Source organism: Sphingobium sp. AS12, from assembly GCF_019097845.1.
Taxonomy (GTDB): domain Bacteria; phylum Pseudomonadota; class Alphaproteobacteria; order Sphingomonadales; family Sphingomonadaceae; genus Sphingobium.
On record NZ_JAHRGM010000022.1, the window covers coordinates 1 to 49,308 of the forward strand.

59 protein-coding genes and 1 pseudogene are annotated in these 49,308 nt (G+C 59.7%); 29 read left to right on the forward strand and 31 right to left on the reverse strand.

The features are described from left to right. The coding region (locus KRZ98_RS08285; RefSeq protein ID WP_217673116.1) for a ParB/RepB/Spo0J family partition protein at positions 1–1,632 on the reverse strand (1,632 nt) is incomplete at its 3' end. A gap of 395 nt (positions 1,633–2,027) precedes the next feature. Between KRZ98_RS08285 and KRZ98_RS08290 the strand changes: the two genes are divergently transcribed. From KRZ98_RS08290 to KRZ98_RS08300, 3 genes are read left to right on the forward strand one after another with little or no spacing between them, the layout of a single operon-like run. Beyond that, positions 2,028–2,657, forward strand: a complete 630-nt coding sequence (locus tag KRZ98_RS08290) for a hypothetical protein (RefSeq protein ID WP_217673117.1) — start codon at positions 2,028–2,030, stop codon at positions 2,655–2,657. A gap of 59 nt (positions 2,658–2,716) precedes the next feature. Continuing rightward, complete coding sequence (locus tag KRZ98_RS08295; protein ID WP_254798206.1) at positions 2,717–3,250, forward strand: hypothetical protein; 534 nt, start codon at positions 2,717–2,719, stop codon at positions 3,248–3,250. Beyond that, entirely contained in the window at positions 3,250–4,080 is an 831-nt protein-coding gene (locus KRZ98_RS08300) for a GIY-YIG nuclease family protein (protein ID WP_201785572.1), read from the forward strand. The genes KRZ98_RS08295 and KRZ98_RS08300 overlap by 1 nt, the downstream gene beginning before the upstream one ends. A gap of 29 nt (positions 4,081–4,109) precedes the next feature. Here KRZ98_RS08300 and KRZ98_RS08305 read toward each other — a convergent pair whose 3' ends face one another. From KRZ98_RS08305 to KRZ98_RS08350, 11 genes are all read right to left on the reverse strand, one after another. After that, complete coding sequence (locus KRZ98_RS08305; protein WP_217673118.1) at positions 4,110–5,372, reverse strand: Y-family DNA polymerase; 1,263 nt, start codon at positions 5,370–5,372, stop codon at positions 4,110–4,112. Between the two features lie 9 nt (positions 5,373–5,381). Beyond that, a complete protein-coding gene (locus tag KRZ98_RS08310) occupies positions 5,382–5,816 on the reverse strand; it encodes a LexA family transcriptional regulator (RefSeq protein ID WP_217673119.1) in 435 nt (144 codons plus the stop codon). Between the two features lie 56 nt (positions 5,817–5,872). Continuing rightward, a complete protein-coding gene (locus tag KRZ98_RS24035) occupies positions 5,873–6,319 on the reverse strand; it encodes a hypothetical protein (protein ID WP_254798207.1) in 447 nt (148 codons plus the stop codon). Between the two features lie 243 nt (positions 6,320–6,562). Continuing rightward, entirely contained in the window at positions 6,563–6,928 is a 366-nt protein-coding gene (locus tag KRZ98_RS08315) for a hypothetical protein (RefSeq protein ID WP_217673120.1), read from the reverse strand. Next, positions 6,925–7,221 (reverse strand): hypothetical protein, encoded by a 297-nt coding sequence (locus KRZ98_RS08320; protein ID WP_217673121.1) that lies wholly within the window; start codon positions 7,219–7,221, stop codon positions 6,925–6,927. The genes KRZ98_RS08315 and KRZ98_RS08320 overlap by 4 nt, the downstream gene beginning before the upstream one ends. A 59-nt stretch (positions 7,222–7,280) precedes the next feature. Continuing rightward, the gene (locus KRZ98_RS08325) at positions 7,281–8,225 is read right to left on the reverse strand and encodes an ArdC family protein (protein WP_217673122.1); all 945 of its coding nucleotides are present in this window, start codon (positions 8,223–8,225) and stop codon (positions 7,281–7,283) included. Positions 8,226–8,673: 448 nt separating this feature from the next. Beyond that, positions 8,674–8,991 (reverse strand): single-stranded DNA-binding protein, encoded by a 318-nt coding sequence (locus KRZ98_RS08330; RefSeq protein WP_217673123.1) that lies wholly within the window; start codon positions 8,989–8,991, stop codon positions 8,674–8,676. Positions 8,992–9,002: 11 nt separating this feature from the next. Further along, positions 9,003–9,827, reverse strand: a complete 825-nt coding sequence (locus KRZ98_RS08335) for a hypothetical protein (RefSeq protein ID WP_217673124.1) — start codon at positions 9,825–9,827, stop codon at positions 9,003–9,005. Then, positions 9,809–10,699: a toprim domain-containing protein gene (locus KRZ98_RS08340; protein ID WP_368389804.1), complete on the reverse strand. Its 891-nt coding sequence runs from the start codon at positions 10,697–10,699 to the stop codon at positions 9,809–9,811. The genes KRZ98_RS08335 and KRZ98_RS08340 overlap by 19 nt, the downstream gene beginning before the upstream one ends. Positions 10,700–10,939: 240 nt before the next feature. Beyond that, the gene (locus KRZ98_RS08345) at positions 10,940–11,965 is read right to left on the reverse strand and encodes a helix-turn-helix domain-containing protein (protein WP_254798208.1); all 1,026 of its coding nucleotides are present in this window, start codon (positions 11,963–11,965) and stop codon (positions 10,940–10,942) included. A gap of 186 nt (positions 11,966–12,151) precedes the next feature. Beyond that, positions 12,152–12,595, reverse strand: a complete 444-nt coding sequence (locus KRZ98_RS08350; RefSeq protein WP_217673125.1) for a hypothetical protein — start codon at positions 12,593–12,595, stop codon at positions 12,152–12,154. Between the two features lie 147 nt (positions 12,596–12,742). Between KRZ98_RS08350 and KRZ98_RS08355 the strand changes: the two genes are divergently transcribed. Together KRZ98_RS08355 and KRZ98_RS08360 are read left to right on the forward strand one after the other, a co-directional pair. Next, positions 12,743–12,997, forward strand: a complete 255-nt coding sequence (locus KRZ98_RS08355; RefSeq protein WP_217673126.1) for a helix-turn-helix domain-containing protein — start codon at positions 12,743–12,745, stop codon at positions 12,995–12,997. A gap of 81 nt (positions 12,998–13,078) precedes the next feature. Beyond that, positions 13,079–13,321 carry a hypothetical protein gene (locus KRZ98_RS08360; protein ID WP_217673127.1) on the forward strand — a complete coding sequence of 81 codons (243 nt, stop codon included), beginning with the start codon at positions 13,079–13,081 and terminating at the stop codon, positions 13,319–13,321. Here the strand turns inward: KRZ98_RS08360 and KRZ98_RS08365 are convergent. Together KRZ98_RS08365 and KRZ98_RS08370 are read right to left on the reverse strand one after the other, a co-directional pair. Beyond that, positions 13,316–13,765, reverse strand: coding sequence for a helix-turn-helix domain-containing protein (locus tag KRZ98_RS08365; protein WP_217673128.1), 450 nt, complete (start codon positions 13,763–13,765; stop codon positions 13,316–13,318). The two genes, KRZ98_RS08360 and KRZ98_RS08365, sit on opposite strands and share 6 nt — an antisense overlap. Positions 13,766–13,959: 194 nt before the next feature. Next, a complete protein-coding gene (locus KRZ98_RS08370) occupies positions 13,960–14,184 on the reverse strand; it encodes a hypothetical protein (RefSeq protein WP_217673129.1) in 225 nt (74 codons plus the stop codon). Between KRZ98_RS08370 and KRZ98_RS08375 the strand changes: the two genes are divergently transcribed. The 18 genes from KRZ98_RS08375 (at position 14,171) to dmeF (ending at position 29,123) form a co-directional block, all read left to right on the forward strand. Next, positions 14,171–15,106, forward strand: coding sequence for a lytic transglycosylase domain-containing protein (locus tag KRZ98_RS08375; protein WP_217673130.1), 936 nt, complete (start codon positions 14,171–14,173; stop codon positions 15,104–15,106). The genes KRZ98_RS08370 and KRZ98_RS08375 overlap by 14 nt on opposite strands. After that, on the forward strand, positions 15,103–15,357 hold the full coding sequence (locus KRZ98_RS08380) for a TrbC/VirB2 family protein (RefSeq protein ID WP_217673131.1): 255 nt from the start codon (positions 15,103–15,105) through the stop codon (positions 15,355–15,357). Before KRZ98_RS08375 ends, KRZ98_RS08380 begins: the two co-directional genes overlap by 4 nt. Further along, positions 15,357–15,671 carry a TrbC/VirB2 family protein gene (locus tag KRZ98_RS08385; RefSeq protein ID WP_066609300.1) on the forward strand — a complete coding sequence of 105 codons (315 nt, stop codon included), beginning with the start codon at positions 15,357–15,359 and terminating at the stop codon, positions 15,669–15,671. Before KRZ98_RS08380 ends, KRZ98_RS08385 begins: the two co-directional genes overlap by 1 nt. A 98-nt stretch (positions 15,672–15,769) precedes the next feature. Then, positions 15,770–15,937, forward strand: coding sequence for a hypothetical protein (locus KRZ98_RS08390; protein ID WP_169574839.1), 168 nt, complete (start codon positions 15,770–15,772; stop codon positions 15,935–15,937). Positions 15,938–15,967: 30 nt separating this feature from the next. After that, positions 15,968–16,306: a type IV secretion system protein VirB3 gene (locus KRZ98_RS08395; protein WP_066609298.1), complete on the forward strand. Its 339-nt coding sequence runs from the start codon at positions 15,968–15,970 to the stop codon at positions 16,304–16,306. Then, positions 16,299–18,683, forward strand: coding sequence for a VirB4 family type IV secretion/conjugal transfer ATPase (locus KRZ98_RS08400; protein ID WP_244884596.1), 2,385 nt, complete (start codon positions 16,299–16,301; stop codon positions 18,681–18,683). Before KRZ98_RS08395 ends, KRZ98_RS08400 begins: the two co-directional genes overlap by 8 nt. 1 nt (position 18,684) lies before the next feature. Beyond that, positions 18,685–19,395: a type IV secretion system protein gene (locus KRZ98_RS08405; protein ID WP_169574837.1), complete on the forward strand. Its 711-nt coding sequence runs from the start codon at positions 18,685–18,687 to the stop codon at positions 19,393–19,395. Positions 19,396–19,400: 5 nt separating this feature from the next. Then, on the forward strand, positions 19,401–19,688 hold the full coding sequence (locus KRZ98_RS08410) for an EexN family lipoprotein (protein ID WP_169574836.1): 288 nt from the start codon (positions 19,401–19,403) through the stop codon (positions 19,686–19,688). Between the two features lie 3 nt (positions 19,689–19,691). After that, a complete protein-coding gene (locus KRZ98_RS08415; RefSeq protein ID WP_066609294.1) occupies positions 19,692–20,735 on the forward strand; it encodes a type IV secretion system protein in 1,044 nt (347 codons plus the stop codon). 385 nt (positions 20,736–21,120) lie between these two features. Beyond that, a complete protein-coding gene (locus KRZ98_RS08420) occupies positions 21,121–21,810 on the forward strand; it encodes a virB8 family protein (RefSeq protein ID WP_188065893.1) in 690 nt (229 codons plus the stop codon). Continuing rightward, on the forward strand, positions 21,807–22,676 hold the full coding sequence (virB9, locus tag KRZ98_RS08425) for a P-type conjugative transfer protein VirB9 (protein ID WP_206378014.1): 870 nt from the start codon (positions 21,807–21,809) through the stop codon (positions 22,674–22,676). Before KRZ98_RS08420 ends, virB9 begins: the two co-directional genes overlap by 4 nt. A gap of 152 nt (positions 22,677–22,828) precedes the next feature. Beyond that, on the forward strand, positions 22,829–23,962 hold the full coding sequence (gene virB10 / locus KRZ98_RS08430; protein ID WP_082679284.1) for a type IV secretion system protein VirB10: 1,134 nt from the start codon (positions 22,829–22,831) through the stop codon (positions 23,960–23,962). Then, complete coding sequence (gene virB11 / locus KRZ98_RS08435; protein WP_066609290.1) at positions 23,962–24,957, forward strand: P-type DNA transfer ATPase VirB11; 996 nt, start codon at positions 23,962–23,964, stop codon at positions 24,955–24,957. The genes virB10 and virB11 overlap by 1 nt, the downstream gene beginning before the upstream one ends. An 11-nt stretch (positions 24,958–24,968) precedes the next feature. After that, complete coding sequence (locus KRZ98_RS08440) at positions 24,969–26,924, forward strand: type IV secretory system conjugative DNA transfer family protein (protein ID WP_217673133.1); 1,956 nt, start codon at positions 24,969–24,971, stop codon at positions 26,922–26,924. Beyond that, the gene (locus KRZ98_RS08445) at positions 26,924–27,316 is read left to right on the forward strand and encodes a hypothetical protein (RefSeq protein ID WP_217673134.1); all 393 of its coding nucleotides are present in this window, start codon (positions 26,924–26,926) and stop codon (positions 27,314–27,316) included. The genes KRZ98_RS08440 and KRZ98_RS08445 overlap by 1 nt, the downstream gene beginning before the upstream one ends. A 2-nt stretch (positions 27,317–27,318) precedes the next feature. Then, positions 27,319–27,672 carry a hypothetical protein gene (locus KRZ98_RS08450; protein ID WP_217673135.1) on the forward strand — a complete coding sequence of 118 codons (354 nt, stop codon included), beginning with the start codon at positions 27,319–27,321 and terminating at the stop codon, positions 27,670–27,672. Positions 27,673–27,909: 237 nt separating this feature from the next. Beyond that, the gene (locus tag KRZ98_RS08455) at positions 27,910–28,182 is read left to right on the forward strand and encodes a metal/formaldehyde-sensitive transcriptional repressor (protein WP_217673136.1); all 273 of its coding nucleotides are present in this window, start codon (positions 27,910–27,912) and stop codon (positions 28,180–28,182) included. Positions 28,183–28,190: 8 nt separating this feature from the next. Continuing rightward, the gene (dmeF, locus tag KRZ98_RS08460; RefSeq protein WP_217673137.1) at positions 28,191–29,123 is read left to right on the forward strand and encodes a CDF family Co(II)/Ni(II) efflux transporter DmeF; all 933 of its coding nucleotides are present in this window, start codon (positions 28,191–28,193) and stop codon (positions 29,121–29,123) included. A 56-nt stretch (positions 29,124–29,179) separates the two neighbouring features. Here dmeF and KRZ98_RS08465 read toward each other — a convergent pair whose 3' ends face one another. Beyond that, positions 29,180–29,662 carry a DUF4142 domain-containing protein gene (locus KRZ98_RS08465; RefSeq protein WP_217673138.1) on the reverse strand — a complete coding sequence of 161 codons (483 nt, stop codon included), beginning with the start codon at positions 29,660–29,662 and terminating at the stop codon, positions 29,180–29,182. 74 nt (positions 29,663–29,736) lie between these two features. Next, positions 29,737–30,648, reverse strand: coding sequence for a DUF1259 domain-containing protein (locus KRZ98_RS08470; protein ID WP_254798209.1), 912 nt, complete (start codon positions 30,646–30,648; stop codon positions 29,737–29,739). Positions 30,649–30,817: 169 nt separating this feature from the next. On the opposite strand from KRZ98_RS08470, the gene KRZ98_RS08475 reads away from it, so the two are divergent. The 3 genes from KRZ98_RS08475 to KRZ98_RS08485 all read left to right on the forward strand — a co-directional run bounded on the left by KRZ98_RS08475 (position 30,818) and on the right by KRZ98_RS08485 (position 33,786). Then, positions 30,818–31,771, forward strand: a complete 954-nt coding sequence (locus tag KRZ98_RS08475) for a chromate resistance protein ChrB domain-containing protein (RefSeq protein ID WP_254798210.1) — start codon at positions 30,818–30,820, stop codon at positions 31,769–31,771. After that, on the forward strand, positions 31,768–33,000 hold the full coding sequence (gene chrA / locus KRZ98_RS08480; protein ID WP_217673140.1) for a chromate efflux transporter: 1,233 nt from the start codon (positions 31,768–31,770) through the stop codon (positions 32,998–33,000). The genes KRZ98_RS08475 and chrA overlap by 4 nt, the downstream gene beginning before the upstream one ends. Before the next feature lie 90 nt (positions 33,001–33,090). Beyond that, positions 33,091–33,786 (forward strand): DUF2490 domain-containing protein, encoded by a 696-nt coding sequence (locus KRZ98_RS08485; protein WP_217673141.1) that lies wholly within the window; start codon positions 33,091–33,093, stop codon positions 33,784–33,786. A 500-nt stretch (positions 33,787–34,286) separates the two neighbouring features. Here the strand turns inward: KRZ98_RS08485 and KRZ98_RS08490 are convergent, their stop codons facing one another. The 3 genes from KRZ98_RS08490 to KRZ98_RS08500 are packed head-to-tail and all read right to left on the reverse strand — an operon-like array spanning position 34,287 to position 36,840. Beyond that, entirely contained in the window at positions 34,287–34,784 is a 498-nt protein-coding gene (locus KRZ98_RS08490) for a hypothetical protein (protein ID WP_217673142.1), read from the reverse strand. Then, positions 34,781–36,256, reverse strand: a complete 1,476-nt coding sequence (locus tag KRZ98_RS08495; protein ID WP_217673143.1) for a relaxase/mobilization nuclease domain-containing protein — start codon at positions 36,254–36,256, stop codon at positions 34,781–34,783. Before KRZ98_RS08495 ends, KRZ98_RS08490 begins: the two co-directional genes overlap by 4 nt. Beyond that, positions 36,253–36,840: a ribbon-helix-helix domain-containing protein gene (locus tag KRZ98_RS08500; protein WP_217673144.1), complete on the reverse strand. Its 588-nt coding sequence runs from the start codon at positions 36,838–36,840 to the stop codon at positions 36,253–36,255. Before KRZ98_RS08500 ends, KRZ98_RS08495 begins: the two co-directional genes overlap by 4 nt. Positions 36,841–37,308: 468 nt before the next feature. Here KRZ98_RS08500 and KRZ98_RS08505 point away from each other — a divergent pair, with 468 nt between their 5' ends. Then, entirely contained in the window at positions 37,309–37,566 is a 258-nt protein-coding gene (locus KRZ98_RS08505; protein ID WP_217673145.1) for a hypothetical protein, read from the forward strand. Here KRZ98_RS08505 and KRZ98_RS08510 read toward each other — a convergent pair. From KRZ98_RS08510 to KRZ98_RS08550, 9 genes are all read right to left on the reverse strand, one after another. Continuing rightward, entirely contained in the window at positions 37,563–37,898 is a 336-nt protein-coding gene (locus KRZ98_RS08510) for a hypothetical protein (protein WP_217673146.1), read from the reverse strand. The genes KRZ98_RS08505 and KRZ98_RS08510 overlap by 4 nt on opposite strands. 201 nt (positions 37,899–38,099) lie before the next feature. Beyond that, on the reverse strand, positions 38,100–38,456 hold the full coding sequence (locus tag KRZ98_RS08515) for a hypothetical protein (protein WP_217673147.1): 357 nt from the start codon (positions 38,454–38,456) through the stop codon (positions 38,100–38,102). A 128-nt stretch (positions 38,457–38,584) separates the two neighbouring features. Further along, positions 38,585–38,932 (reverse strand): hypothetical protein, encoded by a 348-nt coding sequence (locus KRZ98_RS08520; protein ID WP_217673148.1) that lies wholly within the window; start codon positions 38,930–38,932, stop codon positions 38,585–38,587. Then, complete coding sequence (locus tag KRZ98_RS08525; RefSeq protein WP_010408950.1) at positions 38,929–39,603, reverse strand: ParA family protein; 675 nt, start codon at positions 39,601–39,603, stop codon at positions 38,929–38,931. Before KRZ98_RS08525 ends, KRZ98_RS08520 begins: the two co-directional genes overlap by 4 nt. Positions 39,604–39,819: 216 nt before the next feature. After that, the gene (locus tag KRZ98_RS08530; RefSeq protein ID WP_368389805.1) at positions 39,820–40,311 is read right to left on the reverse strand and encodes a single-stranded DNA-binding protein; all 492 of its coding nucleotides are present in this window, start codon (positions 40,309–40,311) and stop codon (positions 39,820–39,822) included. A gap of 160 nt (positions 40,312–40,471) precedes the next feature. Beyond that, positions 40,472–41,053 carry a recombinase family protein gene (locus KRZ98_RS08535; protein ID WP_010408953.1) on the reverse strand — a complete coding sequence of 194 codons (582 nt, stop codon included), beginning with the start codon at positions 41,051–41,053 and terminating at the stop codon, positions 40,472–40,474. Between the two features lie 4 nt (positions 41,054–41,057). After that, on the reverse strand, positions 41,058–41,663 hold the full coding sequence (locus KRZ98_RS08540) for a hypothetical protein (protein WP_217673149.1): 606 nt from the start codon (positions 41,661–41,663) through the stop codon (positions 41,058–41,060). A gap of 196 nt (positions 41,664–41,859) precedes the next feature. Next, entirely contained in the window at positions 41,860–44,196 is a 2,337-nt protein-coding gene (locus tag KRZ98_RS08545; RefSeq protein WP_217673150.1) for a DEAD/DEAH box helicase family protein, read from the reverse strand. Continuing rightward, entirely contained in the window at positions 44,196–46,226 is a 2,031-nt protein-coding gene (locus tag KRZ98_RS08550; protein WP_217673151.1) for a site-specific DNA-methyltransferase, read from the reverse strand. The genes KRZ98_RS08545 and KRZ98_RS08550 overlap by 1 nt, the downstream gene beginning before the upstream one ends. A 246-nt stretch (positions 46,227–46,472) precedes the next feature. Between KRZ98_RS08550 and KRZ98_RS08555 the strand changes: the two genes are divergently transcribed. Next, positions 46,473–46,610 carry a hypothetical protein gene (locus tag KRZ98_RS08555; protein ID WP_217673152.1) on the forward strand — a complete coding sequence of 46 codons (138 nt, stop codon included), beginning with the start codon at positions 46,473–46,475 and terminating at the stop codon, positions 46,608–46,610. A gap of 6 nt (positions 46,611–46,616) precedes the next feature. After that, positions 46,617–47,249, forward strand: a complete 633-nt coding sequence (locus tag KRZ98_RS08560; protein WP_217673153.1) for an SOS response-associated peptidase family protein — start codon at positions 46,617–46,619, stop codon at positions 47,247–47,249. Positions 47,250–47,266: 17 nt separating this feature from the next. On the opposite strand, the gene KRZ98_RS08565 is transcribed toward KRZ98_RS08560, so the two are convergent. From KRZ98_RS08565 to KRZ98_RS08575, 3 genes and pseudogenes are all read right to left on the reverse strand, one after another. Next, a complete protein-coding gene (locus KRZ98_RS08565; protein ID WP_217673154.1) occupies positions 47,267–48,166 on the reverse strand; it encodes a zeta toxin family protein in 900 nt (299 codons plus the stop codon). A gap of 8 nt (positions 48,167–48,174) precedes the next feature. Then, positions 48,175–48,450 carry a hypothetical protein gene (locus KRZ98_RS08570; RefSeq protein WP_184477180.1) on the reverse strand — a complete coding sequence of 92 codons (276 nt, stop codon included), beginning with the start codon at positions 48,448–48,450 and terminating at the stop codon, positions 48,175–48,177. A gap of 206 nt (positions 48,451–48,656) precedes the next feature. After that, positions 48,657–49,308 (reverse strand): annotated as a pseudogene (locus KRZ98_RS08575) (chromosome partitioning protein ParB); the annotation flags it as partial.

Below are 49,308 nucleotides of genomic sequence, written 5' to 3' on the forward strand. Positions count from 1 at the left end.
AATCGGATCGCGAGCCGTCATCCACTCGCCCGACGCCAAGCCCTCCTTGGTGGTGAGCCACGCCGCGCGCTCGGGTCGGCTTCCGACAAGATCGTGAATCTTGGTGGTGCCATCCTCGTCATGGGGAAGATCGTTGATGCCCTGATGCTCGCCATGGAAATAGACGGTGTTTCCGTAGCCATGTGCCGGGGTCAGGATCGTGCGGGCCTGCGTGAACATCATGAAGTCGAGCGCGAGCGACGAACCGGCGGAAGCGGACTGCATTAGCTCGGCCCGGATCATATCGCGCCGGATGAGCATCATCACCTGCATGTTGTCCTTGGACAGCCCGAAACGCGCGCGCTCGGCCTCTGCCGGTGTTGGCGCTGGCTTGGGACCGCGCTGCTCGGTTGCCCCCTTGGGCAGTTCTGCGCCCTTCGCCGCCCGATCTGCAAACCACAGCTCTACGTCAAAGCTGCCATCATTCTCGACCGATGCGACGGCGACGACTGCGCCCTTCTTGGGCAGGATGATCGTGCGCTGCGCATCCAGTTCGGCAATCTCGCTCGCCAGCTTTTCGTAAGCCTCTTCCTGATCGGGAAGTGGTTCGTCATCCTCTCCGATCATCGCAGCGAGGCGCGTTTCCATCGACGCATAGATTTTCGCGAGGTCCTTGGGGAGGTCGCCCCGCTTCGGGTTGCGAATGCGAAGCTCATGGTCCGTCGAAAGATAGCCGTACTGCTTGATCTGCGGAGGGGTTGCCGTCCACGAAAACTGAAGGTCGCCAAGGCCCCACTTCTCGCCAAGCATCCGGCCATTGCGCGAGATATTATGCTCGAACCGATCCTTATCCTCCGCCATGCGCTGCTCGACTAGCTGGTGCAGCACGTCGGGATTTTGGACGATGCCAGCGCCATCCTGCGCGAACAAGTCGGCCTCAAACTCGCCGCCAGCAGCGCGGTAGGCATCGACACCGACATAGCACATTAGCTTGGTCAGTTCGTGATTGCCGGAGTTCATCACCTTGCGAATGGCGCTCGCGTTCTTCTCGTGCGGACGGGTCGCCTCCTTCTCCAACTGGCGATAGACCGCGATCTGTAGCGAACGATCCTCGGTCGCCGCGTAAGCCTGTGCCTGGGCGTCATCGATCTCGCCCGCGCTGTAGAGGTCCATGATCTCGGGATGAAGGTTCGCGATCCGCATGATCCGCGCGGTGCGGGCCACATCGTAGCCGAACATCGCGCCCAACTCTTCTAGGGTGGCCTCGGGACGCTCGGCTCGGATGGCGGCGAAACCCATATACACATCTGGCAGGGCCATCGCTTCGCGCGCGCGGTTCTCGGCCATGCTGATTTCCGTGACCTTGCTCAAGTCATCGACCTTCATGCACGGGAAAGTCAGTACCTTCCGGCTCGCGTCTGCCTCGGCCAATGCCGTGAGAAGGCGGCGGCGGCGATCCCCCGCGATTACCTCATATCCCCCGGCCTCGCGTGGGATGACGACCATGGGCTGAATGAGGCCCACCGACAGCAACGAAGCGGAGATTTCAGCATCGCTCGCGGCGCTGGACGGCTTCTTGCGAACATTCTGCTCGCTGCGGTGAAGCTGATCGACGGTCAGATGCAGGATGGTGGGCTTGGAAGTCTTAGCCATTGTGCTGTTTCCCTTCTTAAAATGGAGCCGAAGGCGATGGCCCCATCGACTTCTGCCAAGTGGCGAACTGGGTCGGGGAATGGCGCAAATATGGGCTGATCGCGGGGGAGGGGGATCACCCGGCCTGCACGGAGCGAAGCGGAGGAAGGACGGGGAAACCCCCGCGATCACCAAGCGGAGCCGCGTAGCGGCGGAGACGGCCAGGCCCTTGCGCCAGGGGGCCGGAACAGGCCCCGCACCACACAATCAAAACGGCGGCGCTGCCGCCTCATATCCTGACCGGGACGGCGCTTGATCTAGTAGGCTAAAGTAACGGCGTCGAAACCACTTGTGGAAGGTGTTGCCATATTCTGTTTACAGGCTTGGCCTAAGTCGCATGATGAACGGAGACAAACTTGATCGTCATTGAGGATCTGATGGCAAGCCTAGCGGTGCGTCGGCCCGTGTTCTGCTCCGAAGCTGATTTCCAGCATGAGCTGGCCTATGAAATTCGGAAGAACGATCCGAATCTAAATGTAAGGCTGGAATGGCCGTTAACCGCCTCCGCGCGGGGCGCGATCGATGTTATCGTGATCGGCGAAACCCGGTTCGCCCTGGAACTCAAATATCTCAGCAAGGGCTTTTCGACCACGCTCGACGGGGAGCCGGTCACGCTGAAGCAGCACGGGGCACATGACCAGCGCCGCTATGACGTGTGCAAGGATGTGACGCGCATGGAAGCCTATGCGGAGGCAACCGGCTATGGCGCTGGCGTCTTGGTTCTCACCAACGATCCAAACTATTGGCAGCCGCGGGCGCGCACTGACACTGTAGATGCAGCCTTCAACCTTTGCGACCTGCGCGAGCTGACCGGCTCGCTCGCTTGGCACGAACTGGCGAAGCCAGGGACAACGAAAAACCGCGAAGCGGCCTTAGAAATCAAGGGGCGATATGCCCTCACTTGGCAGGACTACAATCGGATCGACGGTAAAGCTGGCCTGTTCCGCTACCTGTGGATTCCGGTTGCATCACCGGCCCGGGGTTAGGGGCGTAGGCGCGATCGATGGGCGTTGAAGGGGGAAGTAAACTCATGGCGAGCATTGACATGCATTCGCATCATTCGACGTTGCGGGAGCGCATCGTTGAGCATGTCTTCGTGGGTGAAGCCCTCCGCACGCTATGGCGGCGCGGAATAACCGACGTGGAAGTCTTGCGATCTGAGTTCGACGCGCATGGTTACGATCTGGTCATGGGGCGAGGGCCTGTCGTTCGCCATATCCAGTTCAAGACTGGCATCCGTAGTAAGCCAGCGCCGGTCTCAGTGGGGCGAGCCCTCGCAGACAAACCCAGCGGCTGCGTTATCTGGATTTGCGTGACGCTCGATCTAGATCTTGGGCCGTTCTGGTGGTTCGGAGGGGCACCCGGCGAACCGCTTCCTGACCTGTCGGGCTTCGCGAGTCCAAAGCGTATCGGCCGCCGTGAAGGCGGCGATCGGCCGCTTCGGGTCAATCATAGCAAGGTGCCGGCCAAGCATTTTCGGCGGATCGACACGATGGACGCTATGCTAGAAACGCTATTCGGCCCGCTGCCGCATGACGCTGCCCCGGTCGTCGTGGACGACGCGGGAGCTGAGGCCTGATGCTCACATTTGGCAATCTTCTGGACCTAGCGGGTATTAGCCGAAGCTCGGTTCGGCTTCTGCGACACCAAGATAACAGGCATCCGGGGTTCCCGACGCCATATGCCCTCTGGCGGGACCATAGGAGCCGCTTTGAGGCGTATCAGGAAACCCAAGGGGTAGGCGACGCCCCGGACCTACGCGCACCCTATTGGGCATCCTTCGTCGGTGTTCCTGGGAAGGAAACCCTGTTCGTCGGTCTGTACTCTGCAGAGCTGATCGGGCCGCTAGCCGAAGATCGGCCGCATCCTGTCACCGGAGGAGTGGAACCGGCAGGAAGCTGCAACCAATATCGGCTAGCGCTGCTGCCCGAGCTGGCCGAATATGCGGGCCGCCTCTGGATCGATTGGGGCAAGGGCTATCGCGCGTGGATTCAGCGTGGCGATCGCGTTCCAAAGCCGGTTGTCGAGCTTCGCCGGACCTTTCGCGAAGATCCGTTCCCCGGCTTCGCGGCATTGATCCTGAACCTCTCTGATATTGAGACAATGCCGGCCCATTGGGCGGAGGCTCTGCGCGCGACGCGCGGAATTTACCTCCTTACGTGCCCGCGAACGCGGGAACAGTATGTCGGTATGGCGTCCAGCGGAGAGGGCTTTCTTGGCCGCTGGCGCGAGTATTTCGCATCCGGGCATGGAGGGAATGTCGCGCTGAAAAGCCGCGATCCGAGCGATTATCAGGTGTCGATCTTGGAGACCGTCGGCACCTCCGCCACTATGGCCGATCTGATCGAATTGGAATGCCGCTGGAAGGATAAGCTGCAAAGCCGCCAAATGGGCCTCAATCGCAATTAAAACGGCGCTACTCTTTCAGCGCTTTGGTTCTAGCGCGCGACTGGAATTTCGCTGATCCGTGTCGTCCAAGCCGGACTTTTCTGGCTGCGCTTAGTGTCGAAAGCCTTGGCGCCGTGGCCTTGGACCGCGAGCGTGATGGTGTTGCGGCCGAACCGACTATTGAGGCCATCCATGGCGGCCAGCAGTGCCGGGGCACGAGGATCGACCGTAGCGAATAGGTCTGCCTGGCCTTGGCCCTGCGGGGTCAAATCCTCCAGCAGAACGCCACATTTCGTATAGACGCCCCCCGGTTGAAATATGGCCTCCGTCATCTGGCCGACAATCCGCAAGATTACGCGCGGATCGTTGGTTGGCGGCGACAACCGCGCCGATCGCGAAGCGGAAGGCGGGTTCGGCCGATAGCGTGAGCCATGGGCGAAGGCGATCAGTCGGCTCGCAACGAGGCCCTGGGCGCGGATCTTCTCGGTCGCGCGCGCCGCGCGCCGCGCCATCGCCTCGCGCAGCTCGTCCAGCGTTTTGACCGGCTCTCCGAATTGGCGAGTGACGGCGGTTGCCTTCAGCGCGTCGGGCTCAACTTTGAAGTCCGCGCATTCGATGCCGCCCAGCTCGCGCACAAGCCGCTCAAGCACAACCGTTCCCACGTCGCGCGCGACCGCTGGCGGCATCGCCGCCAGGTCGGCGGTCGTTCGGATGCCAAGGGGGTGGAGCCGCGCTTCAAGCGCGCTTCCGATCCCCCACACCTCCCCGATAGGCCATTGCTCGAACAGTCGCCGGCGTAGCTCGGTGTCGTGAAGATCCACCACGCCGCCCCAAACCTTTTCGGTGGCCTTGGCGAGCGCATTTGCGACTTTCGATAGGGTGCGCGTCGGGCCAAGGCCGATCCGGGTCGGCAGGCCAACTTGCCGTAATATATCCTCGCGCAACCTGTGCGCGGCTTCCACGTCGCCAAGGCCGTTGTGCAAGGTGGGGGCGCGGTAGAAACTCTCGTCTATCGAGTAGATCTCCACCGTATCGGTATGCTCGGCAATGACGGCGTTGAACCGCCGATTGAGGTCGGCATAGAGTTCGTAATTGCTTGATCGGAGCTGGATACCATGTCGCTTGATCCGATCCCGGATTTTGAAAACCGGCTCGCCCATGCGGACATGCAGGGCCTTCGCTTCCTCGCTGCGCGCTACCGCGCAACCGTCGTTGTTCGACAGGACGATGACGGGAACGCCGCGCAATGACGGATCAAAAAGCCTCTCTGCAGAGACGTAGAAGTTGGCGACGTCGACGATTCCATGGGTCATCCGCGAGGCCTAGCGCCGAAAATCACGGACACTCGTTCGCACGACGCCCCATATTTCCACGCCCTCGGCGGGAGTAGGGTCATAGTGCTGGCGGGCGTTGCGAGCCTCAAGAAACGTCCCGCCCTGGCGGCGCGCGAGCTGACGGCAGACAAAGCCGCCATCCACAATGGCGATGACGATATGCCCCTCAACAGCCCGCGTGTCGCGGTCTACCACGACAACATCATTGTCGTAGATTCCGGCGTCGATCATGCTGGTGCCGCTGATGCGAAAGACAAAGCTCGCCGCTCTGTCGAGCCGTAGAAGCTCGATCAGGCAAATAGCGTCCTCCTGCCAATCCTGGCTTGGGGACGGAAAGCCGGCTCCTGCTGCTCCGATGATAAAGGGAATTAGCCCCTCTGGCACCTCGGCGAGCGGGACCGGCTGCATCAGTGGCAGCAACATGATGATTCCCTTTCGCCCCCTTCTAACGCACTAAGGAACGAAATGGGAACATCGGTTTATCGTCTTTGTGAAGACGGGCAGACAATATCGCGCCGCCAGTAGCGATCCCATCGCGCAACGGTGCCGGTCGCGAGCATGGCGCAATTGAGAATCCGCCGATCCGCCATCTGGCAGAATGCGGCGGTGCGGTTCCCCTTTCCACTGCCAGCGGAGAGGCAACGCATTGTCGGAGCACTGACGCGAACATGGTCGTAGCGTGCGCCGGGAAAGCGCGTTCGCCCGCGCGATCCACCTAAGATGGCGACAAGGGCGTCCATGGCGGCTTGTGCGGATGCTCTCGGGCAAGGATGGCCGGGCCTACAGCTATTGTCGCGCTCACGCGCGGCGATGCCTGAGAGACGAATACGCGGGCCTTCGGCACACCAAACCGGCCCGTCCCCATCTGCAACTAGGGTCGGGGTGCAGGCGAACATAAGCCCTGCGGCGATAATGGTAGCGGCCATGTCGGGTCTTTCCAGCAAGGTTAAAGGGGCGCGGGCCCACAGGTCCGCGCCCCGAAATTTTCTCAGTCCTCGGCCTTTGGCGGCGTCGAGTACGGGGCCAGGCCCCGCGCATCGCCAGCGCCGTCGCGGAATTGGCGGACGACGTTGCCACCGTCCCAATCGCCGCGAAGGATGCCTTTGCGATTGATCCCGCCCACGGGGCGGGTTCGTGCCGCTAGCAGGCGCGCGCGGCGGGTGTCTCGGTCAAGATTGCGCATTGGCGTCATGATCCATCCTCTCTGCGTTGCGGCGCGCGCGTCGCTTTTCGATGACGCGGCGGGCCGCATGTGTCGATGCAAGATCGGGGTGGCCCTCCGCGATCTGCTCAAGCGTGGCGCGCGGCGATGCGGCGATGCGGCCCGCCTCAATTGCCGCGCCATAGGCGCGCGCGGTCTGGTCAGCTTCGGCCAGTAGGCGGCGCGTCTCGGCCTCGTACCATCGGCGGAATCTTTTGGTGGGCGGTGCGCAGCGCAAGCCCGCATGAATATGGCCGCGCGCGTCGGCCATCGTCACCAAGCCCCGCGCCTTCGCAAACGCTGTGAGGCTCTGAACGGGCGGGGCGTCGCTCATGGTTGCGGTTCGGGAGTGCGAACGTCGCCCCGCTCGATCTGGAAACCGGCGCCGTCAAGTTCCTCGCAAATGGCCCGTTGGCGCTCCTCGCCCGTACCGCGCGTGGCGATGTAGCTGCATCGGCCATAGTGAAACTCGAAACCGGCGCGCTTCACGCATCCTCTAAAACGCTGATGGGTGCGCTCGCTCCAATCCACGCTGCCAGCATAGTTGCGGAAGGCTGCGACGGCGCAGACGGAACCATAATTCTCATCACGCCAGCTAAGTTCGATCATTGGGGGATTCTTGGGCATTGGTCGATCCTTCGGGAACGGGGAAGAGGGGGCGGCGCTGCTGGCCGCCCTCGCTCGGATCAGGCGGCGCGAGCCATGGCGGGCGCTGCCATGTGGGACAGGATCAGTTCGCTTCCCGCCTGTGCTGCGGTGGCGGCGCGGAAGATCGCGCGCTTGTCGTTGCGAAGGGTGGTGAGCCAGGACGCAACATAGGCCGCGTGGTCCTCGCGCTCGGTCGGCTCCATGCCAAGTTGTGCGCAAAGCATCGCTGCACCAATCTCCGCAATCAATTCCTCTGCGGCCCTGATTTCCTTGGCCTTGCCATAATCGCGCAGGGTTTCGCGGGCGAGCCGTGAAGCATGGCCGGTGCTGTGAATCGCCTCATGGGCAAGCGTGGCATAGAAAGCGTTGCCGGTCACAAAGTCGGCAAAGGCAGGCATCTGGATACGGTCGGCGCCGGGGTTGTAGTGGGCGCTGCTGCCTCCCTCGCTATAGGGCACGGGATAGCGGCTAAACGCTGCATCAAGCTCGCTGTCGCGCTGGTCGCGGTTCTTCACCTCGATCTGAGGCGCGGGGAACCTGCTCATGTCCAAGCCCTCGATCTGCTCGACGTTGAACACGACATATTTTTTCAGATAGGCGCGGCTCGTTTCCTCGCCCTCGCTGTTGGTGATTGGCTCGCCTGTCTCGCCATCCTTGGGGGTGAAAGTGCCAGCATGAACGACAAGATTGCCCTTCTCGCTTTTGCGGACCTGTCCGCCCAGCTCGTGCGCCTGCCGGTAGGTCATCCAATGCGGGTTGGTGTAGCCGTGCGCCATGGCGGCGGACCACAACAGCAGGATATTGATGCCGCGATAGGCGGTGCCCTCATGGCGAAGCGGAAGCGATGCCGCGCCCGATGCCCAGCGTGGGGACCATGGGCGGGTGCCTGCCTCTAGCAGCGCAACAATCTGATTGGTGACTTCCTCGTAAACGTCGACGCGCGCAGCGGTGGTCTTGCGGGTCTTGGCGGTGTTCCGTGGCATGTGCTGTTCCCTTCCTAAAATGGAGCCGAAGGCGATGGCGTCCATCGACTTCTGCCCGCTGGCGAAGTGGGTCGGGGAATGGCGCAGTGAGGGCCGATCAGGGCGGAGGGGGATCGCCCGTCCTGCACAGAGCGCAGCGAAGGAAGGATGGGGATACCGTCCTGATCGCCAAGCGAGGTCGCGCAGCGGCCGAGACGGTCTAGCCCTTGCGCCAGGGGGCCGGAACAGGCCCCGGAACTGGATCAGTGACGCGGCGGCAATGCCGCCTCCTGTTCGATCGCGCCGGTATTCCGGCGTGCCAGATACAAAAACACCGCAAGAACCTCGTTCGAGATCCTGCGGCGATTTCAAGGCGAGGATCGTCACCCGAATGGGACGAAACCGCTTGCGGGTTCGGTCGGAGCGGAGCGGAGATAGAGCCGTGCCGAAGGCCGCCCCCAGCTCCATGTTACCCGGCGTCTTTCCGAACAAGAACGGAATATGAATCAGCAACTAGATCAGTATTATAAATTGTCTGTCCATCACGATCATATGAGGTCTGCTTTACCCGCCCCGTTACATGAACCATGTCACCTTTTGCCGAGTTTTGGGCATATTCAGCGCACTTTCCAAAGCAAGTCACCCGGTTCCAATGAACCTCTTCCTGCCATTCACCGTCAACCTGCCGATTATAATTCGATGCAACATTGACGAACGTGACCTTTTCCTTCTCATCAACGCCGCCAACCTGTCCAATGATGCGAAATTCAGCGATATTCCTTGGCATTTCCAGCACTCCTACTGTTGCGGGTAAAGTGGCTCGGTCGGGATCGCCGGCACCTCGTATGGCTCCGGGTCAACCAGCTCGGCTTGCAAGATCAGCGGTTCCCCTGCGACCTGGGCACGTTCCCCCTCGATCTGGCCGACATTAGGGGACGTGAACGGGGGAAACTGCTCGGGCGACACGGCCCATTTCAAAGGCATTTGATACTGAGCGAGATTTTTCGGCGTCATCGCGCGCTGATACGTGTCGCGCCAATCGCCAGCGATCCGCTGCTGCGCGACCGAAAGCGCAATCTGGCGGTTGCAGACCATCTTCGTCAGAAGCGTTTCGAGATGGTCTTTCAGCTCGCGGTCAGGCCCGGTCCACGTCTGCAACCATAGATTTCGCGGATCGGCCACCGCCCCGCCGAGAGAGATTGGCACCAGATAGTCGAGTGAAAAATCGTCGGGATTTTCGCCGGGATAGAGACTTTCAACAAGGCGGCGGGTCGCCGCGGCCTTCCACGAAGGCGGCGGCGACTTTTCGGCCTGGTACTCGCCTTTGCAGATGGTAGCGGCGATATTGTCTTGGGTGATCGCGGGATTGATCGCGCCAGGTGTGCGAGCTGGGTTGGGGATCGAGGGCAAGACGATCTGGCGGATCGGCTGTTTTGCATTGATTGCGACGAAGGTCGCCGCTGCCTGACAATTCGCCGGATCGAAGAACTGGCCGCAGGCCTCGCGCGAGCTACGGGGAGGATGCGCGACAAAATCAGGGTGAGATTGCACGAAAACCGCGCCAAGAATGACGGCTCCTGCGAGCAAAATACCTATCTGAGCTTTCACGCGGCGGCTCGCCATGCGTCATTCCAATCGCCGCCGATAGGCGGCAATTCGACGGATAGACGGCGCCCGTTTGCGGTCAGGTTTGCTTCGCCTTTGGCGAGGCCACGGGTCGCGGCTGATCCGTGCTGGGAATAGACTGTGATCGTGCGGACATGATCGGGGATTACGAGGTGGGCATATTGCTCGATGCCGTTCGCAGACCAGCATCCCGTCAAACCGAACATGCGTATGACGGACTCGGCATCTTCAAAGCCCTCGGCCAGATTCAGATGGTCGGCCTCGATGCGGCCGATCTGAATTGAGCCGCCGCGCGGTAGAGCGAGGGTGCGTTTGGGTTCGACCAAACTGCCGTTCTTATTTCCTGCCCGGTCCACGAAGATGCGCTTGAGAGCGATGACTTGGCGGCGCTCGGTGATTGGCAAGAGCAGCGCCGGCAGGCGCAGCTTTTTGCCTTCTTCGTAGACAAGCGATGCAGGCTCATATCGGCCAATTGTCGAATGGCCGATTTTGCGCATTTCAAGATAGAGTTGGGCAGGGGTGCCGGCGATCGGCAACGCTTTGCTCCATAGCTCGCGCGCCAGCGGTGCAAGGTCGCGTGCAACAGGCGGCGTAGTGTCGCGTTCTGTAGGGCGGACATATCCGCCGTGCCGGGATAGCGCAGCCATTATCTCGGCCTGGTTGCAACCGGCGAAACAGTGGAACAACACCACGTCTTTCCCAGGTGTGACGGAAAGCGACGGGCTGCGATCCTCATGGGCCGGGCAACGCGCCTTGCCGTAAGACCCGTGCCACGTTCCGTTGAGGCGTTTCACAGCTTCTTTAGCAGCGGCGGTCGGCGTCAGGTTCATAGTCCGGTAATAGCGTATTGAACAAAAGCGGACAATCACTAACCCGCCGACTTATCGCTTTAGGCTTTGAAAAGTCGGATCGCATTCCCTGCAAACGGAGCCGCATATTGACGCTGAGGCCGTTCAAAGCGGGCAGCAAGCGCGACGGGGAGTAATATGAAGCTGCCATAGCCGCTTGCTCCACCTGGGGAGCATTCCGGCGGCGTAGCCGACGGTCCTGCCCTTTGGTTTGGCATTGGGGGTGAAATCGAAGCCGTTACCGTGCCGCCTCGATGCCCGTCAGGGCTGAATCGTTGCCCGACTAGGGCAACTCCGCTTCTCCGTAGAGATAGAATATAAAACTGTATGAGGAGCAGTGCCGTTATTGCACCCACGGGGATACGCATCTGAGGCTTGCCGGGCAGCGGAGCGTTCGGCGGCCAGGATCAGTGCCGCCCGCTGGGCTGGGTCGTCGGGCATAAGGCGGCGGCGCTCGATCGCTCCGACCGATGCGAGCATGTCCGCGTGTTGCTCCAAGCTGTCAGCCCGACGCTGCGTCTCATCCTCGGGGACGGGGGAGAAAAGCCCGATCATCTTACCGATCCACTGAGGGACATTGCAGCGGTAGAGATTGGAGGTCTGTTCGGATCGCGCGCCGTGCTGGCTGTCGCGGGTGTAGTCGTACCGTCTGATCCATTCGAGTAAGCCCAACTCGCGCAGCCGGTCGAGCGAGTATTTTACGGTGCGTCGGCCAAGCCGCGTCCAGCGCATGAGCGTCTCATAAGAGGGCACGCACCAGCCTTTACGATAGCGCAGCTCGTCCACGATCTTGAGGAGCATATCTCGGCAAGACCGGGTGAAGAGTGTCAGCTTATGCTGTTCGGGCGTTAGCTCGCCACCCTGCCTTGCTTCGGCGGCTAGATCTCGCGCGCGTTCGAACATCAGATGGATGGCGCGGCGAAGCTCTTTGAGTTGATCGAATGAGACGGGCCGGACAAATTCGGCCTCGGCCGCATCCCCGGTCCTGACGCTGTTCGCCCATACGGGCCGCCCTGTGACGTGCGTACCGCCCCGACTTATGCGGACGCGGGGTTTTGTGCCGATGAGGCGCGAGGCGGTGTGACTAAGCCCTGTCTTTGTGCCGCGTTCGAGCGGACGCACGCCGCAAATGACGGCCAGGGGCAGCACGGGCACGCCGCAGGATCGTTGCTTCTGTTGAAGCTCGAACGCGGCGGCAATGTCCGCATCAACAATGCCGAAGGCGCGCAGCTCCGCGACTGCGCCTGTCGGCATGTCAGCGAGGCTTGTTTCAAGGGTAAGCAGCATCGTTCGTCCTCCCATGTGGAAGGCCGTTCGCGGGCAAAGCTATAGCGTGGCGCGAGACGCGCTGTTTCTTGACAGTGGGTTCGGGGAGGTCTATCTAATCACTAGCTTTGAATGACAGATTTGCGATTTAAGTGGCGCCAACCACCTGATAGCAACCCCGATGCCCGGCCTCGTGCCGGGCTTCGTTTATCCGCTCACGGCTCCCCCTTCTTCGATCAGTGGCAGTTGCACGGGTGCTGGCGTCAAATCCTTGACGTAGGCACCAATGGTTTCGAGCGCGGCCCCTAGCGGGATGCCACGATTTCGATGTGCGATGGCTTCAAGGAAGGCATGATGCTCGCGCGGTATATGCACGGCGATCTGCTTCATATTCATGTGATCGTCTGGCGGGGGCGGTGGAACCAGCTCAGCCGCAGAGTAGGCAAGAATAGCTTTTCTAATCATCGCAGAAACAACATGGTCAAGGCCGCGCATTTTATGGCGGGCCTTCAGCTCCTTTAGGTGCTCGGCAAAGCTAATTGGGATTTGCAACTTACATTGAACAAAGTCAGCATCATAGAGCGCCTGCCGCTTGCGTCTCATACAAGCGGCGGGAGTCACGACTCGATTCTGTGCGACGGGTTGGCCCATGGTGCCTTGGCTATTGCGAATGCGGTGGGTTGTCAAATTTCAACGCCCCGCAGGTAGTTAATCAGAGATAGTGTTTCGTTCGCCGCCACAGCGTTATATGTGTCCAAATCGGATGATTAACTGCCAGCAAAGGATACCTGGGTCGCAATGCCGCAATACCTAAAACTAGACCAAGCGGCGTCTGAACTAGCCACAAGGCTAGGGGAAAACTGCCGAGCGCGCCGAGCAAAGCTCAAGATTTCGCAGGCTGAATTGTCCGAGCGAAGCGGCATCGCCGCATCCCATTTATCGTATATCGAGCACGGCAAGGCGAATCCCACGCTGGAGGTCATCGAACATCTGGCAAGGGGGTTGGAGTGCAGCGTGATTGAGCTTCTGAGCGAACCGATAAAGAAGAAGTAATCCTGCTAATGATTATTGTTAGCTGGACATGGCGGGAGAGGCAGGGTTAGGGTGATAGGCCTCTCAACGGCAGCAGAGACAATGACCATGCTTAACGAAAGGGGCGAGGGTTTAAGTCTCAACCAGACCCTCGCCAATCAAACTGCAAGACAATGCAAGAAGATGGGTATGTCAGTCACCCAACTCGCACTAGCCAGTGCAATTGAAGTTGAGCGGCTTCATTCCATAATGGATGGCAATGCGAAAGAGATTACGCTCCGCGAGATGGCTGGTTTAGCCCTCGGCCTTGGAACGTCGCTATCTGTATTGCTCGGAGATTCATGAAGGCACTGCCTCGGAATCCCGATGCCGCTGCAAAAAATCAAATAATGTGGTGCGGCCGACGCCTAAATCCTTCGCAACGCTGCTCACCGTTGCGCCGCTATCGTCAAGCATGCGCCTGATGGCAGGAAGCTGATTTTCGGTCAGCTTGGGCTTGCGACCGGGCTTTGAATCGGTCGGGCGAGTTCTGACGCCGTGGGTGAGGCGCCAGTGGTTGTCGAGGCCTGTGACCAGCTTGAATAGGTCGTTGCCTTCCTCGGGCTTGATAACGATCCCAGGGGCGGCGAATTGGATGCTGACCCCCTTTTTCAGCATTTGCCGCATGAAACGAAGAAGGTTCTGCGGGTGCATGGGCAGACAGGTGAAATCATAGATTTTGATCCTGTCGCCGCTTTCCAGCGGCATGCCGCCCTGTGCGAGCTTGTTCGGCAAATCATTGAGATCCATCCGCGCTTCGTTCGCGACTAGATCACTGTCCTCCATGCAGAGAGCCTTCTGCTCCGAAATGGATGGAGAATGAGCCGTTTCCGACAGAAATAGGATCGTCTTTGGCAATGCGGTTCCGCTTTGGCTCGTAGGTGAAGCTGAACAGCATTCAGCCGAAATATGGAGCAAGAGCTAAGCCATAGGTGCCGTCTCCATCAAGCGCGTTCGGGTTCAGCTCCGGCCAAAAAGACGATCAACCGTTCATCGCATCGCGGAATCCCACAAGCCGAATGCGTGTTGTCGGTAGTGTCGGATATGTGTACCAGAGAAACCGGACTCTCCGAAAAGGTGCGCTGAATGCCTTTAGATGCTATGGTTTTGGCGGCGTTACTGCAATCATGCGCGGCGAATGTCGCGCCTGCAACGATGACGGCAATCATACAGGTGGAATCTGAGGGCGATCCCTATCGGATCGGCGTCAATTCGGGCGGTTCGCTCCAACGGCAACCGGCCAACGGGGCCGATGCAACTGCCACAGCGCGGAGCCTACTCCGCAAAGGGGCCAACTTTGACGCTGGCCTCATGCAAATCAACAGCGCAAATTTTGCGCGCCTCGGTGTGACAGCCGAGACGGTTTTCGACCCCTGCACAAACCTGCGGGCAGGCGCGGCGCTGCTTGCTGACAATTACAGCCGCGCTCGTGTGGCGGGGCACGCTGACCCCCTCCGCGCGGCGCTGAGCGAGTATAATACCGGCTCGCGGGCCAAGGGCTTATTCAACGGATATGTCCGGAAGGTCTATGCGGCGGCGACTGGTCGCACGTCTGCGCTGCGGCCTGTGGTGGTGCAGCTCTCCTATGGCTCGGTGACGCCGGACACGGTTGGGAACCTGTTGCTTTCGGCATTCGGCGGCAGGATCACCGATACGCTGCGCCCGATCAACGCGACCTATGGAGCCGTCCATAGCTATCATAAGGTCGGTCGTGCGGTCGATTTCGTGCCGCGTGGCGGCGTTGGCGCGATCACCCGCGATCAAATTCGCGCCGTGATGGCGGCCAATGGTGTTCGGATCGTAGAATTGCTTGGGCCAGGTGATCCGAAGCATTCGGATCATTGGCACGTCGCTTGGGGGACGGACACAGGCGCTCCCCTCGAACCGCCTAGCTATGCTCAAGCGCCCTGGGCGGTGGCGACATATCAGCCGCAACAGGCGGTGGCAGGCGCTTATCAGGTGTCCGCTTCACTCAACTCCGAGACGCGGGACGGTGCGGAGGGCGCAAGCCCGCCCCCCGCGTGGGACGTTTTCGCACAGGCCAGTTGGCGGCAACGCCAGCCCTCCGGTTCGGTGGAGGGAGGCCTGTGAGCATCTTGCAGAAGATCATCAAGAGATTGTCGGTCGTGCTTGTGCTCGGCCTCGTTGCAACTCCCGCTCATGCTGATGTGAACGCGATAGCAACAACGGTCCTCAACGAATTAAAAGCTCTTGTAGGACCGGCAATAATGCTTGGCGTCATTTGGCTGGGCATTCTCATCATGACAGGAAGAGGGACGCTTATCGTGTTCATTACTTTCTGCGTGGGCATCGCAATCGTAGCAAGTGGAGGTTTCTTCTGATGAAAAAGCTCGTTTCCAACATCAAAGGGCGGTGGTCGACCAACTACGCGCTCGCCGGTGCCGTCCTCTCGATGCTGCCTGTTCCCGCATGGGCGCAGGCCGCAAACCAGACAGAGGTGGCGTCCATGGTCGACTCCATCCTCAATTTGCTGACCGGGCCTATCGCAAAGGGTCTGGCCGCAATCGCGCTGGTCATCGCCGGCATCATGTTCTTCTTCGGCGCTGGCAATAAGGGGCTGCTCGGCTCGATCATCGTCGGCTGCTTCATCGTTTTCGGCGCCGGTTGGCTCGTCGATACCATTTCGGGAACGTGATGCGCAGGGTTCGTCTCTCTGCGGCGACCCTTGCTGGGGTGGCTTGGTCGGTTCCGGGGGCGGCGCAAGTCGCCTCCGCCTCCGCCCAAGCCTCTTCCATGGCAACCAAGATGATGGCCGCTGGCGCTGCCATCGGGACGCTCGCGCTCGTCATCGCCGGGTATTTCTTCATGGCCGGTCACGGTGATCGCCAGTCGCTCGCGTTGTGGGCTGCTGGCCTAATCGTGCTGCTGTGTGCCCCGGCCATCGTTGCTTTGCTGACATGAAGCCGCAAGGCGGCAAAAGAGAGGTTCCGGGTGTCTGAGCCAGAATATCTAACCGAAGATCCGCTGTTCCTGGCCCTGACACGTCCGACGCTGTGGTTCGGCGTCCCTGTTGAGGCAACGCTGGCGATCGGAATGGCATCGGTGTTCACGCTCATGGTCGTGGGCAACCCGATTTGGGCGCTGGCAATTGGTGGCGCGCTCCTGGGCGCAGCCCGGCTCATCGTCCGTGCCGACTACAATATGTTCAAGATCATCTTCCTTTTCGGCCGCACGAAAGCGCCCGCGCCGAACAAGTCGGTTTGGGGCGGGTCCAGCTATTCGCCGCTGCCGGTCAAGGGCGTGAAGCGGAAAGGATTTGATCGTGTTTAAGCGCAAGCCCCCTATCAAGCTGGAGCGCGACCCGTCGCTGTATCTGCCCTACGCGCGCCATGTGAATGACAACATCGTCGCGCTCGACAACGGCGAATATATGGCCGTTTTCGCGCTCGACGGGATCGCGTTCGAGACGGCTGATGTGTCCACCATCAACGATTGGCACGAGAAGCTGAATACCGCTTGGCGCACTATCGCGCACGAACGGGTCGCGGTCATGGTCAACACGATCCGGCGTATCGACAGCGGCTATCCCGAAGGGGAGTTCCGGTCTGCCTTCGCGCGCGATCTCGACGCCGCCTATCGCAATCGCGTCCTCGCCAAGCGTATGTTCGTCAACGAGCATTATCTGACCGTCCTCTACCGGCCAGCGGTGGGCGCAGCCGACAAGGCCGCGTCATCGGTATTCTCAATGTTCTCCAAGGCCAGCGCTGCGGAAGCCGAAGAGGATATTATCGAGACGTTCACCGACATTCTGCGTGACGTGGATAAGCTGCTCGGTCGCGTCAATCCGCGCATCTTGGGCGTGTACGAGTTCAATGGCCTGCAATTCAGCGAGCCTATGGAATTGATGCAGCGGATTATGACCGCCGACAAGCGGCGGGTGCCGTTGGTGCGCGGCCATTTGGGCCGTGCGGTCTACTCGGATCGGGTCATCTTTGGACAGGAACTGTTCGAGGTTCGGGAGCCGGGAGGTTCGCGGTACGGCGGCATTTTGGCGGTGCGCGAACATGCTGCACGCACGTTCCCCGGCCAGCTCAACGCGCTGTTGGAATCGAAATTTGAGTTTGTGCTGGGCCAGGGCTTCGCCTTCCTCGGCAAGCAAATGGGTATGGAGACGGCGCGGCGGAAGCGCGCGCAACTGAGTGCCACCGATGACGTGGCGTTCAGCCAGCAATCCCAACTGGATGAAGCCATGGACGATTTGCAGTCCAATCGCTTCGTCCTTGGCGAGCATCATCTGGCACTGTCGGTCTTTGGCGAGACGCCGAAAAAGCTCGCGGAAAACATGAGCGTTGCCCGTGCGGCGCTCTCCGAAAGCGGCATTGTCGCGGCGCGTGAGGATTTGGCTCTGGAAGCGGCCTACTGGTCGATGCTGCCGGGCAACTTCGCATGGAGGACGCGGCCTGCGGCCCTCACATCGCGCAACTTTGGGGCACTGGCGCCGATCCATACCTATCCGCTCGGTCAGCCGACAGGAAACCATTGGGGCAATGCAATTGCCCTGCTCAAGACAACGGCCAATTCGCCCTATTTCTTCAACTTCCATTTTGGCGATGTAGGTCACACCCTCATTCTCGGACCATCTGGCGGCGGTAAAACCGTCATCCAGAATTTCTTTCTGTCGCAGGCTGAAAAAACCGGCGCGCGCATGGCCTTCATCGACAAGGATCGCGGCGCGGAGATTTTCGTCCGCGCTTCGGGCGGCACCTACCTTGCTCTCAAGAACGGCCAGCCATCGGGCTTCGCGCCGCTCAAGGCGCTGGATCACAGCCCCCGCAACCGTGAGTTCCTTGCATCGTGGCTGCGTCAGCTCGTCACCCCTGACAATGGCGAGCTGACGCCCCCGGAGCTTTACCAGATCAATCAGGCGCTCGATGCCGTGGCCCGACTGCCGCAAGAACTTCGGTCCCTCGCGGCGATACGGTCGCAGCTCGACCAAACCAGCGTGGAAGGCATTGGCGCACGTTTGGAACGGTGGACCAAATCTGGCGAATTTGGCTGGGTTTTCGATAATGACGAGGACACGTTGCGGCTCGATGCCCGCCTTATGGGCTTCGACATGACGGACTTTCTCGAAAACAACGCGATCCGTCCGCCGCTCATGAGCTACCTGTTCCACAGGCTTGATGACATCGTGGACGGGAACCCGGTCATCATCGACATTGACGAGTTCTGGAAAGCCTTGGGCGATCCAGCATTTCGGCATTTCGCCCGTGATGGTCTGAAAACCTATCGTAAGCGCAACGCCATGATGATGTTCGGAACGCAGTCACCGGCTGACGCTCTGCGCTCGGACATTGCCGAAACCATCATCGAGCAATGCCCAACGAAAATCCTTCTGCCGAACCCGAATGCGCAGGCCCGCGACTACATCGACGGCCTCAATCTGACCGAAGCCGAGTTCCGGCTTATCAAGGTCGATCTATCGCCGGAAAGTCGGCGCTTCCTCATCAAACAGGGTCATGATTCCGTTGTGGTCGAATTGGACCTCAACGGCATGGCTGACGAATTGGCGGTGCTCTCGGGCCGCCAAGGGACGGTCCAGTTGCTTGACGAGCTGCGGGCCGAGTTCGGGGATGATCCCGATGTTTGGTTGCCCGAGTTCAAGCGCCGCTGGCGTTCAGTTGGCAAGAAGGAATGGAGTGCCTGATATGAAGAAAATTCTCACCTTCGCAGCACTGGCTTTGTCGCTCGGCGGCATGTCCGGATCGGCCCATGCCCAACTGGCGGTCGTTGATGTTAAGTCGATCGCGCAAGCCCTGCAAACGGCCAAAAACACGCTCAATCAGTTGGAAGAGGCAAAGAAACTCTACAACACGATGAACAGCCTTTCGCAAATCTCGAATGTCGCTCAATCGCTGAAAGCGGAGATTTTGCAGACGGCCTTGCCGGACGGAATGCAGGATTCAATCAATCTGATTTCCGGCGATCTGGCTGACCTGGGCGCGCTCGGCAACCGGGCCAAGGGGATCATGGATACCAGCGATTTTTCGCTTTCCGGACTAAGTGGCGACTTTGGCGATGCCGAGGGCATCTTGAACGGCGCAGCCACGCGAGGCGCGCGCGATCAAGCCTATGGCGAATATATGCTGGAAGCCACCACGGCGAGCGGTGACGGCCTTAAGGAGCTGAGCACCGGCCTCGCGTCCGCAACAACGGCGCGTCAATCGCAGGACATTGCAGCGCGAGCGAACATCGAAAACGCCGCGATCAACAACCGACTCTTGCAGATGCAAGCGGCGGAACAGGCTGCGCGCGGTGCGCTGGCGGTGAAGTCCTCTGCGGACTTCGCCAATCAACAGCGCAAGACGCAGGAAAACATCGACAGCGGCGCGCTGTGGCCGACGTGGAACGGCAACTAAGTAAAATGGAGGATCGGGCCATGCGGAAGTGCTTTGCAATACTTGCGGCTGCGGCGCTTCCGCTGGCCGCCTGCGGTGAGGCGGAAAAGTCCGTCGATTACTATTTGAAGCATCTGGACGAGGCGCGGGAAAAGACCGCGCGTTGCCAAAGCAATGGTGACGCGGGAGTCAACTGCGGGAACGCCGCTGTAGCCATCAAGCGCAATGCCGAAGAGCAATTCAAGCGTGAGCGCGCGCGGACGGAAAAGAACCTCAAGAATGGTTCGATCTGGCCGACCTGGAACGGGAAATAGGTCATGCTCGACGCGATCTATAACATGCTTGAAGGCCAGATTACCGGCACCCTTTCCGGCAAGTACGCTGCCGTGATGGGGTTGGTGTCGGCGCCACTGCAAACCGCTATGGCAATCAATCTGGTGATCGTCGGCTTCGCCGTCATGCGCGGGGTGTCCAATGAGCCATTCGGCAATTATCTCGGCACCTGGCTCAAATGCTACCTCGTGATCTTGGCGGCGACGTCCACGATCGCGCCGCAAATTGCAGCAGCAGCCCAACAAGCTCCGGACCAGCTCGCGAACGCATTGGGCGGTGGTGCGCTCAATGCGACGTTCGATGCGTTCGTTAAAAACGCCGTCGAGCCTGCGCTTTCGATCCATAATCAGATGGAGCCTTGGATCGAGCCAAGCACATTCTTCCCGTACACGATCCCGAACCTTGCGACCGGCTTGATGGTCATTCTCATTATGGTGATGGCCTACATCATCGCGGCTATCGCCATGACAATCGTGCTGTTCATTAAGTTCGGCCTTTTCGTGACGATCGCCACGATGCCGATCTTTGTCGGCGCTCTGATTTTCCCGTCATCCTCGGGCCTGTTCTTTAGCTGGCTCGGTGCGGTGCTGAACTACGCCATTCAAACGGCGGCGGTCTCGATCGCGCTGCTTTTCGTGGTGGCGCTGGTGAACGCGATCCCCGGTTCTGTCGGCGCTGGCGCTGGTGGCGATACGTGGACGGCGCTGGCGGCGATGATGCTGCAACTTGTCGCGGTATTGGTCGGCGGCTTCATCATCATGCAGGCGCAGTCCATCGGTTCATTTGCGGGCGGCGGCGGATCATCTGGCGCGGGCTTCCTGTCCGCGATCTACCCGTCAATGCTCCAACGCAAAATCATGAACTCGACCCTTCGCGCGCCGAAGGGCGCGGCGAACGCGGTCGGCAACACGGCCCGCTGGTCGCTCAACAGGCAGACCGCCAATCGGGCCGCATTCGTTCAACAGGCTCAAGCATCTTCGGGTCGCACTTCGATGCCCGGTGCATCGTCCCGCCCCGGCAACAGATAGGAGTAATGGCAATGTGGTTGAATAATCACGGTGCGCTGGTTGCGCGCCGCTGGGGAAGGATTCTCTGTGTCGGGGTCGCAAGCTGCGGTGTTGTGGCCTGTGCGACGACTTCGGAGAGTCGCAATCCCCCTTCAACGTGCAGTCGGTCGGACGCGCGCCCCGCAAATCCCTATGGATCGGTCCTCTCCGCCCCGGTGGTCAGCACAGCGCCTCAAGGCAATGTGATGGTGTTCCCCAAAGAGGGCGATGCTGGGAAAGCCGATGGCCCTGACGGCGCAGTGGTGCCCGCGCCACCGCCCGCACCTGACCAGCCCGCGCCGGGCCAACCGCTCTCCATGATGCAAGCGCCGGCATCCCCTCAACTCGCTTATAGGAGCTGCTGACGATGGCCCTGGGCGTCAAGAAAAAGAGCGATCTGGACCAGTATTTCGCGGATGCGAAGGATTGGGATTTTGATCGCGTTCGCGAGGCGAACAAGCAAAAGCGCATTGCTTATATGGTGGGCGCTGGCGGGGTCATCTTCGGCCTCTCCATGTTGGCATGGCACGTTGCGGCACCGCTGCGATCGGTGGAACCCTATGTGATCCGCGTCGATCGCCAGACCGGCGCCATCGACGTGGTGACGCGGCTGACCAATACGCGCAACATCACCGCCGACGAAGCGGTCAACAAATACTTCCTGTCCGATTACGTTCGCAACCGGGAGTCTTGGAACCCCTCATCCTCGCGCGACACAGAGCGTAAGGTGCTGGCGCTGTCGGTGCCGCAAGAGCAGGAGAAGTTTGCAGGCACTCGCCGCGCGACCAACCCCAATGCTCCGGTCAACGTGTACCAGGGCGGCGAACTGGTCGCTGCCGCCGTCCGCAACATCACTTTCATCAACAACCGCGTGGCGCAGGTCCGTTTCGTCAAGTCCGTGGCGAAGCCGGGGAACGTCCCTGACGAACAGGTGCAATGGATTGCCACGATCAACTTCAAGTACGTGGATAAGCCGACAACCGAAGCTGGCAGGCTCGACAACCCGCTGGGCTTCCAAGTGGTCAGCTACCGCGCCGATCCGGAGATTGGCCGATGAACGCGCTTCGCAATGTCCTCATGAGCGGGGCGCTGGTCGCCGCGATCGTCACCAACCCCGCCTTTGCTGAGGAAATTCCTCGCTCGGGCCAGCAAGATACCCGCATCCGATATATCAATTACAATATTGATGAAGTCGTGCGGATCAAAGGCGTTTTCCGTGCTGCATCGCAGATTGTTTTCGGGGACGGGGAGACGATTTCGAGTGTCGCGCTAGGCGATACCGTAAGTTGGGAAGTCGCCCCGGCTGATAATATCCTTTTCATCAAGCCTCGCGAGAAAGCGCCGCCGACAAATCTGATCGTCGTAACGCGCAAAGCTGGGGTGGTTCGTACCTATACCTTTGCTCTGTCTGCGCGCAGCGGGGACATAGCAACCGGCACCGATGCCCAATTCGTCGTGCGTTTCCGCTATCCTGAACAGGAAGCGGCGGCTCGCCAGAATGCCGATATGCAGCGGTTGCAGATGCAAATGCTCATGGTCGAAGCTGGCGGGGTCAGGGTCGCGCTCGATGCGGCTGCGGTCCAAGGCAAGCGCAACCTTGACTATTCGATTGCGGGTTCATCGGATCTCGCCCCGTCGGAAGTGACCGACAACGGGCAATTCACGATCCTGCGGTTCCCGCGCAACCAACAGCTCCCCGCCATCTTCACGGTCAGCCCTGACGGATCGGAAGCGGTCGTACCCTATGACGTTCGCGGCGAATTTGTCGTGATTCATCAGGTCGCAAAGCAATTCCGGCTGCGTCGTGGCCTGTCGATCGCGTGCATCTGGAACAATGCCTATGACCGATATGGGCCGGACAATTCATCGGGAACGGCATCGCCCGAAGTGCAACGCAAATTGGACGGGAGCAGCCCCCGATGAGTGAGATTGAAAACAGCGCCGATCATGGCGCGCCTCGCCAGCGTCCGACTTACGACGAGACGGACGTGAATGCGGAAGCGCTCAATGAAGCGAACAGCACAACCCCGGAGGTCGATCGCAAGGCGTTCAATCCTCGCGGACGGTTGCAGTCCATGGGCAAGGGCACAGGCGTAGCCGTGGCCTGCGGCGCCGCGTTCGTCGGGTTCATTGTTTTCTCAATGGCCTCGCAAAGCGACAAGGGCCAGCCAAAGCGGGATGATAGCACGTTCCAGCTCGGGGATGACGTGTCGGCCGAGAAATCGGCGCGCCAGGCCGCCTCGGTTGTTGTGGGTCAGACCGATCCCAACAAGCTCGCACAGGTGGGGACTGATCCATTCGGCAACCCGATCATGGCTCCCGGTCAGGATTTGTCCGGTGCGGCGGTCCCTGCGGTGCAGGGTGGTCCCCGCGATCCGGTAGCAGAGCGTTTGGAGAAGGCCGAACAGGCGCGTCTCGCCGCGATCGAGCGCGAGCGAGCGCGCCAGGACGCTATGCGCCGTGCGCCGATCATGGCGGTTTCCCCCGCCGCTGGCGTTCCGGGTATTGGCGGCAACCCCAATGCAGGGCCTTTCAGCAATTTGCGCGTTGGAGGATCTGGCGATGACGAGGCCGGAGCCAAAGCCCCGAACGAACTGGCTCAGAAACTGAACGGGATGGACATAGCCAAAGTGTCTGCCGGTCAGCTTGGCAACCGCAATTTCCTCATCACAGCAGGAATGCAGATTCCGTGCGTCCTCCAAACGGCGATGGATTCGACCCAGCCCGGTTTGACGAGCTGCCTGATCCCACAAGATATTTGGTCGGCTAACGGCAGTGTAATCCTGATGGAGAAGGGAACGCGCGTCCTGGGTGAGTATCAGGGCGGGTTCTCGACCGGGCAAAACCGCATTTTCGTCCTGTGGAACCGGGCCATCACGCCTGCGGGTGTGTCGGTCACGCTGGGTTCGCCTGCGGCCGATCAGCTCGGCCGCGCCGGTATGGGCGGCCAGGTGGAAACCTTCTTCTGGAAGCGCTTCGGCGGCGCGCTGCTGCTGTCGATCGTCGGGGACGCCGGCAACGCTCTTGGCAATAGCGTGTCGGGCGTCGAACAGACGATCGCTGCGCCAAATGCTGCGGCGGGCATCGCAGCGCAGGACTCGCAACGCATCCGTCCACGCCTTCGCGCTCCTCAAGGCAAGGAAATGACAATCATGGTCGCGCGCGACGTGGATTTCAGCAGCGTCTACTCTTTGAGGTTGCGCCGATGATGTTCGATCAAGCCATTCTCACTCATCACCTTGAGCCGCTGCGCGCGTTGCTCGATGCCGACGCGGTTACGGAACTCGTCATCAACAAGCCCGGTGAAGTCGGCATCGAGGGGCGCAAGGGCTGGGAGTGGGTGACGGAAGAGCGTCTGTCCGTTCAATGGCTTGAAACACTGTCGAACTCGATGGCGAACTACACAAAGCAAAAGGTCGGGCCGCAAACGCCGATATGCTCCACCAGTTTGCCGACTGGCGAGCGCGTCCAGATTGTCGCACCCCCTGCCTGCGACCTCGGCAATTATTCAATCACGATCCGCAAGCCTTCGGTCAAGACGTTCGGCTTGGGTGAGCTTCATGCCGGGGGCCTGTTCGAGCATACGAAGATAGCTCGGGGCAGGTCCACGGCGGCCGACGCTGAACTGGTGGCGCTCAAGGAAAAGCAGGAATGGGCAGGGTTCCTCGAACTGGCCGTCAAAACCCGCAAGAATATCCTGATCTCCGGCGCAACCGGGTCCGGTAAGACTACGCTTTCCAAGGCGCTGATCCAGCTTATCCCGTCCGAAGAGCGATTGCTGACTATCGAGGATACGCGCGAATTGATCGTGCCGCACCGCAATGCGGTGCACATGATCTATTCCAAGGATGGGCAAGGCCAAGCCCAGGTCGGCGCAAAGCACCTCCTAGAAGCGAGCCTGCGAATGCGGCCAGACCGTATCTTGCTGCAAGAGCTGCGCGACGGGACCGCGTTCTTTTATCTGCGAAACGTCAACAGCGGCCATCCCGGTTCGATCACGACCGTTCACGCTGATTCCGCAGCGCTGGCCTTCGAGCAATTGTCGCTGCTGGTGAAGGAATCGGAAGGCGGTCGCGACCTCGAACGCAAAGACATTCTCGATCTGCTGCACCTGCTCGTTGATGTCGTTGTCCAATGCAAAAAGGTCGATGGCCGCTTTCGCGTCACTGAAATCTATTTCGAGCCGGATTTGACCGGCATGTAGGAGGGTGGCTCATGGAGCGACGGAAACTGATCGGTTACGTACTAATCGGCACCATCACGGTCCTGACCTTGGGCGGCTTGGTAGCGATCATAGGCTTGGGGCAGTTCAGGACCGATCTGAACATTTTCAAAATGCCCGAATATTTCTGGTTCTACCGCCATAATCCCGCCGTCATGGGATGGCTCGCCAAGGGGATGGGCGGTGTAGCCGCCGCTGGCGCGCTGGTCGCCTTCATGGTGTTCCTCAACCATAAGCAATCCCTTCACGGCGCTGCGCGCTGGGCCAACAGGAACGAGGCTCGCGAGGCGGGCTTGATGGACCCCAATGAAGGGTTGCTGCTCGGGCGCAGCCCAAAAACTTTCTTCCAGTCGCTATTCGGGCGTGGTGGAGATTTCATCCAGTTTAGCGGCACTGAGCATGTCTTGCTGGAAGCTCCGACGCGCGCCGGTAAAGGCGTAGGCGTCGTTATTCCCAATCTGCTGACCTGGGCGGACTCTGTTGTCGTCCTCGATGTGAAGCAGGAGAATTGGGAGAAATCTGCTGGTTGGCGCAAAAGCCTCGGCCACCAGGTTCTCCTTTTTGATCCGCTCGATCCACAAGGCCGCACCGCGCGCTATAATCCCTTCGCGCATATCAAGCGCACCGATCCGGTAGAAGTCATTGACGAGCTGCAAAAGATCGCAGCGATGCTTTGGCCGCCGCCCGCCAACGGCGAAAGCTTCTGGATGGACAGCGCGCGCACCGCGTTTCTCGGTGTGTCGGCTTATATCGCAGCAACACCGGATCTCCCTTTTACGATGGGGGAAATATACCGCAATTTCAGCGCGGGCGATGCGAAGGAGCGGTTTCCCAAGATCATCAAGGAACGACAGGTCACAGGCGATCCCCTGTCAGAAGCCTGCATTTCGGCCCTGAACGACTGGATTTCCAGCTCGGCCAATACCTTCACCGGCATTCGGCAATCCGTTTCTGCCAAGATCAATCTTTGGATCAACCCATATGTGGACGCCGCCACGTCGGAATCCGATTTTGACCTGAGAGATTTCCGGACGAAGCCGATTTCGCTCTATCTCGGCGTGTCACCGGACAACATGGAACGCATGGCAGACGTGTATAATCTGCTGTTCCAGCAACTCATTGACCTGAACGTGCGCGAGCTGCCCGATCCTGAGAAGGGCAGGCACCCCCTCAAGCTGCTGCTCCTTTTGGACGAGTTTGCCCGGCTTGGTCGCGCCAGTGTGATCGCCTCGGGCTTCTCCTACGTCGCCGGCTACGGCATTCGCCTTGTGCCGGTCATTCAGGCACGCGGCCAGCTCCGCGACGTGTACGGGCCTGACGTGACCAGCGAAATCGTCCAGAACTGCGGCGTCGAGTTGGTCTTTACGCCAAAGCACGTCGATGTGGCGAAGGAGGTATCCGAACGCCTCGGCAATTACACCTACGAGGCAAAATCCCGCTCGAAGCGGGTGTGGGATGCATTTGAGGGGTCAGTATCGACCTCCGATCAGCGCCGACCCCTAATGCTGCCGCAAGAGCTGCTGCTACTGTCTCAAGAAGAGGTGATTGTCCTTCGCGCCGGTATCCCTCCGCTCAAGGGCGGGAAGATCCGTTACTACAAAGACAAGTGGATGCTGCAAGCGTCGAAAGTCCCGCCGCCACCCGTTCGGCCGCGGCCTCTCGATCCTTCCATAGCGCGGCGTTCGCTTGCCCTGATCGAACGGGCAGAATCCCCCGAAATGACAGACGAGGAAGCATTACAGGGCGTCGATTACGGGCGGTTGGTCGGCTTCCCCATTGATGAGCTTCCCGATGATGGCGATCCGCACAAAGCCGCCGCATTCTTCGCAGCGCTCGGATTACCTGCCGACTTCACGGGCATGAATTTCGATCAGGTCGGTTCCGCCGATCCTCCCGAGGAAGAGGGCGACAACGACGCACTATCATTTCTGAAAGGAGCTAAGGGATAATGGCCGACGATAGAACCGAAAGGGCTGCATCATCCGGCAAGCCTGCTGATAGGTTGGATGGGTCACGCGATGCCGCGCGAGAGGATCGGGATCGGCGTGTTGCATCCGATTTCAGGCAAATGTCGCAAGCGGAGCGATTGGACGACAAACGCCTGAATCCTGCCGCCAAACAGGTAGCCGCAATGGATGCGGCAATTGATAAAAAGTACGGCCAGGCCACACCGGAGGCGGCAAGGATGAAGGTTGCTGCACGGGAAGCCGTTGCCCAAACGATGGAGCGCGGTGGCGAAGTACGGACGCCTCGTGTTCGAGAGGTCGAACAGCGCCGGGACGAAACGCGCGACCAGCACCGCACCGCTGCTGATAAGACCTCAAAAGATCTGGAACGATAGTCATGCGACCGACCGACCATGCCAATTCAGGACCGCTGCGGATCATCAGCGCGGAGACGAAAGGGATCGTGCTGAGCAACGGCAATGAGCAATGGTGCGAGCCATGGACCGCGATTGATGAAGTAACGGTTGGCCGGGTTTCCTTCGGCTTCAAACCCGTAGTGGTCGCGTGTGTCGGCATCGACAGTGAAAGGGTTGTTATGGTCCGTGACACCGATCCAAATTGGCGAAAGATGATGGATCAATTGCACACTGCATTGGGATGCGAGCATGTGGAGGGTTGGTTTAACGACCCCGGTATAAGCGCCAAACCACGGCTCATCTATTTACGCCAGGGCTCGTTTGAAGAACCTTAGCGGCCTCTGTGCATTACTCGGACACAGATTCACGTTAGCCCCGAATTGGTCTGTTCGGCAACCATATAGCGGTCGTGATCGAGCTGGTTTGTCGATCCCCGCAGCCGATATTGTGACGCTGGGTTCTGACCTTCGCAAAGCCGCGTGCGTGTGAAGGCCGGATGCCGGTGTGTCACAACCGACCGATTTTGACACCGCATTGCCTAATCTTTCCTATATAGGGTAGGGGGGTAAGCTATGTCTCATTTGCAAACTGATGACGCCCTTTTGAAACGCGTCCGGCGCATCGCCGGGCAAGTCACCGCGATCGAGCGAGCGCTGATTTCAGAGAAGGATTGCGCTACCACTCTTCACCTGGCTGCGGCGACGCGAGGCGCGATGACCGGCCTCATGGACGCGATTATTGAATCGCACGTTCGCGAGCATGTCGCCCGGCCCGATCTATCCGACGACGATCGCGCCGCTGGTGCGGAGCAGCTCATCGCCGCGATCCGCCGCTACTCTAAATAGGGACATCTATGGCAACGCTCCCCGCGATCAAGGGCCACACTCACGATCACGTTTTCCTCGGCTCCTCGCATGACGAAAACGCCCGGCGCACGCTCTGGGTGGTTGCACTCACAGCCGGAATGATGGTGGTCGAGATTGTCGCCGGATACCTGACCGGCTCAATGGCGCTACTCGCGGACGGGTTTCATATGGCGACACACGCGGGTGCGCTCGGCGTCACGGCTGCTGCCTACGCCTATGCCAAACGGCACGCCCGTAATCCCGCCTATAGCTTCGGCACGGGCAAGGTCGGCGATCTGGCCGGGTTCGCCTCGGCGATGGTACTCGGGCTGATCGCGCTCGGGATCGCGGTCGAATCCGTCCTGCGCCTGTTTCAGCCGATTACGGTCGCCTTCGGCGAAGCAACGATCATTGCCGTTGTTGGCCTAGGCGTGAACATCGCCAGCGCCTTCCTGCTCTCGGGCGGGCATCACCACGGACACGATTATCATCATGGGCACGATCATGGCCATGCTCACGGCACGCATGGTGGCGATAACAACATGCGCTCGGCCTATGTCCACGTCCTCGCCGACGCGCTCACCTCCGTCCTTGCCATCGCGGCGCTATTGGCCGGGCGCTATCTTGGCTGGATATGGATGGACCCAGTGATGGGCATCGTCGGCGCGGTTGTGATCGCGCGATGGTCGTGGACACTGATGCGCGACACAGCCTCGGTGCTACTCGACGCGACCGACAATCACGTTGCCGATGAAGTGCGCGAGCTGGTCGAGGCACCGGGGGATGCCCGGATTGCAGACCTCCACGTCTGGCGGGTCGGCCCGGAAGCGCACGCCGCGATCGTCAGTGTCGTATGCGGGCAAAACATAGACGGCGACGCGATCCGCGCCCGCCTGATGCCAGTCCACGAAATAGTGCATCTCACGGTCGAGTGCCGATAGGCAGCGCGCTTCACCAACACCATAACCGACAAATCATGACGCCATCATCGATTACCTCAGGCTTCCGGTAGATCGCGCGCTGCACCGAGGTGCTTCTGGATCACGGGCATGGCCGCTTGAGCCTTTGCCCGTTCAGCAAGATCGCTACCCTGCGCCGCGTAGGCGCCATGAACCTTCAGCGCTTCCTCGTGCGCGGCGATTTGCCCGCGTTTGTAGGCCGCGTTGAACTCAACGCTCGGCGTGTTCTGCAACGTGTACAGCATCTGAGACAAGGGGGCGTCCAGCGCGCTTCCGGTGTCGGAGCGGCCAACGATCTTCTGGTCTGACTTCACTCGGCTATGATGATGGACCATCTGTTGCGCGAAGGCTCGCGTAGCCTGGCTCTTCGAGCGGGTCAGCGCGAGCTGACTGGAGTCGACCTCGTACTTGCTCAATGCTTCCACGGCGCTCGAATAGCCCGTGGTTTCCAACGGTGCCGGGTTCGTGCTGATCCCGGCCTGAGCGAGGGACGGCGAGAACGGCATCGCAAAGCTCGCCATGGATAGCGCGCATAGAAATACGCCTGATAACGTCCTCATTGATCTGCTCCTGACTTACTACGGCCTTAAAATGTTCAGCCCGCAGGGCGGACGATGTTGGTCTTGTCCAGCGCGGCGCGAAGCCCGCGTGCCAGCTTACGCGCGTCATCATTGGCCCAGAAATGCATGAAGAAGAGCCGCGGCTGATCGTCCAGCATATGGTTGTGAAGCGCGGTCACCTCGATCCCGTTGGTCCGTAAAGCACGAAGCACCGGATCTACCTCGGTGGCGGTCAGCACGAAATCGCCCGTAATGGCCGCCTTTCCTCCGCCGGTCGGCTGAAAGTTGAGCGCCGTTGCCGTGCCCATCGAGGCGGGTGCAGGCATCCCGCCGTCGCTCAGCTTTTCAGCTCGGGGAAAACCGAACTGGTAGACGCCTCCGTTAGGCTTTCCCTTGCCGCCCATGATCCCGTCGATCGCGGCGGTGTCGAAGTCGAGTTTGGCATCTGCGGCCTTGGCAGGCGCGGTCATCGGTGTCCGACTCTCGGCAAGCGCGGACCGCAGGTTCTTGGCCATCTCTCCCGGATCGCCGTGCCCGCCGACATGCAGGTACATCGTCGCCGGTGAGGAACGGAGCAAATGGTTATGGAGCGCCGTCACTGTGAAGCCGCTTGCGAGCAGCTTGCTCATGACAGGGTTCACCTCGTCATGCGTCAACACGAGATCGCCCATCACCATCGCCTCTTCGCCCATCGGCATGAAGGCGAGCCAGGAACCGAGCGCCAGCGCGGGCTTGATCGCCACGCCGTCGAGCTGGACGTTCAGATCGGAGCGAGGAAACGCATAACGGCGGACCCCGTCCGGCTGCGTCGTGCCGCCCCGGCCAAGATTTTCGTCCACTGTTGCCCACCTGTTGCTGTTCGCCTGAGCTGGGGCCGGTTGCGGAGCGGTCTGGGCGACTGCCGGTCCAGCGAGCAGGGCGGCAAGCGGTAGCAACAAGTGACGCAATGCTTTTCTCCTTGGATTCGACTGGCGGGCCGCATTCGCGAATGCTCGCGACCCTATGATGTGCACCACGAATTTTCCGGACAACATTTAGCTTGTGGTGTGAAATGATACAAGTGTACGCTAGATTTATTATTGTGATACAGAATGCTGCATGACTGACGATCCACTTATGAAGCCACATGACTGGCTGCTGCTGATCCCGCAGCTACCGGCCAAGCCGGCCTATCTGCGCGTGCGGGTGTGGCGGCGCTTGCAAGCGATCGGTGCCGCTCCGCTGAAGAACGCAGTCCACGCGCTACCCCTGCGTCCCGACACGCGCGCGCTGTTTGAGGAGTTGCGAGCGGAAATCACAAACGGAGGCGGCGAGGCACTGATCCTGGAGGCGCGGCTTGTCGAAGGCATGACCGGCGCGGAACTTCGCGCCATGTTCGATGCGGCCCGCGACGCCGATTATGACGATCTGGCGCGTGAGTTACGCTCGTTGACCGAAGGCGGCGAGGTGGCCCCGGCGGATACCCGGCGGCTTAGAAAGCGTCTGGACGAGATCGCCGCGATCGACTTTTTCGGCGCGCACGGGCGACAGGCTGTCCTGGCCGCCCTCGCCGACGCAGACCGCCGCGTCCATGAACATCCGGACGTAAGCGGGACGGGCGCGCTGGAGCTGACGCCCGCGGAGCTGAAGGGCCGCACCTGGGTCACGCGCCGGCATGTCCATGTCGACCGCATCGCGTCGGCCTGGCTGATCCGCCGGTTCATCGATCCGCAAGCCAGCTTCAAGTTCGTGGACGGCAAAGGCTACGTGCCCGAGCCGGAAGAACTGCGTTTCGACATGGCAGACGCGGAGTTCACGCACGAGGGCGACCGCTGCTCCTTCGAAACACTGGTATATCGAACCGGTCTCGATGCCGACCGGGCGCTGATCGCGCTCGCCGAGATCATCCATGACCTCGACATTGCGGATGGCAAGTTCGGCCGCCCGGAAGCGGCGGGGATCGCCGCGCTGGTCAACGGCATCTGCGCGGGAACCGATGATGACGTGGAGCGGATCGCCCAAGGCTCGGGCGCGCTCGATGGTTTCCACGCGCATTTCACCAAACAACGCGGCGGACAGGGGACCGGATGATGGCACATATCGGTGATTTCGCCCCCACAAGCTCGGTCATCGGAGAAGCTCGGCCACCTGAGCTGAGCTACCCCGCGCTGTTCCTGCGCTTCCTCCGTTTCGGCATGATGGCGTTCGGTGGCCCTGTGGCGCAGATTGCCATGATCAGGCGCGAGCTGGTCGATGAGGAACGCTGGATTCCAAGCGACCGGTTCAACAAGCTCCTGGCCGTGATGCAGGTGCTGCCCGGACCGGAGGCGCATGAGCTGTGCGTCCATCTCGGCATCCGTGCCAAGGGCCGTCTGGGAGGTGTCCTCGCCGGGCTGGGCTTCATGCTGCCGGGACTTGTCCTTATGCTCGCGCTCGCCTGGGCCTATACACGGTTACCGATCCAGGGGACCGTGTTCGGCGCCATCTTCCTTGGCGTCCAAGCGGCGGTCATTGCGGCTATCGTGCGCGCCATCCACCGCATCGGCGAGCACATCCTGCTCGGGCCGTGGCTATGGGCGACCGCCATCGCAGCCGCAGTCGCGTCGCTCGCCGGGGTCAGCTTCTGGATTGTGCTTCTCGCCGCCGGTGCAGTCTATGCGCTCGGTTCGACCGGCCGTTACGCACTCGCCGCGGTCGTGGTGGCGCTCGCGATCGGCGCGGCGACCCTGACCTGGACGGGTGGCACAACCCTGGCGGGGCCGACGACCGGCGTGCGGGAATCCGCTCCTACGATGGCCGCGCTTTTCTGGGCGGGGTTGAAGGGCGGCCTGCTGACGTTCGGTGGAGCGTACACAGCAATCCCGTTCATCCGGCACGACACGGTGGGCCAAGGCTGGATGACCGATGGACAATTCCTAGATGGCCTCGGCCTGTCGGGCATTCTGCCTGCGCCGCTAGTGATCTTTGCGACCTTTGTAGGCTGGATCAGCGGCGGGCTGGCCGGTGCGCTGGCAATGACGGCCGGCATGTTCCTGCCCGCATTCGCCTTTTCGCTCCTGTTCTACGATCGCCTGGAAGCCGTCGTCGAGCACAAACGGCTCCAGCTATTCCTAGCCGGGGTGGCGGCAGGTGTTGTCGGTCTGATCGTGGTGACGGTGATCGATCTTGCCCGGACCACGGCCACGCGAACACCGAACCCGATCGCGAGCTTGCTCATCTTTGGCGTAGCGCTTGCCGTCATGTACCGCTGGAAAAGCAAGCTCGCCACGCCTGTCGTTCTGGCTATCGGGGCCGCGGTCGGAGCGTTCACCCTGACCTGATGGGATAGCGACGCCCCCTGATCTCAAGTCTGAAGCAACGTCTAAACGCATGTCCGGGTTGGAGCAGTGCATATGAAGGGTAGCAGTAAAATGGGTATGCCGAACGTCCGATATATCCCGCTTCTTCTCGCCTGTTTGGCGAGCGCGGTCATCGGCTCTCCCGCCCACGCGCAGGACGACACCCAGGCATGGGGATCGGTGATCGCCACAGGACCGGTTCGCGGCGACCTCTTTCTATGGCTCGAAGCACAGGGACGCGCGACCGATGACGTCGGGGGAGGCAGCCAGTTCATTGCACGGACCGCGATCGGCGCGAGGATAGCACACGACGCTCATGCAATCGCGGGTTACGCCTATATCCGTACCGACCCGGAAGGCGGCCGGATCACGAACGAACACAGGCTTTGGCAGCAGGTGCAATTCGCCGTCGTGCGGAATGGTAACGGGACCCCCCTCCTCATCAGTCGCACGCGGCTCGAACAGCGCATGCTGGAGGGTCGAGATGATACCGGGTGGCGGTTGCGACAGTTTGTCCGGGTGCAGGTGCCGATCGCACGCCAGGGAACAGTGCAGGCAGTCGCCTTCACCGAAGGATTTTTTAACCTGAACTCGACAAGCTGGGGTGCCCGTGACGGCGTGGACCAGTGGCGTACTTTCGTCGGAGTCGGCGTACCGGTCGCGCCCCGAATGCGATTAGAACCGGGCTACCTGAACCAGCACGTCTTTCGTCGCGGAGAAGATCGCACCAACCACGTGCTGAGCGCGACCCTTTTCGTGGCGCTTTAGCCAAGCAAGCCGGGACGCAGACGAATTGCGGTTCGGGCTGCGCCTCTTATGGGCAATCTCGCCAAGTGTCACAACCGAACGGTTATGACACCGCAACAACGAAGGCTTCTGCATCTTTCGGCTCGAAAGCAGAACCACCATTCATCGCTGTTCGCGAGCGCTTACGCCGATTTGACTTCGACGCTTTGCCGGTGTTCGGCGACGACGCGCGAAACGGTGGGTTCACGGACACCGTAAGGGCAGGCCATCTCAGCACCTGACTTGCGGCCCGAAACAACGGATTCTGCGATCTCGCGGCGCAATCTGGACGGGCGTGATGCCGCCCTATTCGCCGGGGTGAAATTACGATTCCCCAAAGAGCAAAAGGATGATTATGGCGGGCATCAATCTCGCCAGCGATTACGTCTGGTCCAATCGCCTCGATCTCGATGCCAACGGCCTCATGCCACTGCTTATCAAGCCGCTACCGTGAATCTGTGTCCGAGTAATGCACAGGGGCCTTAACCCTGATCTCCGCGATCTGTCTCACGAGGGGGCGTGCCGGCGACGGCGCGCCCCTTTTCTATGGCCTCGAGATCGCCATGCTTCTCGCGCGCTACGCGCTCGATCTGCCTGTTGCGGACGCGCTCGATCATGGACAGGTGCGTTTGCCGCTCAAGGTCGCGGAAACCTGCTGCAAGGCGAGCTGGGTCGATCTGATCCAATCGAGCCAAGTGCTCATCCATTACCGCCTTACCCATGATCGGGGGGCCATCAAGCGGGTAGTTGTCGAGGAAACGCGCGAAGGCGCGCTCCTCAAGAACATCGACGGGAAGCGGCGCTTCGGTTCCCGTGGCAAGGTAGGTCAATCCCACTGCAACGCCGATAGCGGCCAAGCTCGACGCCTGCTCATCCAGCTTCGCGGATAGCGCCTGTTGGTTCTCCATGACCGCCTGCACACCTTCGGCCAGCGTCCCGATCTGCTCAAGCAAAGCGCCCAATAGTTCGTCGTCATTCACCGGCCCGGCCCTTCCCTATCGGGATCGCGAGTGCGGTCCTGGCTGCGATCTCGATCCTTATCCTGCGCGCGATCCTTGATGGTTTTATCCATCTTGCGCTGCATAGCCTGTAGCCGCTCACGGGCGCTAGCAAGCGCACGATCGGGTGCGGCGTTGGGAGGTACGCTGTCGTTCTTCAGCTCGGCCGACTTGGCACGAATACGGTCGAATACGGTCGGTTCCCCCTCCCCTGCCCCGGCTTTGTTGTCGCTCCCTTTCAGCTCGGCAGAAACAGATTTGATCCTCCCGGTTGCCCGCTCAATCCTGTCCAGGGCGGCGGTTCGCTGTTCAGCGTCACGCTGCTGGACGCGAGCCTTAAGCCGCTCAAGCTCGCGATCGGGCGCGAAGTCCTTAGGCAGCGCATTGCCGGTACGCAGGCGCTCGATGATCTCCGCGCGGGCGTTGGCGGGCGCCGGCATAGCCTCCACAAATGCGCGAAGCGCCTTTGCTCGATCTGCCTCGGCAGAACCGCCATGAGCCTCCAATTCTGCCGCCGCACGCACATAGATTTCGCGTACCGAAACATGGTTCGCGACGGTCTTGCTCCGCTCCCTCTCGCGCTCACCAAGGCGCTGCGCGGCATCGGGCGCCTGTCCACCGATGACGGCCAATCTCCCCTTATCCGCGACTGGCTCCCCGCCACGTTCACGCATCTTTAGAACGGGCGTGGGGTCTTGCTTGGGAGGGTAGCCGCGAGCCATCCTCTTGGTGGCGTCGGCTTCAACACCACGATCCCGAAGGTTCTCCGCAAAGCGTTCACGGCACTGTTGCAGGAACTCGCGGTTAGGGTTGAACCGGCGTCCGTCATTATCACGGCCAGCTATGATAAGGTGGACATGAGGATGCGCCTCGTCGGTATGGAGGGCCATCACCCAGCGACGATTTGAAAGGTCGGTTTCAGCAAAATCGCGCACCGCCTCACGGACCTTTTCGGGGTCAGTGCCGGGAGGCATAGAGAACACCATGGCGATAGCTGTCGCACCATTGCGGCGCGCTTCGTCCGCCGTTTCCCACTGTTGCCATTCACGCGCCAGGACCATCATATCCTGTGCGCTCATCAGTTCCTTGCCCTCGCTGGTTTCGATCCCGATAGGCTCCTGATCGGACATGCCAATGCGACCGGCGTAGGTAAACGCGCCAACGGTGCTGGCCGCGCCATGGATGCGGCTAGTGATCTTCACGACGACTTGAGGCGCGCGCTTGGCAGTTCGACCAAGCTGTTCAATGGCCCGTGCGCTTCGATCTCCACGGCTGCGCGAAGCGGCACGGGCGGTACTAGAAGCGAGTTGCCCCGGCGCGCGCATCAGACTGCCTAAGTCGCGAGAGAGAGCACGGTTTCCCCGATGGTCAACCTTGCCACGCCCAGCCCCACGCGCACCCTGCACCCGCTCCAAATCCTCAAGGGTCTGATCGGAAAACTCAAAGCCGTTCACGGCTGAACCTCATCGGCGATAGGGGACGTGATGCCCCTCCCCGTCCAGTAATCAACCTCCCCTGACACGATAGCAGTAAGGGTGGCATTCGCCTCTTTGATGGTTGCCGAAAGTCGCCCCTCCATCGCGATCACATGCTGCGCAACCTGCTCGATCAAGAGCGGACTTTCTGGACGGTTGGCAGCGTTCATCGCCTTCACGGCCTGATTGAGCGAATAGCCTATAGCGCGCACCTGGCCGACGATCTTCATGATCGAACGATAGCTGCTAGGCGCGAGGCGCAGCTCGCCGGCCTTCGTCCAGAGTTGCCAACGCAATGTACGTTTGACCCATTGCGAACGGGTCATGCCCGCCTTGGCCGCGACCATATCAATGGCCGCCAGCTCGTCAGCGGGCAAACGAAGCGATAGCATCTTAGAGGCGCCTGCAACTGTCGGTACGTCTCGCACCTCGTCGGGACGAGCAGGCAAGGCATCGCGGATAGCACGGTTGATCCACTTGCTGCGTGTCATGCCTGCCGCCCTCGCCAGCATGTCGATGGCTTCCGCAATGTCGTCTTCAACTCGCAACGTCAGATGCGCCATTCTTAAGCCCCGTGCAGCGGACACCATAGAGTGCATTGTGTTACAATGCTGTCGATGGTGCTATCCTGCGAACTTCAATCTCTATCCCTTCCTTACCACTCGCATTCCCCTCCCTCAAGCAAAACCAAAAAGACGTGGACCGGGGGGTGCACTTTTTGGCAGGCGCTATCTAACCAAAGCCGATCGGAGCGCCTGGCTGGATCGTCGCAGAGAGAAAAGGAGCGGCTTCGCCGCGCGTTTCTGGAATTTGGATTTCAAAATTCAACGCATCGCAGACGGTCTGGACATTCTTCGCGACAAGAATAGAACAGTCCTGAAATGTCGGTTAGAGAAGGCGGACTAGATGCAAACTCGGCCTCGCATGTGTCGCCGTGATAGGCTGATAGTCTGGTGATGATGGCTGATCCCATCGACACAATCCCAGCTCAAACCACCCGATAGCTCGACCACAACGAAGGAATCTATCTCATGGCAAAGTCCCCTGCCCTTGAAAGCATCAAGCAAGAGCGCGTCAAACTTGAGGCTGCGCTGGCGGCCATTGTTCAGCGCGAAAAGGAGGCTGAGGACGCATTGCGCGATGCGGGCCGCCCTGTGCTTCTAGCGGCACTAGAACGTGTCAAAATTCCTGAACTGGATCGCTCGGACGCACGCGCCATTGCCGCCGCCATTGCGAAGCATGGTGCGGCGAAAGTGGCTGCGGCGTTGGGCGGATTGTCCGGAGACTAAAAGCGGCTTTCCCGGTCGCGGCGATGATACTCGCTGGCGAGGCGCGCTTGCTCGGCGGCATAGTCATAGCCCCCGGATCGGGCTTCGTGGTCCAGGTCGCCGCGACCTCCAAAGATGCTTCCGATGATGGCTAGGCCGCCATAAAGCACAATGCCCATGATAGCCGCCAAGACGGGCTGTGCCTCTCCCGCGTTCCAAGTTCCGAACAGGCAGAGGATTGCGAAAGCGATCGACATTGGGCCACGGAAGCGAACAGCCAGGATCAGCATCACAAGGCCGGTAACGACGATGAGGCCGGTAGGAAGGTCGGCAATGATGGTCGATGCGGTCATGTTCTTCTCCGTCAGCCTGCGCCCTCACCACAGACGGGCGCTGCGATGACGGGGAAGGATCAGCGAGCCGAATGACACTGGCACGCGCCCCGGTCATGATCCTTCTGGTTGGTTTCTGCAACGGCTCTGCGTCACAGTCGCCTTGCTATAGGTTCACCGGAGCAGCGTAGCGGCCAGCACATCGCGCTGGCCGCCCTCGTCTCAGTGAAGGGGATACGGCAATAGTCGATCATCCCCGCTCGTGATCCCGATCAAGCCAAGCACGTCCCTCAGAAGGATCTCTGCGAGGTTGGGATAGATCTGCCCGAGATTTACCAGATTGTCGGCTGCTCTGATCTTCTGGCCGATCTGCACGACATGCGTTGCCGGCGTCCCGATAAGCGCGACGGCTGCAAATGCGTGAGCATCGGCGGTGGCCTGGTCAATGTCGTCACCGGCAGCGGCAGCGCGGCTCACCTCGGCATGAAAGCTCGTAACTGCGGCTCGATAATCTGCAAGCACAACGGTCCAAGCTGCATCGCTCGCAGGCTGCGGATTCGGTAGGGTGGTGTCAGTCATGATTCGCAAAGCTCCAATTTTGCGGTTGTGATTAGGGCGGGGTCGCTGGTTCCAGCCAACGGCCTCGCCCGCCATTTTAGGGGTTGGCCCTGCCCTCCCCGTTCTCGTTGATCGTCATCGACGGCGCATCACTTTGCGACCGCTCGATGAGCCTCCACAAGCTCCTCGATCACCTGTGCCAAGGGAATATCGCGCGAGTTTGCCACCTCGTATATGTATTCCATCGTGGCGGGCGAGAGCTTCACCGAGAAGGGCATCGACCGCCCTGCCCCACGTTTCCGGCGCGGTGGTTCGCTGTTCTGATTGGCTCTCAGGCGATCTACCTCGCTCGCCGCGATCGGCACATTGTCGAACCCGTGACGCAGCGCGGTCTCCCTGGCGCTGTCGTCGGCCGCAGGCGTCTCCGTTGCCGTACTACGCACCGATGCCAGAGGCAGGCCCAGGTTGCGCCTCTGAGGCTTTAGCGGCTCGGTCATGCGGCTTTCTCCTGATCGGCTAAAATCGCGTCGGCCACTGCGTTCGCAAGCGCGGCCCCCTCGGCCCGCGCTTTGTCGGTGCCCGGTACTTCGTCGCGCGGAAGCTGATCCAATGTGGTGCAGTATGAAAACAGTGACTTGTAGGCGGTGCGTTCAACAAACTGGCCGATGACCGGCACCCCTGCCTCTGCGAGTTGCCCAGCAAGCGCCGCAAACTCGCGAGACTGGAACCCTGTTGAAACGCGCGTCCATAGCAGCCCGTAAGGAACACTGCGTCCGTGCTTGCTTGGGGTGTCCAGAACGACGCGCACGGTTGCGATAGCGTCCTCAACGTCCGCCGCTGATGGGTTAGCCGGGATGATGACGAAATTGGCGTGAGCGATGGCAAACGGAACAACCATGTTCGCGCTTCCCTCCACGTCGATGATGACGATTTGCGCCTCGCTCTCCGCCGCACGGATCGTTGCAACAATCGTTTCTGCCTTTGCGCTTACGACCGCGATCTGTGGACCAGTTTGACCCGCCTCGCCCCAGCGCATGACACGCTGGCGGGGATCGGCATCTATGATCCTGACGGTATAGCCCTGCTCGGCATATGCACCGGCCAACGCGATTGCCGTTGTGGATTTGCCGCAACCTCCTTTCGGGGATGCCAAGGCGATGACTGCCATTTGCTTTCCTTTACATTCATAGGATGCCCCGAACCTGCACGAGACAGCAAAGGCATTCTCTTACCATACCTGTCCTTGAAAGACTTGGAAAGCCATTTAATGCCAATGACAACCTTGCAATGCCATTTACTTGCCTGCACATTGAATTGCATGTATGTGCATGTAATTTGATTTGCATGTAATGTGATGGGCGGCACGTAGCGCCGCCCGCACACTTCAATCCTCGCCGCCGTCGCGATCGTCATCGGCGGGGCGGCCATTCTTCGCGATCACGGCCAAGCGATCAACAATCAGGTCAACGCCGTAAACGGTCTGGCCCTCGCGATCGTAGCGGGATTGGCGGATGCGACCAGTGATATGCACCAAATCGCCCTTGGCCATCTTGGCTGCGCGCTCGATATTCTTGCCGAAACAGGTGACTCGGTTCCAATGGGTATCATCCTCCCAATCGTTGCCGACCTTGCGGCCGTAGTTTGCTGCAACGTCGAGCGTTGCCACCTTTTCCTTGATCTCCGTGCTACCGATGCGACCGATGATGCGAAATTCAGCGATGTTCTGCATGTCCGTTCCTTCGTGCTGTCGTTGCTGACGCACTTTCGAGGGGAGGCCCCCTGACGCGGGCAAGCTGAAAAACGGAGGGTCCGCTTGCGGAAACCGTAGGCGCGTAGCGGTGGTTTTCTGCTTGGGGCCGAAGGTCCGATCCCGCATGAGGCAGGGGAGCCGCCCAGGTGCGTCAATCAGCAGTGACGAGCACGAGGAGACATGCTCGCTCGCACAATCATCACCGGCCTAGGTAGCTGCTCAAGGAAAGGCGATGCTTAAGGGGGGTGCGCTAAGCGAAGGGAAGGGCAGGGGGGTATTCCATGGATCAAGCCTCGACTGGTTCGGCCAGTTTCTCAGCACTGAGCCGTTTATAGATGGCCTGGCGGGTGACATTCAACAGGCCCGCGACTGCCACCACGCTCATTTTGTGAGGTTCAGCCAGCAGCGTCTTGGCCTGTTTCCATTGATCCTCATTGATCGACACAGGCCGCCCCAGCTTCTTACCAGCGCGGCGCGCTGCTTGAATCCCCGCGTTGGTGCGCTCGCGGATTACATCACGCTCAAATTGGGCAAATGCCCCAACCATATGGAAAAACAACCGGCCTGCCGGTGTCACCGTTTCGATCTGCTCCGTGAGCGATCGGAACCCGACACCAAGGCTCCCCAGCATTTCAAGCTCGATAATGAGGCCAGGGAGAGAGCGGCCTAGACGGTCGAGCCGCCAAACCATGATTTCGTCACCAGCTCGCGCGTGACGCAACATATCGCCGTATGCTGGCTTGAACACGGTGGAGCCGCTTACGCCCTTGTCCTCAAAGATCCGCTCGGCACCAGCGGCGCGCAGGGCGTCGATCTGCAACGCTAGGTTCTGCTCGCCAGTGCTGACGCGGGCATAGCCGATCTTCATACCATCACGCCTTTTGATCGGTGAAACGGACCTCGTAAGGTCCGCCGAAGGGACGGCGGGACTTGGCGACGGTGAAAGCGCCATTCTCTAGCGCCTGACGCTTGTTTGCGATCCGTTCGAGCTGCTTGGCGGCCTCCGCCGCATCGCGCTTGCGTTCGAGCCAAGGCTGACACCAGAAGAGAAACCAACCATACAGCGCCGCCAACGCAATCACGAATGCCGCCAACAGCGTCAAGGCGACTAACAATGCGTTCTCGTCGCGCGGGATGGGGTGGTGCGAGAGGTGGTAAACTATGAGCGATGCGCCGATCAAGCCGATCACCGCGAACGCCATCAAACTGCCCGATGCTATTCCAAGGATGCGGCGAGATTCAGCCGCTTCTTTGCTCGCGCTGAAATAGCGTTCCTCGCGTGCCAAGTCGGAAGCCGCCTCATTGATCGCCACAGCCTTTTGTTCTGCCTGCCGCTCGGCGGCGCGCTCGCGGCGCAGACCGCTCTTGCGCGTGTCGCTCGCCCTCTGTTGGTCTTGGGCTATGCGTTCATGGCGCTGACGATCGCGCCAGCGACGAAGTGCCGAAACGGCGCTGGGCGGTTCCTTCGTTCGTTTCATGGTCTACTCCGCGTTGCCGTTATGTTCACACTAACGCGGGAGCACCATCTGTCAACTTAATCGGATTATTTTCATATTAAGTTGTCAGCGGTCAAAATCGCCAATTTCAGCATCGCATTTCTGCGGGTTTCCGGCGATGTGGTTGTCAGTCAACTAAACCACCGTTTTGTTGTCAGACAACTGGCCTGCGTGGCCCCTAAGCCCGAAGGCAGAGGTCTACCGCTCCGCCTAAAGTGGCACTGTGCTGCGGCTTCGGCTTACCCTGCCGTAGCGACCACACCGTATAACCAGATGACCCACTTTTCCGGCTAAACTCCCCAGTTGAAGCGACAGTCCATTCGCCTTCCGTCACAAGTCTAATAACCAGCTCCGCACCATCCTCCATCTTATCAATATAAAATAGCTTCCGTCCGGCATCTTCCGTGATGAGGTGATCGCCCTTAGTGTCTAGGGCAAATACAATCTTATCAGACCACACTAGGAAGTCTGGGCTGAAGGTTTTCGTATTACCACGATCCAGAAGCGGGATGGTAAACCCTCCCTGGGATGGGTTCCTACACCAAACTTTCTTCGTCTTATCGAGAGCTTCAGCGAAGGTTTTTTCTAATCCGTTTAGATCGCTATAACCTTCATGCAGCGCATTCTTGAACCTAACCAACTTAGCCTCATCGACCGCGATGCGGTCAGGCGAATAAGGATGATCTAATGCGTTTTGCACGATAGCAGAGTTATCGACGTAGGCTTCTACCACACGCGCCGCTTGTTCTCGAAGATGGGTTGCAGCAGCACTCGTATATTCAACATGTGCATCGAACTTAGCCTGTTCGATATCACAAAGATTGATCGGACTTCTCTGTCGGTCTCCATGCGCAGGGAAAAGCTTGAGCACCTCTCTGCGAATGACCCAGCGCGCCGTAACACGGTTGCTGTGGGCCATCTCAATCCATTCTTCCGACCCGTCGGTATCCCCACCCACGTCTTGGAGCACCTGAATGCGGTTCCCTTTCCCGGCGGTATTCACACCCCCCTGACGGTAGTCCTGCGTAGCGGAGATAATTGCGTCGATGGGCGCCCTGGCGTGGGTCGAGTCGACGGAAACGGTGGGGACGAAACGCTGTTTCAGCGCAGGAAGATACGGCCTGCTGCCTGAACTTGTCTCACGCTTCACGGTCAAGGTAATGTCGGGAATATCAGAAGCCAATTTGGCGCGTATATCGGTCAATATCGCTTCGAAGACGCCTTTCTCATCCGTCCGGATATAGAAATGTGCGGTGTTCAAATTCGGCGAAGGATAGTGTTCGGCGTTAGGCTGCCTCAAAACTCGACCGACAACCTGTGTCACTTGCTCAGGGGAGCCCATCTCCTTGTCGATATACGCAAAAGCACATTCCGGATCATCCCACCCTTCCTGCAGACCCAGGTTAAAAATGATGTGTCGGAAATTACCACTGACAAAACGGTCATAATCGGCATCCCCGCCCGAAAGAAGGTTGAAGGACGGGGGAGGGGGGAACTTACCGTCAAACTTCAGGTCACAGTAAACCGCTATACTAGACGGATCGATGCCATACCCTTCAACCAAATGTCGCCAAATGAGGATCGGTCGAGCCTGCCTCTCACGAAACGGTCGAGCCGCGTCATCGCGGATAGAAACGCCATCAACCGTATTGGTAGTGCTGACGTAGATAGCCTTCGGCCGAATTGGCAATCCGAGAGCGACTGCAGATTCCTCCGCCCCCTTCATCTGCGAAAGCAGATCGTCAACGGCGCTTTCCATTGGGGTGACATAGCCACCGAGTAGAATGTGCTTCTTGACTAGACCCGAGGCCACGACATCTGAGCTTCGAACGGCAGTGATGAAGTCTGCGTCCTGCCACTTTTTGTCGCGCCTCAGCCGTTCTATTGTCGATCCCAGGGCCTCTGGAACACGCAATGTTGCACTTGCTGCAATCAGCGCGTCAGGCTCTAACTCTAGTAACAACTGGGTCTGCAAATTCGAAAGGTTGTGGCCCTCGTCATAGACGATGATGAATGGCCGCCTGCGACGCTGAGCATCCCGCCGCGCCTTCAGGAGATCCCATAATGATCGATCGGCAGCGTCAAGCTGGACGCGGTATATCTTCCGATCGCCCTCTTCTTTGTCTCGCTGAGTGAATTTGCCGACGGTAGCTACCAGTAGGAGCCCCCTGCTGGAATCCTCAACATCATCGACACGACAATCCATCAAGGGCTTAACGTCGTAGCCGCCAACCAATCCGGAGTATTTGCCATCCGCCAAATTAGCCAAGGTTTGCCATACGACAACCCGCCCCTTTGAAATCCACAGCACGACCGGCTCAATTGGCAGGCGGCTCCGAATCTGCTCAACGGTATCAGCGAGAATAAGAGTTTTCCCGCTACCGGTTATTGATGAAAGGTTCTGGTAGAATGGAACAACTTGATTGCGACGAACCGTAAGCGGGTCTTCCATATACTGGACGAACCGTTCGGTTATCTGGGTCGAAGCATCGGCCTGGAATTTAAGCAGATCCATTAGTTTGCTTCGTCCTCTTCGTTATACCTGTCGCTACTTTCGTTGAGGCCCAGATGCGAGAGAATCTTGTCGGGTATCTTCCAGAAGCGGACATTCCGGCTCTGATACACTTCATATCTGGCATACACGTTGTACGGTGGGGAAATCCCAGCCTTCTCTGCGTCTTTAAGGACACCCCGGTAGGTTTCTCGATCTAGCTGGCCGACAGGCCCGCCATTATCCCAGATTATGAAGTAGCCCTCATTCTGTTCGTTCATGCCAACAAGGTAGAGATACCGGGGGTCATCCACTCGAATTAGATTCGGGCTTCCTCGGCGGTTTGGCTCCCAATGGGAGGTGATGACGACATCAATGAGTTCGTCTTTCTTCATGGAAAGCACGGTCTTTGCGTCGATCTGCCGGGTAAGCATTCTGAACTCGAACCCTCCGCCAAGCGGATCGGCCGTTACTGTGAACTTACCCTTCCCATCAGGACGCTCGCCCGTGACGGCATTTTTGAGCCGCAGCCAGGTGAGCGACCGTGCATATTTATCACCTCTCTCAGGGCTACCCTGTTCGACCAGGATGAAGCGGCGATCACTGCCGGTATCGTTATTCAATTCTAAAACGGCGTGTCCGGTTGTTCCCGATCCACCGTAGGGGTCGAACACAAGCCCGTTCGGCGGACACCAGAGTTGGATGATCTTTTTGATAAGTCGCAGAGGCTTGACGGTCTGGAACCCGTGCCCCTTACCAACGATAGCATCCAGTTCATTAAGCCCAGCCTGTGAGTGCCCGGACTCGGCGTGGTCCCACGATTGAGCGCCTAGCAGTTCGGCGCTCTCATATTCTTCATCAGCCCAATAAGTCCATGGAATACGACCCTTAACTACTTTATCAATGTACCTCTTTACGGAAGGTCGGCCTCCACCAACTTTGCCGTTTTTTGAATCATTGAAAAAGAACAGCGGCCATGACTTCGCTTGCCGGGTAGCAATCGAGCTTTCAATAGCCTTAGTCACCGCAGCATCATCAGCGGGATCATAGCCTTTGAGGGCGACCTTGGACCCCTTGATAACAAGCGCCGGCCCACGGCGATCGCCTAAGTCACGCTCTTCATATTTGACGCCTGTAGCCTGTAGAGAAGCCCGTATTTCAGCGCGGCTTAGCCGCCAGTGATGAGACGACTTTGGCGCTACCGGAAGAGAAGCGTATTCCCCCTCTGGGTAGTGGAGTACGCCCGTATAGGGGGATTGCACCGCAAAGGAGGTAGTCGTGCGATGTTGCGGTGCGGTGGCATCTCCACCGCGCCAGCCTCCCTCGGGATCAAAATCAGTATTATCATAGCGCGCGTCCATCGCATCATCGCGTGGAAGCAAACCAGTCTTCCCTAATGAAGCATCGCGTGCGTAAACTAGAACGTACTCAGTTGCAGTAGACAGGTGATTTGTCTTCTTAGGAGAGTAGGTCTTCTGCCAATTAATGATGCCAATTCGGTTTTCTTCCCCGAAAACCTCGTCCATTAACATGCCTAGATGAAACAACTCATTGTCATCGATGCAAACCGCGATGATCCCACTCGGCTTCAGCATAGACTTCATCATCTGAAGTCTAGGCATTATTGCCTTAATCCATTTCGTATGACGTGATCCGTCATCCTTGGCTACCAAGGTTCCAAGATTTGGATCGTTTGGGTCGGTATCCCATTTGTCATTGTATCGGAACTGTTGACCCGTGTTGTATGGCGGGTCTGTTACGATCAAGTCGACCTGACCACGGTATTTATATAGCGTAACCATTGCTTGAAGGTTTTCACCTTCGACCAGCAGATTCTTCGCTTGGTCAGCAGGCTCCCCAACATGCAGCTTCGGTTCACGGCGAGTCACCCGTGGACGGACGCGCCGGGCAATCTCAACAGCGGTTCGCTTGCCATGGAACGTCAACGCGACCCCATTGCTCAGCATAGATTTTACCAGCTTTACGAGGTCTTCGCGATCGAGATGGTCAATCGCGACAGCCGGATCGCTAGGGTTGCTGCCGTTTTGGTCCATGCTTGCTACCTTCGTCTCATTCAAAATTCGTCTTTGGTCTTATGGCACCAGAGAGGAACAAAACAAGAACGTAAGCGCCTGCACCCCCCGACCTATTCCTTTAGCCACAGAGCGCCTCTGGAGAAAGGCCAAGCTCATAGCCAAAATGGTTATTCTCTAATCTGGCGTTGCTGTGGCCCTTCTGACGCTGCGCGCTCATTCGCTGAATGCGTTGCTGCGGAGGCAATGGTGAGGCATCCTCGCCAAATGGACACTGAACCTATCGGATATGAAGAATCTGCGCGCATCGTTGAAGCGTTCGCTGAAAGCGAGGAAGAGCCGCGAGTGCTTGAGCTGCTGGCGGAGCTGGCAACAGCCATTCGCGCGCGGGCATTGAACGACTGACAGGCCATGTGCAATCGCGCCCGCATGTCGAACGAGCCGGAAACGTTATGGGGTTCTGCGGCTAAACTCTTTAGTGAGCGTCCCCGTGACAACCGCTTCAGCCCGAACGAGCTGCGGCCAAAAAGCCGGAACTACGTTGTGCGCGAGCAGGACGGTGAGCGCGCCTGGGACGTGATGACGTGGGACGTGCTGGGCGGTAAGGCCAAATGGCCCATGACGAATGTCCGCAATCTAGCACTTCCCCAATGGCGCAAACTCGCTGAAAAGCCGGAAAACCGCTGCATCGTCCCTCTAACCGAGTTTTGCGAGTTCACGCCCGATAAGCATGACCTGGGCGACGGGAAGCCACCGCTCAAAGGCGAGATGTGGTTCGCCGTGCCGGAACAACCGGTGTTTGCTGTGGCGGGCTTCTGGCAACACACAGAGGCGGGCAGGGGGTTCACTATGGTGACATGCGATCCCAACGCCTTGGTTGCGCCGATTCATCCCAAAGCAATGATTACAATCCTCGATCCGGAGAACGTGGATGTCTGGCTTCGCGGCTCCTACGATGACGTGGTGCAACTCCAAATGCCGTTCGATCCGGATCAAATGACAGTACGTGGCCCGGTTTTCCCGACGCGAAGCCCTGTAGCCTAGGAGGCGGCCCGCAAACTCTATCGCTCGCGATCGTCGTCGCGACGGGGAGGGGCAGGAGGCCTATCCTTACCGTGCGCCAGGTCGGGACTGCGCTGCGGATCTCGGGCTGGAATGACGCCATGTTTTTGCAGGATCGGGGTCAGCCTCTCAATCTCGCGCTGCTTATATTGGGCCTCCTGCGGCGAAAGAGGTCGATTGCGCTCGCGCTCCACCAGCTCTCGGGCGCGAGGCTCGCCCGCGCGCGCTGGCCCGGTAAGGTCGAAGCTATGGATTACTTCGCCGCCGCGCCGGTAGACCGTGAGCCTGTCGGCAAGGCGCCCGTCCTGAATCCGGTCCAGCGTGTCGAGCATCCCGCGCAAGGCATTCTGGTGGGCCTCGGTCGTCGTCATCCGCCCGATACCCCGGCTCTCCTTCTGCGCCGCATATCGCTGCAACACTCCAAGGCTCGACATTTCGGGACTGACGGCCAGGGCTCGCGCATCGGTTCGGAACCCCGCATCCCTGAATTGCTGCAAGGTCGCCGCAACCGTCTCGGGGTTGCGCATCGTGCCTTCCACCAGAACATTGACGCGCCGCTGTGCGGCCTCGGCAATGGCTTTCTCGACCAATCGGCCAGAATCGCGGTCGGTATAGAAGGCCGCGGTTTTGTCGTCTGCGCGCTGCAAGCTCTTATAGTGAGGCAAATAGGCGCGAAGATCATCACCGATGATTTTCACCATTCCGCCACTGCCCGCAAATTCGCGGGTAGCATGGTTCTGCATGGGGGTTTTGCCGGAGCCGGGTTGCCCTCCTAGAATAATCGCGGTCGGCTGCTCGACACTCTCCGCGCCCCTGAAAAGGCGGGGAGCTACGCGGGTTTCATAGATTTTCTGTAGGGCGTCGGGTGAGAGGCTATGACGTTCTGGGTCGCGGTCCATGCTGCCTCTTAGGCAGCGATAGGGACGGCCTCGGCGGCGTCACGCGCGCGAACGATCGCGCTATATTCGGAGAGAACTTGGCGGACATTCTCGGTGTCGGTCACGTTGAGCGAGTGCATGATTGCGGTCGCCTGATCCGTCCGCATTTCGAGCCATTCGATCCGCGCCGCGCTGGGAGCGGCCCGCTCCTGCTCAAGCGCAATCTGCTCGCTATACCCGGCTATCACGTCATTGATGGCCTCAAGCGCCGCCTCGTAGGCAACCGCCTGATCTTGGGTCCACATGGGGCTAGTCTCGCCACTCATCGTCATGCCTTTCCTATAGCATCAAGTCTTGAACGAATAAAGAACGGCCTCGATCATGCGGAAGGGGCCGGTAGAGCGGAAGGCTCCACCGGCCAGCAAGACGAACAACCTTGGAGATTTCGCCTTCGTCCTCGGTTGCTCGGAAACTCATATAGCTGCGGGGGACCGAAGCCCCCCGCCATCGATCAAGCGGCCTCGTCGATCTGTTCGTGATCGTCGTCCCCCAGCTCGTCGCCCTCGTCGCCCTCATCGGCTTCATCGGCCTCCGGTTCCTCCTTGGCGGGGAGGGGTTCAACGGTTGCGCTCTCCATGAAGTCGGGGAGCCAGTTCACTGCCTCGGCAACATCGTCGGGATGAAGGCCAAGCAACTTGGCGTCCTCTTCGTCGCAATTCGCAATGCGGGCACAGAAGGCGGCGGTTTCGTTGCCCTTCATGCCCTTTGCACGATCTGACAGACCCCACGTTTCGAGAAGGGCAAGCCGGGCTTTGTTGGAGAAGGTGCTGAAAAACGCCTCGTCTAGCTCGACCGTATCGCGCCAGCGTCCAAAACCGGGCTCGGCCTCGATGCAGTTGGCAAGCTCACGCACCATGCGCGGGGTGCGACCGTCGGAGTAAACCGAAGTGGTCGCCATGAGCATGTGACCGGCGATCATCGCCGCCACCTTGTTCTTGTCCGTGGCGGGCAGATTGCGGAACAGCGCGAAGCCCTCAATCGGATCGCGAGCCGTCATCCACTCGCCCGACGCCAAGCCCTCCTTGGTGGTGAGCCACGCCGCGCGCTCGGGTCGGCTTCCGACAAGATCGTGAATCTTGGTGGTGCCATCCTCGTCATGGGGA

Coding starts and splice junctions, on each gene's coding strand:
- KRZ98_RS08440 (WP_217673133.1), top strand. CDS start 24,969: ATGGAGCGACGGAAACTGATCGGTTACGTACTAATCGGCACCATCACG.
- KRZ98_RS08350 (WP_217673125.1), bottom strand. CDS start 12,595: ATGGGCCAACCCGTCGCACAGAATCGAGTCGTGACTCCCGCCGCTTGT.
- KRZ98_RS08500 (WP_217673144.1), bottom strand. CDS start 36,840: ATGGCGCATCTGACGTTGCGAGTTGAAGACGACATTGCGGAAGCCATC.
- KRZ98_RS08525 (WP_010408950.1), bottom strand. CDS start 39,603: ATGGCAGTCATCGCCTTGGCATCCCCGAAAGGAGGTTGCGGCAAATCC.
- KRZ98_RS08415 (WP_066609294.1), top strand. CDS start 19,692: ATGCTCGACGCGATCTATAACATGCTTGAAGGCCAGATTACCGGCACC.
- KRZ98_RS08450 (WP_217673135.1), top strand. CDS start 27,319: ATGCGACCGACCGACCATGCCAATTCAGGACCGCTGCGGATCATCAGC.
- KRZ98_RS08345 (WP_254798208.1), bottom strand. CDS start 11,965: ATGCTGCTTACCCTTGAAACAAGCCTCGCTGACATGCCGACAGGCGCA.
- KRZ98_RS08560 (WP_217673153.1), top strand. CDS start 46,617: ATGTGCAATCGCGCCCGCATGTCGAACGAGCCGGAAACGTTATGGGGT.
- KRZ98_RS08485 (WP_217673141.1), top strand. CDS start 33,091: ATGGGTATGCCGAACGTCCGATATATCCCGCTTCTTCTCGCCTGTTTG.
- KRZ98_RS08370 (WP_217673129.1), bottom strand. CDS start 14,184: ATGATTGCCGTCATCGTTGCAGGCGCGACATTCGCCGCGCATGATTGC.
- KRZ98_RS08315 (WP_217673120.1), bottom strand. CDS start 6,928: ATGAGCGACGCCCCGCCCGTTCAGAGCCTCACAGCGTTTGCGAAGGCG.
- KRZ98_RS08555 (WP_217673152.1), top strand. CDS start 46,473: ATGGACACTGAACCTATCGGATATGAAGAATCTGCGCGCATCGTTGAA.
- virB9 (WP_206378014.1), top strand. CDS start 21,807: ATGAACGCGCTTCGCAATGTCCTCATGAGCGGGGCGCTGGTCGCCGCG.
- KRZ98_RS08515 (WP_217673147.1), bottom strand. CDS start 38,456: ATGACTGACACCACCCTACCGAATCCGCAGCCTGCGAGCGATGCAGCT.
- KRZ98_RS08420 (WP_188065893.1), top strand. CDS start 21,121: ATGGCCCTGGGCGTCAAGAAAAAGAGCGATCTGGACCAGTATTTCGCG.
- virB10 (WP_082679284.1), top strand. CDS start 22,829: ATGGGCAAGGGCACAGGCGTAGCCGTGGCCTGCGGCGCCGCGTTCGTC.
- KRZ98_RS08550 (WP_217673151.1), bottom strand. CDS start 46,226: ATGGACCAAAACGGCAGCAACCCTAGCGATCCGGCTGTCGCGATTGAC.
- KRZ98_RS08335 (WP_217673124.1), bottom strand. CDS start 9,827: ATGGCGAGCCGCCGCGTGAAAGCTCAGATAGGTATTTTGCTCGCAGGA.
- KRZ98_RS08520 (WP_217673148.1), bottom strand. CDS start 38,932: ATGACCGAGCCGCTAAAGCCTCAGAGGCGCAACCTGGGCCTGCCTCTG.
- KRZ98_RS08405 (WP_169574837.1), top strand. CDS start 18,685: ATGAAGAAAATTCTCACCTTCGCAGCACTGGCTTTGTCGCTCGGCGGC.
- KRZ98_RS08310 (WP_217673119.1), bottom strand. CDS start 5,816: ATGTTGCTGCCACTGATGCAGCCGGTCCCGCTCGCCGAGGTGCCAGAG.
- KRZ98_RS08375 (WP_217673130.1), top strand. CDS start 14,171: ATGACGGCAATCATACAGGTGGAATCTGAGGGCGATCCCTATCGGATC.
- KRZ98_RS08355 (WP_217673126.1), top strand. CDS start 12,743: ATGCCGCAATACCTAAAACTAGACCAAGCGGCGTCTGAACTAGCCACA.
- KRZ98_RS08505 (WP_217673145.1), top strand. CDS start 37,309: ATGGCAAAGTCCCCTGCCCTTGAAAGCATCAAGCAAGAGCGCGTCAAA.
- KRZ98_RS08360 (WP_217673127.1), top strand. CDS start 13,079: ATGACCATGCTTAACGAAAGGGGCGAGGGTTTAAGTCTCAACCAGACC.
- dmeF (WP_217673137.1), top strand. CDS start 28,191: ATGGCAACGCTCCCCGCGATCAAGGGCCACACTCACGATCACGTTTTC.
- KRZ98_RS08535 (WP_010408953.1), bottom strand. CDS start 41,053: ATGAAGATCGGCTATGCCCGCGTCAGCACTGGCGAGCAGAACCTAGCG.
- KRZ98_RS08565 (WP_217673154.1), bottom strand. CDS start 48,166: ATGGACCGCGACCCAGAACGTCATAGCCTCTCACCCGACGCCCTACAG.
- KRZ98_RS08325 (WP_217673122.1), bottom strand. CDS start 8,225: ATGCCACGGAACACCGCCAAGACCCGCAAGACCACCGCTGCGCGCGTC.
- KRZ98_RS08330 (WP_217673123.1), bottom strand. CDS start 8,991: ATGCCAAGGAATATCGCTGAATTTCGCATCATTGGACAGGTTGGCGGC.
- KRZ98_RS08445 (WP_217673134.1), top strand. CDS start 26,924: ATGGCCGACGATAGAACCGAAAGGGCTGCATCATCCGGCAAGCCTGCT.
- KRZ98_RS08570 (WP_184477180.1), bottom strand. CDS start 48,450: ATGTGGACCCAAGATCAGGCGGTTGCCTACGAGGCGGCGCTTGAGGCC.
- KRZ98_RS08305 (WP_217673118.1), bottom strand. CDS start 5,372: ATGACCCATGGAATCGTCGACGTCGCCAACTTCTACGTCTCTGCAGAG.
- KRZ98_RS08320 (WP_217673121.1), bottom strand. CDS start 7,221: ATGCCCAAGAATCCCCCAATGATCGAACTTAGCTGGCGTGATGAGAAT.
- chrA (WP_217673140.1), top strand. CDS start 31,768: ATGATGGCACATATCGGTGATTTCGCCCCCACAAGCTCGGTCATCGGA.
- KRZ98_RS08390 (WP_169574839.1), top strand. CDS start 15,770: ATGGCAACCAAGATGATGGCCGCTGGCGCTGCCATCGGGACGCTCGCG.
- KRZ98_RS08410 (WP_169574836.1), top strand. CDS start 19,401: ATGGAGGATCGGGCCATGCGGAAGTGCTTTGCAATACTTGCGGCTGCG.
- KRZ98_RS08365 (WP_217673128.1), bottom strand. CDS start 13,765: ATGGATCTCAATGATTTGCCGAACAAGCTCGCACAGGGCGGCATGCCG.
- KRZ98_RS08530 (WP_368389805.1), bottom strand. CDS start 40,311: ATGCGGGATCGGACCTTCGGCCCCAAGCAGAAAACCACCGCTACGCGC.
- KRZ98_RS08475 (WP_254798210.1), top strand. CDS start 30,818: ATGAAGCCACATGACTGGCTGCTGCTGATCCCGCAGCTACCGGCCAAG.
- KRZ98_RS08455 (WP_217673136.1), top strand. CDS start 27,910: ATGTCTCATTTGCAAACTGATGACGCCCTTTTGAAACGCGTCCGGCGC.
- virB11 (WP_066609290.1), top strand. CDS start 23,962: ATGTTCGATCAAGCCATTCTCACTCATCACCTTGAGCCGCTGCGCGCG.
- KRZ98_RS08545 (WP_217673150.1), bottom strand. CDS start 44,196: ATGGATCTGCTTAAATTCCAGGCCGATGCTTCGACCCAGATAACCGAA.
- KRZ98_RS08540 (WP_217673149.1), bottom strand. CDS start 41,663: ATGAAACGAACGAAGGAACCGCCCAGCGCCGTTTCGGCACTTCGTCGC.
- KRZ98_RS08295 (WP_254798206.1), top strand. CDS start 2,717: ATGCATTCGCATCATTCGACGTTGCGGGAGCGCATCGTTGAGCATGTC.
- KRZ98_RS08510 (WP_217673146.1), bottom strand. CDS start 37,898: ATGACCGCATCGACCATCATTGCCGACCTTCCTACCGGCCTCATCGTC.
- KRZ98_RS08385 (WP_066609300.1), top strand. CDS start 15,357: ATGAAAAAGCTCGTTTCCAACATCAAAGGGCGGTGGTCGACCAACTAC.
- KRZ98_RS08465 (WP_217673138.1), bottom strand. CDS start 29,662: ATGGCGAGCTTTGCGATGCCGTTCTCGCCGTCCCTCGCTCAGGCCGGG.
- KRZ98_RS08300 (WP_201785572.1), top strand. CDS start 3,250: ATGCTCACATTTGGCAATCTTCTGGACCTAGCGGGTATTAGCCGAAGC.
- KRZ98_RS24035 (WP_254798207.1), bottom strand. CDS start 6,319: ATGGCCGCTACCATTATCGCCGCAGGGCTTATGTTCGCCTGCACCCCG.